Source organism: Novosphingobium sp. BL-S-32, from assembly GCF_056857055.1.
The window spans coordinates 168,617-223,282 of record NZ_CM166476.1; the positions used below are offsets into that span (position 1 = coordinate 168,617).

The 54,666-nt window shown below is 64.2% G+C and carries 55 protein-coding genes (1 of these 55 running past the window's edge); 32 read left to right on the forward strand and 23 right to left on the reverse strand.

The genetic code is table 11. The features are described from left to right. Nucleotides 1-34: 34 nt before the first annotated feature. The gene (locus AC1VVK_RS00860) at nucleotides 35-427 is read right to left on the reverse strand and encodes an MAPEG family protein (protein ID WP_132385221.1); all 393 of its coding nucleotides are present in this window, start codon (nucleotides 425-427) and stop codon (nucleotides 35-37) included. A 177-nt stretch (nucleotides 428-604) separates the two neighbouring features. Between AC1VVK_RS00860 and rpmF the strand changes: the two genes are divergently transcribed. The 5 genes from rpmF to AC1VVK_RS00885 all read left to right on the forward strand — a co-directional run bounded on the left by rpmF (nucleotide 605) and on the right by AC1VVK_RS00885 (nucleotide 3,704). After that, a complete protein-coding gene (rpmF, locus tag AC1VVK_RS00865) occupies nucleotides 605-784 on the forward strand; it encodes a 50S ribosomal protein L32 (protein WP_132385222.1) in 180 nt (59 codons plus the stop codon). A gap of 28 nt (nucleotides 785-812) precedes the next feature. After that, entirely contained in the window at nucleotides 813-1,874 is a 1,062-nt protein-coding gene (gene plsX, locus AC1VVK_RS00870) for a phosphate acyltransferase PlsX (protein WP_132385223.1), read from the forward strand. After that, nucleotides 1,874-2,842 (forward strand): beta-ketoacyl-ACP synthase III, encoded by a 969-nt coding sequence (locus AC1VVK_RS00875; RefSeq protein ID WP_482904006.1) that lies wholly within the window; start codon nucleotides 1,874-1,876, stop codon nucleotides 2,840-2,842. The genes plsX and AC1VVK_RS00875 overlap by 1 nt, the downstream gene beginning before the upstream one ends. Before the next feature lie 111 nt (nucleotides 2,843-2,953). Beyond that, nucleotides 2,954-3,250 (forward strand): integration host factor subunit alpha, encoded by a 297-nt coding sequence (locus AC1VVK_RS00880; RefSeq protein ID WP_132385225.1) that lies wholly within the window; start codon nucleotides 2,954-2,956, stop codon nucleotides 3,248-3,250. Nucleotides 3,251-3,296: 46 nt separating this feature from the next. Then, the gene (locus tag AC1VVK_RS00885; RefSeq protein WP_482904007.1) at nucleotides 3,297-3,704 is read left to right on the forward strand and encodes a MerR family transcriptional regulator; all 408 of its coding nucleotides are present in this window, start codon (nucleotides 3,297-3,299) and stop codon (nucleotides 3,702-3,704) included. A 63-nt stretch (nucleotides 3,705-3,767) separates the two neighbouring features. Here the strand turns inward: AC1VVK_RS00885 and AC1VVK_RS00890 are convergent, their stop codons facing one another. Continuing rightward, on the reverse strand, nucleotides 3,768-4,313 hold the full coding sequence (locus AC1VVK_RS00890; protein WP_132385227.1) for a SixA phosphatase family protein: 546 nt from the start codon (nucleotides 4,311-4,313) through the stop codon (nucleotides 3,768-3,770). A gap of 13 nt (nucleotides 4,314-4,326) precedes the next feature. Beyond that, the gene (locus tag AC1VVK_RS00895) at nucleotides 4,327-7,047 is read right to left on the reverse strand and encodes an ATP-dependent DNA helicase (RefSeq protein WP_482904008.1); all 2,721 of its coding nucleotides are present in this window, start codon (nucleotides 7,045-7,047) and stop codon (nucleotides 4,327-4,329) included. Between the two features lie 171 nt (nucleotides 7,048-7,218). On the opposite strand from AC1VVK_RS00895, the gene AC1VVK_RS00900 reads away from it, so the two are divergent. Together AC1VVK_RS00900 and AC1VVK_RS00905 are read left to right on the forward strand one after the other, a co-directional pair. Then, a complete protein-coding gene (locus AC1VVK_RS00900) occupies nucleotides 7,219-7,989 on the forward strand; it encodes a PadR family transcriptional regulator (protein ID WP_482904009.1) in 771 nt (256 codons plus the stop codon). Further along, entirely contained in the window at nucleotides 7,986-8,291 is a 306-nt protein-coding gene (locus tag AC1VVK_RS00905; protein ID WP_482904010.1) for a DUF2218 domain-containing protein, read from the forward strand. The genes AC1VVK_RS00900 and AC1VVK_RS00905 overlap by 4 nt, the downstream gene beginning before the upstream one ends. An 87-nt stretch (nucleotides 8,292-8,378) precedes the next feature. On the opposite strand, the gene AC1VVK_RS00910 is transcribed toward AC1VVK_RS00905, so the two are convergent. Next, nucleotides 8,379-9,257 carry a mechanosensitive ion channel family protein gene (locus AC1VVK_RS00910; RefSeq protein ID WP_132385231.1) on the reverse strand — a complete coding sequence of 293 codons (879 nt, stop codon included), beginning with the start codon at nucleotides 9,255-9,257 and terminating at the stop codon, nucleotides 8,379-8,381. 113 nt (nucleotides 9,258-9,370) lie between these two features. Between AC1VVK_RS00910 and AC1VVK_RS00915 the strand changes: the two genes are divergently transcribed. Further along, the gene (locus tag AC1VVK_RS00915; protein ID WP_482904011.1) at nucleotides 9,371-10,978 is read left to right on the forward strand and encodes a lysine--tRNA ligase; all 1,608 of its coding nucleotides are present in this window, start codon (nucleotides 9,371-9,373) and stop codon (nucleotides 10,976-10,978) included. Between the two features lie 12 nt (nucleotides 10,979-10,990). After that, nucleotides 10,991-11,521: a DUF1003 domain-containing protein gene (locus AC1VVK_RS00920; RefSeq protein ID WP_482904012.1), complete on the forward strand. Its 531-nt coding sequence runs from the start codon at nucleotides 10,991-10,993 to the stop codon at nucleotides 11,519-11,521. Between the two features lie 13 nt (nucleotides 11,522-11,534). Here AC1VVK_RS00920 and AC1VVK_RS00925 read toward each other — a convergent pair whose 3' ends face one another. The 3 genes from AC1VVK_RS00925 to ettA all read right to left on the reverse strand — a co-directional run bounded on the left by AC1VVK_RS00925 (nucleotide 11,535) and on the right by ettA (nucleotide 15,190). After that, a complete protein-coding gene (locus tag AC1VVK_RS00925) occupies nucleotides 11,535-12,200 on the reverse strand; it encodes a prolyl hydroxylase family protein (RefSeq protein ID WP_482904013.1) in 666 nt (221 codons plus the stop codon). A 94-nt stretch (nucleotides 12,201-12,294) separates the two neighbouring features. Beyond that, complete coding sequence (locus tag AC1VVK_RS00930) at nucleotides 12,295-13,317, reverse strand: RcnB family protein (protein WP_482904014.1); 1,023 nt, start codon at nucleotides 13,315-13,317, stop codon at nucleotides 12,295-12,297. A gap of 199 nt (nucleotides 13,318-13,516) precedes the next feature. Next, a complete protein-coding gene (ettA, locus tag AC1VVK_RS00935) occupies nucleotides 13,517-15,190 on the reverse strand; it encodes an energy-dependent translational throttle protein EttA (protein ID WP_482904015.1) in 1,674 nt (557 codons plus the stop codon). Nucleotides 15,191-15,475: 285 nt separating this feature from the next. On the opposite strand from ettA, the gene AC1VVK_RS00940 reads away from it, so the two are divergent. Further along, a complete protein-coding gene (locus AC1VVK_RS00940; RefSeq protein WP_482904016.1) occupies nucleotides 15,476-16,846 on the forward strand; it encodes a M20/M25/M40 family metallo-hydrolase in 1,371 nt (456 codons plus the stop codon). A 54-nt stretch (nucleotides 16,847-16,900) separates the two neighbouring features. On the opposite strand, the gene AC1VVK_RS00945 is transcribed toward AC1VVK_RS00940, so the two are convergent. The 3 genes from AC1VVK_RS00945 to AC1VVK_RS00955 all read right to left on the reverse strand — a co-directional run bounded on the left by AC1VVK_RS00945 (nucleotide 16,901) and on the right by AC1VVK_RS00955 (nucleotide 19,817). Next, entirely contained in the window at nucleotides 16,901-17,779 is an 879-nt protein-coding gene (locus AC1VVK_RS00945) for an HpcH/HpaI aldolase/citrate lyase family protein (protein WP_482904017.1), read from the reverse strand. 385 nt (nucleotides 17,780-18,164) lie between these two features. Beyond that, nucleotides 18,165-19,055, reverse strand: coding sequence for an SDR family NAD(P)-dependent oxidoreductase (locus AC1VVK_RS00950; RefSeq protein ID WP_482904018.1), 891 nt, complete (start codon nucleotides 19,053-19,055; stop codon nucleotides 18,165-18,167). A 27-nt stretch (nucleotides 19,056-19,082) separates the two neighbouring features. Further along, complete coding sequence (locus AC1VVK_RS00955; protein ID WP_482904019.1) at nucleotides 19,083-19,817, reverse strand: TetR/AcrR family transcriptional regulator; 735 nt, start codon at nucleotides 19,815-19,817, stop codon at nucleotides 19,083-19,085. Between the two features lie 74 nt (nucleotides 19,818-19,891). On the opposite strand from AC1VVK_RS00955, the gene AC1VVK_RS00960 reads away from it, so the two are divergent. The 8 genes from AC1VVK_RS00960 (at nucleotide 19,892) to AC1VVK_RS00995 (ending at nucleotide 28,235) form a co-directional block, all read left to right on the forward strand. Next, nucleotides 19,892-21,241: a hypothetical protein gene (locus tag AC1VVK_RS00960; RefSeq protein WP_482904020.1), complete on the forward strand. Its 1,350-nt coding sequence runs from the start codon at nucleotides 19,892-19,894 to the stop codon at nucleotides 21,239-21,241. Next, nucleotides 21,238-22,659: an acyl-CoA reductase gene (locus tag AC1VVK_RS00965; RefSeq protein WP_482904021.1), complete on the forward strand. Its 1,422-nt coding sequence runs from the start codon at nucleotides 21,238-21,240 to the stop codon at nucleotides 22,657-22,659. Before AC1VVK_RS00960 ends, AC1VVK_RS00965 begins: the two co-directional genes overlap by 4 nt. Before the next feature lie 110 nt (nucleotides 22,660-22,769). After that, entirely contained in the window at nucleotides 22,770-23,666 is an 897-nt protein-coding gene (locus AC1VVK_RS00970) for an acid phosphatase (RefSeq protein ID WP_482904022.1), read from the forward strand. A gap of 106 nt (nucleotides 23,667-23,772) precedes the next feature. Next, complete coding sequence (locus AC1VVK_RS00975; RefSeq protein ID WP_132385242.1) at nucleotides 23,773-24,003, forward strand: biotin/lipoyl-containing protein; 231 nt, start codon at nucleotides 23,773-23,775, stop codon at nucleotides 24,001-24,003. 78 nt (nucleotides 24,004-24,081) lie between these two features. Further along, complete coding sequence (locus AC1VVK_RS00980) at nucleotides 24,082-24,624, forward strand: peroxiredoxin (protein WP_482904023.1); 543 nt, start codon at nucleotides 24,082-24,084, stop codon at nucleotides 24,622-24,624. Nucleotides 24,625-24,801: 177 nt separating this feature from the next. Continuing rightward, a complete protein-coding gene (gene prfB / locus AC1VVK_RS00985; protein WP_132385244.1) occupies nucleotides 24,802-25,929 on the forward strand; it encodes a peptide chain release factor 2 in 1,128 nt (375 codons plus the stop codon). 72 nt (nucleotides 25,930-26,001) lie between these two features. Continuing rightward, complete coding sequence (locus AC1VVK_RS00990; RefSeq protein ID WP_132385245.1) at nucleotides 26,002-26,757, forward strand: class I SAM-dependent methyltransferase; 756 nt, start codon at nucleotides 26,002-26,004, stop codon at nucleotides 26,755-26,757. A 71-nt stretch (nucleotides 26,758-26,828) separates the two neighbouring features. Further along, nucleotides 26,829-28,235: an NAD(P)H-dependent flavin oxidoreductase gene (locus tag AC1VVK_RS00995; RefSeq protein ID WP_482904024.1), complete on the forward strand. Its 1,407-nt coding sequence runs from the start codon at nucleotides 26,829-26,831 to the stop codon at nucleotides 28,233-28,235. Between the two features lie 70 nt (nucleotides 28,236-28,305). Here the strand turns inward: AC1VVK_RS00995 and AC1VVK_RS01000 are convergent, their stop codons facing one another. Beyond that, nucleotides 28,306-28,932, reverse strand: coding sequence for a hypothetical protein (locus tag AC1VVK_RS01000; RefSeq protein WP_482904025.1), 627 nt, complete (start codon nucleotides 28,930-28,932; stop codon nucleotides 28,306-28,308). Between the two features lie 62 nt (nucleotides 28,933-28,994). Here AC1VVK_RS01000 and AC1VVK_RS01005 point away from each other — a divergent pair, with 62 nt between their 5' ends. Beyond that, nucleotides 28,995-29,378 (forward strand): VOC family protein, encoded by a 384-nt coding sequence (locus AC1VVK_RS01005; RefSeq protein WP_482904026.1) that lies wholly within the window; start codon nucleotides 28,995-28,997, stop codon nucleotides 29,376-29,378. A 50-nt stretch (nucleotides 29,379-29,428) separates the two neighbouring features. Here the strand turns inward: AC1VVK_RS01005 and leuA are convergent, their stop codons facing one another. From leuA to miaA, 8 genes are all read right to left on the reverse strand, one after another. Next, nucleotides 29,429-31,102, reverse strand: a complete 1,674-nt coding sequence (gene leuA, locus AC1VVK_RS01010) for a 2-isopropylmalate synthase (RefSeq protein ID WP_482904027.1) — start codon at nucleotides 31,100-31,102, stop codon at nucleotides 29,429-29,431. 270 nt (nucleotides 31,103-31,372) lie between these two features. Beyond that, nucleotides 31,373-31,990 carry a TMEM175 family protein gene (locus AC1VVK_RS01015; protein WP_482904028.1) on the reverse strand — a complete coding sequence of 206 codons (618 nt, stop codon included), beginning with the start codon at nucleotides 31,988-31,990 and terminating at the stop codon, nucleotides 31,373-31,375. Between the two features lie 59 nt (nucleotides 31,991-32,049). Then, on the reverse strand, nucleotides 32,050-32,394 hold the full coding sequence (locus AC1VVK_RS01020) for an I78 family peptidase inhibitor (RefSeq protein WP_243652356.1): 345 nt from the start codon (nucleotides 32,392-32,394) through the stop codon (nucleotides 32,050-32,052). An 85-nt stretch (nucleotides 32,395-32,479) separates the two neighbouring features. Then, the gene (locus AC1VVK_RS01025; RefSeq protein ID WP_482904029.1) at nucleotides 32,480-33,127 is read right to left on the reverse strand and encodes a YceI family protein; all 648 of its coding nucleotides are present in this window, start codon (nucleotides 33,125-33,127) and stop codon (nucleotides 32,480-32,482) included. 98 nt (nucleotides 33,128-33,225) lie between these two features. Beyond that, nucleotides 33,226-34,245 carry a ketol-acid reductoisomerase gene (gene ilvC / locus AC1VVK_RS01030; RefSeq protein ID WP_132385251.1) on the reverse strand — a complete coding sequence of 340 codons (1,020 nt, stop codon included), beginning with the start codon at nucleotides 34,243-34,245 and terminating at the stop codon, nucleotides 33,226-33,228. A gap of 104 nt (nucleotides 34,246-34,349) precedes the next feature. Then, a complete protein-coding gene (ilvN, locus tag AC1VVK_RS01035) occupies nucleotides 34,350-34,868 on the reverse strand; it encodes an acetolactate synthase small subunit (protein ID WP_132385252.1) in 519 nt (172 codons plus the stop codon). A gap of 25 nt (nucleotides 34,869-34,893) precedes the next feature. After that, nucleotides 34,894-36,636: a biosynthetic-type acetolactate synthase large subunit gene (gene ilvB / locus AC1VVK_RS01040; protein ID WP_482904030.1), complete on the reverse strand. Its 1,743-nt coding sequence runs from the start codon at nucleotides 36,634-36,636 to the stop codon at nucleotides 34,894-34,896. 219 nt (nucleotides 36,637-36,855) lie between these two features. Further along, the gene (gene miaA / locus AC1VVK_RS01045; protein ID WP_482904031.1) at nucleotides 36,856-37,857 is read right to left on the reverse strand and encodes a tRNA (adenosine(37)-N6)-dimethylallyltransferase MiaA; all 1,002 of its coding nucleotides are present in this window, start codon (nucleotides 37,855-37,857) and stop codon (nucleotides 36,856-36,858) included. Between miaA and serB the strand changes: the two genes are divergently transcribed. Both serB and AC1VVK_RS01055 read left to right on the forward strand, forming a co-directional pair. Beyond that, nucleotides 37,850-38,731 carry a phosphoserine phosphatase SerB gene (serB, locus tag AC1VVK_RS01050; protein WP_482904032.1) on the forward strand — a complete coding sequence of 294 codons (882 nt, stop codon included), beginning with the start codon at nucleotides 37,850-37,852 and terminating at the stop codon, nucleotides 38,729-38,731. The two genes, miaA and serB, sit on opposite strands and share 8 nt — an antisense overlap. Before the next feature lie 13 nt (nucleotides 38,732-38,744). Continuing rightward, entirely contained in the window at nucleotides 38,745-39,401 is a 657-nt protein-coding gene (locus AC1VVK_RS01055; RefSeq protein ID WP_243652358.1) for a DUF1345 domain-containing protein, read from the forward strand. 386 nt (nucleotides 39,402-39,787) lie between these two features. Here AC1VVK_RS01055 and purL read toward each other — a convergent pair whose 3' ends face one another. After that, nucleotides 39,788-41,947, reverse strand: a complete 2,160-nt coding sequence (gene purL, locus AC1VVK_RS01060) for a phosphoribosylformylglycinamidine synthase subunit PurL (protein WP_482904033.1) — start codon at nucleotides 41,945-41,947, stop codon at nucleotides 39,788-39,790. A 131-nt stretch (nucleotides 41,948-42,078) separates the two neighbouring features. Here purL and AC1VVK_RS01065 point away from each other — a divergent pair, with 131 nt between their 5' ends. The 11 genes from AC1VVK_RS01065 (at nucleotide 42,079) to AC1VVK_RS01115 (ending at nucleotide 52,325) form a co-directional block, all read left to right on the forward strand. After that, on the forward strand, nucleotides 42,079-42,552 hold the full coding sequence (locus AC1VVK_RS01065) for a YbjN domain-containing protein (RefSeq protein WP_132385257.1): 474 nt from the start codon (nucleotides 42,079-42,081) through the stop codon (nucleotides 42,550-42,552). A 129-nt stretch (nucleotides 42,553-42,681) separates the two neighbouring features. Then, nucleotides 42,682-42,933 carry an exodeoxyribonuclease VII small subunit gene (locus tag AC1VVK_RS01070; RefSeq protein WP_132385258.1) on the forward strand — a complete coding sequence of 84 codons (252 nt, stop codon included), beginning with the start codon at nucleotides 42,682-42,684 and terminating at the stop codon, nucleotides 42,931-42,933. Nucleotides 42,934-42,937: 4 nt separating this feature from the next. Beyond that, on the forward strand, nucleotides 42,938-43,846 hold the full coding sequence (locus AC1VVK_RS01075) for a polyprenyl synthetase family protein (RefSeq protein WP_132385259.1): 909 nt from the start codon (nucleotides 42,938-42,940) through the stop codon (nucleotides 43,844-43,846). Next, a complete protein-coding gene (coaD, locus tag AC1VVK_RS01080) occupies nucleotides 43,846-44,364 on the forward strand; it encodes a pantetheine-phosphate adenylyltransferase (RefSeq protein ID WP_207904606.1) in 519 nt (172 codons plus the stop codon). Before AC1VVK_RS01075 ends, coaD begins: the two co-directional genes overlap by 1 nt. 86 nt (nucleotides 44,365-44,450) lie before the next feature. Next, on the forward strand, nucleotides 44,451-45,149 hold the full coding sequence (locus AC1VVK_RS01085; protein ID WP_482904034.1) for a peptidylprolyl isomerase: 699 nt from the start codon (nucleotides 44,451-44,453) through the stop codon (nucleotides 45,147-45,149). 51 nt (nucleotides 45,150-45,200) lie between these two features. Next, nucleotides 45,201-46,247: a tRNA preQ1(34) S-adenosylmethionine ribosyltransferase-isomerase QueA gene (gene queA / locus AC1VVK_RS01090; protein WP_482904035.1), complete on the forward strand. Its 1,047-nt coding sequence runs from the start codon at nucleotides 45,201-45,203 to the stop codon at nucleotides 46,245-46,247. 40 nt (nucleotides 46,248-46,287) lie between these two features. Beyond that, complete coding sequence (locus tag AC1VVK_RS01095; protein ID WP_482904036.1) at nucleotides 46,288-47,223, forward strand: ABC transporter ATP-binding protein; 936 nt, start codon at nucleotides 46,288-46,290, stop codon at nucleotides 47,221-47,223. Further along, entirely contained in the window at nucleotides 47,220-47,993 is a 774-nt protein-coding gene (locus AC1VVK_RS01100; protein ID WP_482904037.1) for an ABC transporter permease, read from the forward strand. The genes AC1VVK_RS01095 and AC1VVK_RS01100 overlap by 4 nt, the downstream gene beginning before the upstream one ends. A gap of 54 nt (nucleotides 47,994-48,047) precedes the next feature. Next, nucleotides 48,048-49,088: a DUF481 domain-containing protein gene (locus AC1VVK_RS01105; RefSeq protein ID WP_482904038.1), complete on the forward strand. Its 1,041-nt coding sequence runs from the start codon at nucleotides 48,048-48,050 to the stop codon at nucleotides 49,086-49,088. A gap of 19 nt (nucleotides 49,089-49,107) precedes the next feature. Further along, nucleotides 49,108-50,232: a tRNA guanosine(34) transglycosylase Tgt gene (gene tgt / locus AC1VVK_RS01110; RefSeq protein ID WP_482904039.1), complete on the forward strand. Its 1,125-nt coding sequence runs from the start codon at nucleotides 49,108-49,110 to the stop codon at nucleotides 50,230-50,232. Nucleotides 50,233-50,303: 71 nt separating this feature from the next. Beyond that, the gene (locus AC1VVK_RS01115) at nucleotides 50,304-52,325 is read left to right on the forward strand and encodes an alpha/beta hydrolase family protein (RefSeq protein WP_482904040.1); all 2,022 of its coding nucleotides are present in this window, start codon (nucleotides 50,304-50,306) and stop codon (nucleotides 52,323-52,325) included. Nucleotides 52,326-52,711: 386 nt separating this feature from the next. Here AC1VVK_RS01115 and rpsD read toward each other — a convergent pair whose 3' ends face one another. The 3 genes from rpsD to nrdR form a co-directional block, all read right to left on the reverse strand. Beyond that, nucleotides 52,712-53,326 carry a 30S ribosomal protein S4 gene (gene rpsD, locus AC1VVK_RS01120; protein ID WP_132385268.1) on the reverse strand — a complete coding sequence of 205 codons (615 nt, stop codon included), beginning with the start codon at nucleotides 53,324-53,326 and terminating at the stop codon, nucleotides 52,712-52,714. A 211-nt stretch (nucleotides 53,327-53,537) separates the two neighbouring features. Beyond that, nucleotides 53,538-54,278, reverse strand: coding sequence for an RNA methyltransferase (locus AC1VVK_RS01125; RefSeq protein WP_482904041.1), 741 nt, complete (start codon nucleotides 54,276-54,278; stop codon nucleotides 53,538-53,540). After that, nucleotides 54,271-54,666, reverse strand: partial view of a transcriptional regulator NrdR gene (nrdR, locus tag AC1VVK_RS01130; RefSeq protein WP_132385270.1) — the 3' portion only. It continues 105 nt past the right edge of the window; the window shows 396 of its 501 coding nt (coding positions 106-501); its start codon lies beyond the right edge, outside the window; its stop codon occupies nucleotides 54,271-54,273. The genes AC1VVK_RS01125 and nrdR overlap by 8 nt, the downstream gene beginning before the upstream one ends.

Below are 54,666 nucleotides of genomic sequence, written 5' to 3' on the forward strand. Positions count from 1 at the left end.
TAAGTGTGAAGTCCGGTTTCGGCCGGGCTTCTGCTCAGAATCGTCCGAGGGCGATCAGAAGCGCCATGACCGACAGGCCCAGCAGCGTGAGGATGGTGATGATCGTCCCCGCGGCGCGGAGCAGGTTGGGACGGTCCAGATCCATGCCAAAGGCGTGGAGCACGCGCCCTAGCATGAAGATCGACCCGACGATGGCCAGCCAGGCCCCCGCCTTGCCGGTCATCTCGATCGCGGCGACGAGGATCAGCACGAACGGCGTGCTCTCCACGAAATTGAGCTGCGCGCGCATGCGATAGGCAAGCCGCGCGTTGCCGCCATCGCCGTGGAGAACCTTTTCCTTGGTGCGAAGCTGGCCGATGCGGAGTATATGCCAGAAGGTAATTACCGCGGCAGCGGCTGCCAGGCACAAGGTTGTCTGCAGAATCATGTGAGGTTTCTCTCCGTTCCCCGGGGTGTTGCGGTTTTCGCGTTCATGCGCCGGGGAGGAACGGGTTGCAACTCGTGAGAAATCGGTTATAGGCGCGCCTTCGCAAGCCGCCGGTCCGGTTGAAGTCGGTCTCGGCGGCATTTTTGACATTCATTTATTCCAGGAACAGGTGCCGAAATGGCTGTCCCTAAGAGAAAGACCACCCCTTCCCGCCGTGGCATGCGCCGCAGCCATGACGCGCTGAAGGTCGAGGCTTTCCACGAATGCTCGAACTGTGGCGAGCTGAAGCGCCCGCACAACCTTTGCAACGCTTGCGGCCACTACAACGGTCGTGAGATCGTCGCGGTCGAAGTCTAAGACCAACGACGACTTTCGGAGAAAGAGCATGAGTCTGCCGCGTATCGCAATCGATGCGATGGGCGGCGACGAGGGCGTGCGCGTCATGATTGAGGGCGCGGCACTCGCGCGCCGTCGCCATGATCGCTTCAAGTTCCTGCTGGTGGGTGACGAGGCGCGGATCAAATCCGCGCTCGAGGATCACCCGAACCTCAGGGCAAGCTCCGAAATCCTGCACACCGATGGCGTCATCAGTGGCGAGGACAAGCCCAGCCAGGCATTGCGCCGGGCCAAGGGCACCTCGATGGGGCGCGCTATCGAGGCGGTGAAGGCGGGCGACGCCGGAGCCGCCGTCAGTGCCGGTAACACCGGCGCCCTGATGGCGATCTCCAAGCTGACGCTGCGCACGATGCCCGGTATCGACAGGCCGGCCTTGGCCGCGCTCTTGCCGACGCTGGGTGAAAACGACCTCGTGATGCTCGACCTCGGCGCCAATGCCGAGTGCGACGCGCGCAACCTCGTGCAATTCGCGATCATGGGCGCTGCCTATGCCCGCGTCGCCACGGGGCGCGAGCAACCGCGCGTGCGCCTGCTGAACATCGGTACCGAAGAAACCAAGGGCACCGACATGCTGCGCGACGCGGCAGCGATGCTCAAGGCGGCGGCGGCCGACCTGTCGATCTCGTTTGACGGCTTCTCCGAGGCCGACAAGCTGGGGCGCGGGGACATGGACGTCATCGTTACCGATGGTTTCTCCGGCAATGTCGCGCTGAAAGCGGTGGAAGGCACGGCGCGTTTCGTGGCCGATCTGCTTCGCCGCGGCTTCAGCAGCTCCCTGCGTTCGAAGATCGGGTTCCTGATCTCGAAACCGGCGACCGAGCTGCTCAAGCATCATCTCGATCCCAACAATCATAATGGCGCGGTTTTCCTGGGTCTCAACGGCATTGTCGTGAAAAGCCATGGCGGTGCCAATGCCGCCGGGGTCGCGAATGCCGTGGCGGTTACGGCGCGCCTCCTGGAGGAAAACGTGACCGAGCGGATCTCCGCCGACCTCGCCCGCGTGGGCGGGACTTCCCTGCGCAAGCCGCGCGTGACGGAAGAGAGCGCCTGATGTTGCGTTCGGTCATTGTCGGCACGGGCTCCGCCCTGCCGCGCCGTGCGGTCAGCAATGCCGAGCTTGCCGAGCAAGTCGACACCAGCGACGAGTGGATCGTCGAGCGCACCGGCATTTCCAACCGCCATATCGCTGCCGACGACGAAACGACGTCCAGCCTTGCCACCGATGCCGCGCGCAACGCGCTGGCGGCGGCGGGGATCGAGGCGGCTTCGATCGACCTGATCGTGCTCGCCACGGCAACGCCGGACCAGACGTTCCCGGCTTCCGCGACTCTGGTGCAGGCGAATCTCGGCTGCCGTGGCGGAATCGCCTTCGACGTGGCCGCGGTCTGCTCGGGCTTTCTCTATGCCTTGGGCGTGGCCGACTCGATGCTGCGTTCGGGCATGGCCAAGCGCGCGCTGGTGATCGGTTCGGAAACCTTCAGCCGCATTCTCGACTGGGAAGACCGCACGACCTGCGTGCTCTTCGGCGACGGCGCCGGGGCCATCGTGCTCGAAGCGCAGGAGCAGGGCGGTGAGAATCTGCGCGGCGTACTCGCCACCCGCCTTCATGCCGATGGCGCCCACAACCAGCTTCTCTATGTGGACGGCGGTCCTTCGACCACCGGGACCGTGGGCAAGCTGCGTATGAAGGGTCGTGAGGTTTTCCGCCATGCGGTGGTGAATCTGGCGGAAGTCCTTGAGGAAGTGCTCGTCGAAACCGGCCATACTTCGCAGGATATCGACTGGCTGGTGCCGCATCAGGCCAATGCCCGCATCCTCGACGCGACCGCCAGGAAGCTGAATCTGCCGAGAGAAAAGGTCGTGATGACCGTCGGTCAGCACGCGAATACGTCCGCCGCATCGGTTCCGCTGGCGCTCGATCAGGCCGTTCGCGATGGCCGAATCAAGCAGGGAGACCTCGTTGTACTCGAGGCAATGGGCGGCGGATTTACCTGGGGAGCAAGCCTCGTCCGCATGTGAATTTGCCCACGATCGAAAGTATCGTGGCATTTACTGCACGGAGCATTGCTTTTCCCTCATTTTTTCATATTATCGTCATGGGGGTCAGCGCTCTTAGGGGATGCGGGATTGATGCGCTCCATGGAAACATTGACCAGGGCTGAGATCGCGGAAGCCATTCACCGGAGGCTCGGGCTCTCACGCGCCGAATCGCTGGGCATGGTGGAGGCTATACTCCAGCACATGTCGCTCGCACTTACCGATGGGGAGAACGTAAAGATCTCCGGTTTCGGTACATTCCTGTTGCGAGACAAAGGCGAACGTGTCGGACGCAATCCGAAGACGGGGGTGGAAGTGCCCATTACCCCGCGCCGGGTGATGACATTCCGCGCCAGCCAGATGCTCAAGGATCGCATCGCAGAGATGTGATCGTGGCCGCTCCCGCGGGGCGGCACCGCCCAGAGGAGCCCGTTTCATGTCCGGAAATTCGGAACGTCCCCGCTTTGAGGACGGGAAGGATGCGCAGGCGCTTCGCACTATCGGCGAAGTGACGAAGGCGCTTGGTGTGCGCCAGCACGTGCTGCGTTACTGGGAAGAGCAGTTTCCCGCGCTTCAGCCGATCAAGCGTGCTGGGGGGCGGCGTTACTATCGCCCGGAAGACATTGCGCTGATTGCCGAAATCGACCGGCTCGTCCACCGCGAGGGCTATACGTTGCGCGGCGCGCGCCAGGCGATCGAGGGACGTTCCGATGAGGACGAAAGCGCCGGACCTGTCGTCGTCGAGGCCGCGATTCCGGCGCATGACGCCGTTTCCAATGACGAAATTATGGATCGCCTGCGCGCCATTCGGGCGCATCTAGCCCAGGCTTTGGTCGCGGCCTGACAAGGTTTCGATAGGGCGGGGTTTCGACAGGGCGGGCACCTTTATGGACCCGCCATTTTCTTCTCAATATTCGACTTGAGGACCCAGCGCCGGGTCAAGATCGCGCGGGCGAGTCAAATGGACCAGCCTGCCGCGACCCTCGCTGATGTCCGCCCACGAATCGATATCGAGTTCGATCACCGCAAAGGCGGCGGTCGGGAACTTTTCCTCGACCATGTCGCGCATCGGGCTTGATCCATCGTCGGGCACGAGGTCAAAGATCAGGTCTTCGAGACCGGGGTTGTGGCCGACCAGCATGATCGCGCGCGGATCGCCCGACTGTTCGCGCAGCAGGTCGATCAGCGTGGCGGAACTGGCGAGATAGAGTCGGCGGTCCCACGTAAGCGGCGGCGACTCGCCGGCGGCTTCTTCGGCCAGTTCGATGGTCTGCGCCGCGCGCACGGCGGGCGAGGCCAGGATACGGTTCCACTTTACCGTGTGATCGCGGATGTGCAGGCCCATCAGTGCTGCGCCTTTGCGCCCACGCTTGTTGAGCGGGCGGTCGAAATCGCGCAGGCGTGCATCGTTCCAGTCGGACTTGGCGTGCCTGAAAATGCCGAGAGTCTTCATGCCGATGATGCGCTCACACTGGGGGGCGGACGGGATCGCCGTCCTTCACGGTTTCCCCTGAAACACTTGCTGCCACACGATGCAAGGCTTCCTCCAACGAAATGCGACGCACCGGGGTCCCTTGCGGGAAGGCGCTGAGCAGGCGTGAGGGGAAAGCGGAGGAAAGCACCACGAAATGCCCGTGGTCTTCGCGGCTGCGGATCAGGCGGCCGAAGGCCTGCGCCAGCTTGGCGCGGATCAGGCTGTCGTCAAAGGCGGAACCGCCCCCGGCGACCCGCCGCGCGCGGTGCAGAATTGTCGGTCGCGGCCAAGGCACTTGCTCCATGACGACAAGACGGAGCGAATGGCCGGGCACGTCCACACCGTCGCGCAAGGCATCGGTGCCCAATAGCGAGGCCTTGGGATCGTCGCGGAAGATGTCGACCAGCGTGCCGGTGTCGATCGGATCGACATGCTGGGCATAGAGCGGCAGCCCGCCGCGCGCGAGACGATCGGCGATGCGGCCATGCACCGCGCGCAGACGGCGGATCGCGGTGAACAGGCCCAGCACGCCGCCGCCCGATGCCTCGATCAGTCGCCCATAGGCGCCAGCCAGCGCCGGAATATCGCCGCGCGGCACATCGTTGACGATCAGCACTTCGGCCTGCGCGGCGTAGTCGAACGGGCTCAGATGCTCGGAAAGTTTGGGCGCCACGTCGATATAAGGCGTGCCGGAACGCTTGATCGCCTGATCCCACGTGTCGCCGTCGCGCAGCGTGGCGGACGTCATGACGACGCCGTGCGCGGGTTCCAGCACGACACTGGCGAAGGGCTTCATCGGATCCAGCCAATGGCGATGGATGCCGGTATCGTACTCGCGCGCCTCGGAGCGTTCGAGCGACAGCCAGTCGACAAATTCGGGATCGGCCGGGCCGGCGAGGCGGGCCAGCATCGCTTCCCATGCTGCCAGCAGGTCGATTCGCCAGCTCAGGGAGTGGCGCGCGCCTTCGATACGGGCGCGGCCGGGGCCGTCCAGCCAGTCCGGCCCGTCCTCCAGCAGTGCCTCCAGCCTGAGGCCAAGGCGCATGAGGGGCTGGCGCAGCTCTGCCAGTGCCTCTCGCGCGGCTTCGGACACTTCCACGAAGGCGCCGTCGAGCCCGGCCGCCTCGGTTTCGAGTCCGTAGCCCGCTTCCTGCCCGCCGCTTTCGTCGCGGGCATAGACCGTCGCGCGGACGGCCGCGAAAAGCTCTTCCAGCGGGCCCGATGCCGCGCCTTCGACGATGCGCTGCATCCAGCCGTCGCCCGGCAGCGCCTCGGCGGCGGCGACGGCTGCGGTGATCGCCTTAGCGCCGGCCTCGTCATAGCTGGCGACATCGGCGAGTCGCGCGGAAAGCCCGCGACGGCGCCCGCGCGCGTTCTTTTCAGGGCCGATCACCCAGCGGCGCAACTCGATGGCCTCGGTGCCGGTCAGCGCGGCAGCGAACGTCGAATCGGCGGCGTCGAACACGTGATGGCCTTCGTCGAACACCACGCGAGTAGGGCGCGAGGCCTGATCGCGGCCGCGCGCGGCATTGATCATGACGAGGGCGTGATTACCGATCACGAGATCCGCGCCGACGCTGGCGCGGGTGGCGCGTTCGATGAAGCACTTCCGGAAATGCGGGCACCCGGCATAGACGCATTCGCCACGCCGGTCGGTGAGGGCGGTGATGCCGCGCTGGCGGAACAGCGTGCCCAGCCAGCCGGGCAGGTCGCCGCCGATCATGTCGCCGTCCTGCGAATAGGCGGCCCAGCGCGCAACGATCTGCGCCATGATCGCGGCGCGACCGGCGAATCCGCCTTGCAGCGCGTCCTCAAGGTTGAGCAGGCAGAGGTAGTTTTCGCGGCCCTTGCGCACGACGACGGGCTGGCTGCCGTCCGGCCGGTATTCCGGCCAGGCGCGGCGGCTTTCCTGGCGAAGCTGGCGTTGCAGGGCCTTGGTATATGTCGAAACCCAGACGGTTCCGCCCGATTGCTGCGCCCAGAGCGAGGCCGGGGCGAGATAGCCCAGCGTCTTGCCAATGCCGGTGCCGGCTTGCGCCAGCACCACGTGCGGACGGCCGCGCGCCTCGCGCGGGGCGAAGGCTTCCGAGGCCTCTACCGCATAGGCGCGCTGGCTCTCGCGCTGTTCCGCGCCGGTTCCGGTGAGTTGGGCCAGCCGTTGCAACACTTCGCCGGGCTGCAGCGTGATCTGGCGGGGCTGCGGGAGTTCCGGCGTTTCGTCCCACTCGGGAAGGCGCGTGAAGAGCCAGCGTTCGGCGCGCTGCGGCTTGGCGATCCGCGCTGTGAGCAAGGTGGACCATGGCCAGCGCATGCGGATCAGCGATTGCAGGCCGGTCCATGCGCCCTCGCGCTCCGGCCAGTCGGGGCTTTCGCACGTTTCCAGCAGGGCGCCCGCCGCTTCCTGTAACAGGCGCGGCACGTCGGCATCGCTGGTGGGTTCCTCAAGGCCCAGCGCGTGGGCGAGGCCCTTGGGAGTGGGCACCACGAAGCGCGCCGGGTGAATGAAGGCGTAGAGTTCGAGCAGGTCGAGCCCGGAAAGGTCCGGATAACCGAGCCGCGTCGCCACCAGCGGCGCGTTCAGGATCAGCAGCGGCGTGTCGGCAGCGGCGGTGACGGCCTCTCCCTTCGATACCGGGCGAGTCGTGCCGGGCCCCTCGCGGAGCCAGGAGCCGGCGTGGCTGGCGTGGAGCGCGGGCAAGGGTAGGGCGGCCATGGCCTTCGTCTTAGGCGCGGAGGGCGCGAAGGGAAACCTCGCGGGGCGCGCTTTCGTCAGAAACGAGGGTGTCTCGATAAAAATACGTCAAGATACATTTTAGCCTCTTGCGGATCTCGCTTTAAGATATATCTTGTAGCCATCATGAAGACACAACGAAACGAGATGAAAATGATGAAGATCCATCACAAGCGCGGCCATGGCCGCGGATGCGGCCGCGGCGAACGCAGTGGCCGCGAAGAATTCGGCGCCGAGTTTGGCGGTCACGGCTTTGGTGACAGGCGCTTCGACCCGCGCGGCATGCGCGGTCGCGGCGGTTTCGGCATGGAACGCGGTCCGTTCGGCCGCGATGGTGACGATTTCGAGGGCGGCTTCCCCGGTGGCCGTGGACGCGGTCGCGGCGGCCGGGGCGAAGGCTTCGGTGGCGGCTTTGGCGGGGGCTTCGGTCCCGGTGGCGGCCGCATGGGCGGTCGTCGCAAGCGTCTGTTCGAACAGGCCGAACTCCAGGTTCTCCTGCTCGCGCTGATCGTCGAGGCACCGCGCCATGGCTATGAGCTGATCCGCGAGATCGAGGCGCTTTCGGGCGGTGACTACGCGCCCAGCCCGGGCGTGGTCTATCCCGCGCTCACCTACATGGAAGAAGCGGGCCTGATCTCGGCAAAGGCCGAGGAAGGCGCGCGCAAGTCCTACGAAGCGACCGATGAAGGCCGCAAGCAGGCCGAGACCGACGCCGAGAAGGCCGTGGAACTGAAGGCCCGCCTCTCGGCATTGGCCGAGGCGCGCGACAAGGTCGATCCGGCCCCGGTGCGCCGCGCGATCCATGCGCTGCGGACCGCGATGCACGACCGTCTTTCGAAGGACGGCGCCAATCGCGAGGTCATCCTCCAGATCGCCGATGCGCTCGACGAGGCAACCCGCAAGATCGAAAGGATCGAGGTTTGAGCCACACGATCACGGCGAAAGTCGCCACGCCGAATGGCGGCAAGTACGTCCAGCAGCTTTGCAAGCACTGGAGCCACAAGCTGGAAAGCCGCGTGGACGGCGATACCGGCACGGTAACGTTCCCGACGGCTGTGGCGACGATGACGGCGGATGGCGAGGGCATCGCCATCGCCATCACCGGCGAGAACCGGGACGATGTGGAGCAACTGACCGACGTGGTCGCGCGCCATATCGACCGCTTCGCCTTTCGCGAAGATCCGCTGACCTATGACTGGCAATGGCAGGAAACTGCGGCTCAGTGATCCACTGATCCAAAGCGACACCGCCCCGCTCTCCCATCCGGCTCAAGGCCGGTGGGAGGCGGGGCGGTGTCGTTTTCGGCAGTAGCGTCAGGCCGCGCGCTTGTCCTGTGAATGGGCGCGGTCGATCGGCAGCGCTTCCTTGAAGGTATTGGTGACATAGGGGTAGGGGATCTCGATCCCTTCGCCGTCCAGCGCCGTCTTGATCGCCTTGATGGCATGGCTCTTGGTCACGCGCATGTCCTGCGGGCTGGTATCAGCCCACCACTGGATCAGGAAGTCGATCGAGCTGGAATTGAAGCGCTGGGCGACGACGAGCACGGCCTTCGTGGCATCGATGCCCTTCACTCCGGCGACAGCATCGCGAAGCAGGGTTTCGGCGCGGTCGAGATCGGCGTCGTAGGAAATGCCCACGACCAGTTCGTCGCGGCGCACCGGTTCGTCATTGAGGATGCGCACCGGGTTCTTGAACAGCATCGAGTTGGGCACGACGGTCAGTTCGCCGGTGAACTGGCGGATGTGGCTCTCACGCAGGGTGATGCGTTCGACTTTGCCCTGGATGTTGTTGCATTCGATCGAATCGCCGATGTTCATCTTGTCGCGCAGCATGATGAGCACGCCGGCGAGGAAGTTTTCGAAGATGTCCTGAAACGCGAAACCGATGGCGAGGGCGCCGACACCGAGACCGGCAAAAGCACCCGCCGGCGTGAAGCTCGGCACGGCAACGGTCAGGGCCACCAGCGAGCCGATGATCCACACGAACAGACGCACCAGCGTATCGAAAAGCTGTTTGAGGTCGTTGCGGATGCGCGTGCGGCCGGTCAGCTTGTCGGCGATGCGCACGGCGAATCGTGCGAGAATCCAGGTGACCACCAGCACCATCAGCGAAATGACGAGGCTCGGCAGCGCTGCCACGAAACTGTCGGCCATGCTTTCGAGCTGTCTTTGCAGGGTGTCGACGTATCTCACGATCAATTCGTATCCTTTTGCGACATGAGGAACCTAACGGCTTCCCCACTGGAGTAGTTCCCCAGACCGCTTCGCGCTTGCGAAATGCGGCGAATTCGCGTCATAGCGCGCGCATGACTGAACAAGCCCTGATCGAAGCCGCTCGCGTGTCCAAGGCCTGGCCCTTCCAGGAGGCCCAGAAGCTGCTCAAGCGTTATCCGAATGGCAAACCCGGCAATGCGCCGGTGCTGTTCGAGACCGGTTACGGTCCCTCGGGCCTACCGCATATCGGCACGTTCCAGGAAGTGCTGCGCACCACGCTGGTGCGCCGCGCCTACGAGACGCTGACCGGCGGCGCGCCCACGCGCCTTGTTGCCTTCTCGGACGACATGGACGGCCTGCGCAAGGTGCCGGACAATATTCCGGGCGCCGATGTGCTCGCCGCCAATCTCGGCAAGCCGCTCAGCCGCATTCCCGATCCTTTCGGCACGCACGAGAGCTTTGCGCACCACAACAACGCGATGCTGCGCGACTTTCTTGACCGTTTCGGCTTCGACTACGAGTTCGTCTCGGCCAGCGATCGCTACAATTCGGGCGCGTTCGACGCGGCGCTGACGCGCGTGCTGGAATGCAACCAGGGCATTCTCGACGTCATGCTGCCGACGCTGCGCGAGGAGCGCCGCAAAACCTATTCGCCGGTCCTGCCGGTCTCGCCCAGCAGCGGCGTGGTGCTTCAGGTTCCGGTCGAAGTGCTCGACGTGGCCACCGGCATGATCCGATTCACTGACGAGGACGGTTCTGTCGTCGAGCAGAGCGCGTTCGGCGGCAAGGCCAAGCTCCAGTGGAAGGTCGACTGGGCGATGCGCTGGTACGCGCTGGGCGTCGACTATGAAATGTGCGGCAAGGACCTGACCGATTCGGTCACCCAGTCCGGCAAGATCGTGCAGATCCTGGGCGGGCGTAAGCCGGAAGGCCTGATCTACGAGCTGTTCCTTGACGAGAATGGCGAGAAGATCTCGAAGTCCAAGGGCAACGGCCTGACCATCGAGCAGTGGCTGACTTACGGCACCGAGGAATCGCTGGGCTTCTACCTGTTCCGCGAGCCCAAGAGCGCCAAGCAGCTCCATGTCGGCGTGATTCCCAAGGCGGTGGACGAATACTGGCAGTTCCGCGGCAATCTGGCCGATCAGGCAGTCGACAAGCAGCTCGGCAACCCGGTCTGGCACCTGCTGCGCGCGAGCGCTTCTGGTGAGGGCGCGGGCGCAGGCGATACCGTGCCGGTGACGTTCTCGCTGCTGCTCAACCTTGTCGGCGTGCTTGGTGCCGATGCCACGGCGGAGCAGGTCTGGTCCTACCTCGGCAACTATATCGAGGACGCCCGTCCCGAAGCGCATCCGGAACTGGGCGAGATGGTCCGCGCTGCGCTCGCCACCAACCGCGACTTCATCGCGCCGACCCTGAAGCGCCGCGCGCCGACCGCCAATGAGGCCGAGGCGCTCAAGGTGCTGGACGCCGAACTGGAAAAGCTGGGCGCCGATGCCACGGCGGAAAACCTCCAAAATGCGGTCTACGAGATCGGCAAGAACGAGGCCTATGGCTTCGAGACGCTACGCGACTGGTTCAAGGCGCTTTACGAGACGCTGCTCGGTTCTCCGCAGGGTCCGCGCATGGGCAGCTTCATTGCCCTTTACGGCGTACCCGAAACGCGCAAACTGATTGCGGAGGCCCTTTCGGCCGCTTGATTGGGGCCGAATATGCACAAAAATCCGCGAACGCCCGAGGAACTCGCCGAGGAACTCCTCGGGCGTAAGCTGGAGGAACTCGATCCCGAAGACCGCCATGTGCTGGGCCGGATCGCGTCGGGAACGCTGATCGGCCCCGATGCGGACGAACTGGCCTCCATGCACGCCTCGCACGGCGACCGCATTGCCGACAAAGTGGCGGCGGTTGGCGGTAGCTGGGGCTTTATCATTGCCTTCGGCGTGGTGCTGCTGGTCTGGATGCTGCTCAATTCCAGCGTGCTTCAGGCACTCGGGATCAAGCCCTTCGACGCCTATCCCTACATCTTCCTGAACCTGATGCTCTCGATGCTGGCGGCGATCCAGGCGCCGGTCATCATGATGAGCCAGAACCGGCAGTCGGACAAGGATCGCATCACCGCCCGCCACGACTATGAGGTGAACTTGCGCACGCAGTTGGAGATCATCCGGCTGCACCGCCGTTTCGATCACCTCATGGAATATCTGGACAACCGGCAGGCGGCCAAGGACGGCGAAGAGGCCTGATCGCCACCCGCGCTTATTGCCAGCGGCGTGCGCGGTACCATTTGGTGACGACGTACTTCACGCCGCGCTCCACCGGGCGGGCGGCATGCAGCGTCCACGGATTGGGTGAGCCGTCCGGACAGGCATTGTTCCAGAGCAGCAGCGTGCCGGGCTGGGGCGTGACGCGCAGGCCAAGCTTGGTGAAATCGGTATAGCCGCCCAATTCCACCGTGTTGAGGTAGACCATCGCCGTCCAGCTGCGCTGGCCGCCATTGCCATTCTCATGCGGCCAGTAGTCGGCATCGGTATCGAACCAATCGCAATGTTCGTGATAATATTCGCCGCAGAGATAGCGCTGGCCCTGCGCGCATTCGCTGCGGGCGGTATCCAGTCCGGTAAGGCGGCTCAGGTTGCGCTCCAGCGTGCGGATCGTGGGATCGGCGGGATCGATGTCGCCCGAATAGCTGGTGCGGTATCCCTCCCAGTCTTCCTCCTCGACAAGGCGGGAGGGGCAGGCGACCGCGTCGATCAGCGATGTGAGCCGGCGGCAGGCATCGGCGGAGATGAAGTCCACCACGGTGTAGATCTCCGCGCCTTCGATGACGGCGCGGTGTGCCGAGGGTACCCGCGCCAGCCGGTCGCGCACGCCGGCACCGATCCGGGCCAGCGCCTCGCAGTCAGGATGGTTTTCTCCCCTCATCGCAAGGGAGACTAACCCAGTTGCGGGCAAGATCAATCGCTTGCTTCGCATATAGGAAAATGGCCCCGAAGCGGGTGCTTCGGGGCCATTCGTTTCAGTAGAAGAAATCGTAGATCACATCGACCACCTGGCCGGTGTAGACGTCCACCAGCACCACGTCGTCATAGTAGCGTACCCAGCGATAGGGGCCGTAGACCGGCGGGAGGCGGTACATCCACGGATCGTCGAGCCAGTACGAGCTGCCGTAGAACAGCGAGCCCAGCGTGAACCCGATGCCGATGCGCCGATAGGCGTAGCCGCGATAGGGCGCATAGTAGGGCCGTCCGCGATAGATATCGCTGTGGGCGCTGCGGTAGTCGCGCCAGTCGTAACGCTGGTCGCGGCGCCAGTTGTCGCGGTCCCAGTTGCGATTTCCGCCGTTGTTGCGGTTGTCCCAGCGATGATCGTCGTTGCGATTATCGTTGCGGTTGTTGTTCCAGTGCGGATCGCGCTGGTCGTTGCGGTACGAGGGGCTCTTCCAGGCGCTGGTCCGATCCGGTCCGCGATCGGAAACGGCGCCCGGACCACCCGGGACACCGCCTGGAACGGGGCGAACCTGTGCCGGTCCACCGGGGCGATCATCGCGGCCCTGTGCCCAGTTGGGTGCGCGGTTGCCTTGCGGAGGACGCGGGTCGTCGCGCTGCATCGGCGGGCGGCCCTGCTGGGCGAAGTTCGGTGCCTGCTGGCCCTGAAGGCGCGCGCCCGGATTCCAGAAGGGCACGTGGCCCGGCTGGCGATCATTCTGCTGCGGGCGAGCCTGTGCCTGCACGGGCGGGCGGCCCTGCATCTGCATCTGCGGACGCGGTTGGCCCTGCGGCTGAGCCTGCGGCGCCTGCATCTGCGGACGCGACGGACCCTGCTGCACGGCGCCCCGGTTGGCAAAACCGCCACCGTTGCGGCCGCCGCCACCGTCACCGCCGTGATTGCGGGCTTGATTGTCACCGCGGGCGTTAGCCGCGCGTTGGTCGTCTCGGGCCATGGCGGGCGCCGAAAGGGCCGTCACTGCCACCGCCATGGCACCAGCAGCACCCACGCCCTTGAGGAACTTCGCCTTCAATGTCGTACCCTTCGTAATCATTTCCGGTCTCCAAACCGGACTTGCCGCACCCTCTCGCGGCTTATCCTAAGACACTGGATACAGGGGAGGGGCTGTCGCATCCGTGAACCGGGCGGTTGCCGTTCATTCATAATTGCATCAACGAAAATGAACAGGCCGCCGCCCCGGTTTCCCGGAACGGCGGCCCGTGCGGTCCGCGAGGAGCGCTCCGATCAGAGCGTCAGCGCGTCAGCTTCTTGTAAGCCAGACGGGTCGGACGGTCGGCCGCATCGCCAAGGCGGCGGCGCTTGTCTTCTTCGTAGGCTTCGAAGTTGCCTTCGAACCATTCGACATGGCTGTCACCCTCGAAGGCGAGGATGTGCGTGGCCAGACGGTCAAGGAAGAAACGGTCGTGGCTGATGACCACGGCGCAGCCCGCGAAGTTTTCGATGGCTTCTTCCAGAGCGCCCAGCGTTTCCACGTCGAGGTCGTTGGTCGGTTCGTCGAGCAGCAGGACGTTGCCGCCAAGCTTCAGCATCTTGGCCATGTGCACGCGGTTGCGTTCACCGCCCGAGAGCTTGCCGACGTTCTTCTGCTGGTCGGCGCCCTTGAAGTTGAACGCGCCGACATAGGCGCGGGTCGACATCTCGTGCTTGTTGACGGTCATGTAGTCATGACCCTCCGAGATTTCTTCCCAGACGTTCTTCTTCGGATCGAGGTGATCGCGGCTCTGGTCCACGAAGCCGAGGTGCACGGTGGAGCCGATTTCGATCGAGCCGGTGTCAGGCGTTTCCTTGCCGGTGAGCAGCTTGAACAGCGTCGACTTACCCGCGCCGTTCGGGCCGATCACGCCGACGATGCCGCCCGGCGGCAGGATGAACGAGAGGTTCTCGAACAGCAGCTTGTCGCCGTAGGCCTTGGAGATGTCCTTGACCTCGATGACCTTGCCGCCAAGACGCTCGGGGACCTGGATGACGATCTGGGCCTTGCCGGGCTTGCGGCCGGCCTGGGCGTCCTGAAGCTGCTCGAACTTGCGGATACGCGCCTTCGACTTGGTCTGGCGGGCGGCGGGCGTCTGCCGCATCCATTCCAGCTCGTCCTTGAGCGCCTTCTGGCGGCCGGATTCCTCACGGTCCTCCTGCTCCATGCGCTTGGCCTTCTTCTCGAGGTAGGTCGAGTAGTTGCCTTCGTACGGGAAGTACTTTCCGCGGTCGAGTTCGAGGATCCAGTCCACTACGTGGTCAAGGAAGTAGCGGTCGTGGGTGATCATCAGCACCGCGCCCGCGTATTCCTTCAGGTGGTTTTCCAGCCATTCGACGGATTCGGCGTCAAGGTGGTTGGTCGGTTCGTCGAGCAGCAGGATCGACGGCTTCTGGATCAGCAGGCGCGTCAGCGCGACGCGGCGCTTTTCACCGCCCGAGAGCTTGTCCACCGGCCAGTCGCCCGGCGGGCAGCGCAGCGCTTCCATCGCGATTTCAAGCTGGTTGTCGAGCGTCCAGCCGTCGACAGCGTCGATCTTGTCCTGCAGCTCGCTCATCTCGGCGCCGAGTGCTTCGAAATCGGCGTCTTCCTCGCCCATTTCCATGCCGATCGCGTTGAAGCGATCGACCATGTCGGCCGTTGCGCGCGCGCCGTCCTTGACGTTCTCAAGCACGGTCTTGCTGGGATCGAGTTCCGGCTCCTGCTCAAGGTAGCCGACGGTGATGTTCTCACCGGCCCAGGCTTCGCCCGTGTAATCGGTGTCGATGCCGGCCATGATCTTGATCAGGGTCGACTTACCGACGCCGTTCGGACCGACGATGCCGATCTTGGCACCCTGGTAGAACTGGAGGTTGATGTCGGAGAGCACCGGCTTCGGAGCGCCGGTGAAGGTCTTGGTCATGCCCTTCATGACGAAGGCGTATTGGGCAGCCATCGGTTTCCTCTGGAATAGGATCTGGGTCTGGAAATTGGGGTTCGCTCTACAGGGGCGCGGCCCCCTTGCCAAGGCCGCCTCCATAAGTGGGGCCTGTATGGCTTCGTGCGTGGTATCGATGTTGGAGATTGTGTCGATGGGGGCGATTTTCAAGGTGGTCCGAAGGGAGGATTCTTCGCGCCATTCGGCCCTGCGGCGAAAGGCGAACGCGCCCCGGCTGGTCCCGTCGTGCATGGCCGAGATGGACCGGTTGGCACGAGCGGTGGAGCGCGTTACGTCTCTGTCATGCAACGCAGATTCTCTCGCGCGGCGCTTCTTGCCGCATCCGCCGCTTCGCTCATCGCAGCGCCCGCTTTCGCCACGCCTCAAGAGGGTTCGGGCACGGCCTGGGACATCGTCGAGGGCCTGACCACGGAGATCGGTCCGCGCCTTGCCGGTTCGGATGCGGAAGGACGCGCGCGCGTCTGGGCCGAGGCGAGGCTCAAGGCATTTGGCTTCCAGAACGTCAAGGTCGAGCGTTTCACTACGCTCGCTTGGACGCGCGGCGAGGAAAAGGCGATGCTGATCGCGCCTTACACGCAGCCGCTGGCAATCGCCGCGCTGGGCATGTCGGTGCCGACTCCGGCGGGCGGGCTCAAGGCCGAGATGGTGTACTTCCCCACGCTTGACGCACTGCGCGCCGCGCCTGACGGCTCGCTCAAGGGCAAGGTTGCCTTCGTGGACCACGCCATGCGCGCGGCGCAGGATGGTTCGGGCTACGGCCCTTATGGCGACGTGCGCCGCAAGGGCCCGGCGCTTGCCTCGCAGAAGGGCGCCGCCGCCATCGTTATCCGCTCGGCCGGAACCGACAACCACCGCAATCCGCATACCGGTACGACCATATTTCCCAAGGGCGTGACGTCGATCCCGGCGGGCGCGGTCTCGAACCCCGATGCCGACCTGATCGCCCGCGTCGCCAAGCGCGGCCAGCCGATGAAGATCGATCTGACGCTGATGGGCAAGCCGTTCCCCAATGCGCCTTCGGGCAATGTGATTGGCGAACTGCCGGGCCGCGATCCTTCGCTGCCGAAGATCGTGCTGGCCTGCCATCTCGATTCCTGGGACCTCGGCACCGGCGCCATCGACAATGCTTCGGGCTGCGCGATCGTGACCGCCGCGGCGCTTGCCGCGCAGAAGGACGGGCAGACCTTGCGCACGATCCGCGTGCTCTGGGCGGGTAACGAGGAAATGGGCCTCAACGACGGTGGCAACGCGGCTTATGTGCGGATGCACGGATCGGAACCGCATGCACTGGCGATGGAAAGCGACTTCGGCGCGGACAAGGTGTGGCAGGTGAAGTTCTCGGTCGCCTCGCAGAACCAGGCGATGATCGACAAGGTCAAGGCGGCGCTCTGGCCGATGGGCATCACCCCCCACGAAGGCGCGGCCGATGGCGGCGAGGACGTGTCCGGCATCATTCAGGCGCAGAAGCTTGCGGTGATCGACCTCGGGCAGGACGGCACCCATTACTTCGACCTGCACCACACGCCCGACGATACGCTGGACAAGGTCGATCCGGCCGCGCTTCAGCAGAATGTCGATGCCTGGACGGCCGTGCTCAAGGTGATCGCCAACGAGCCCGGCGAGATCGCCAAGGTTCCGGCGCACTCTGAATGAGCCGGATGATCTGAATTGGGGGAAGGGGCGGGAGATTTTCCGCCCCTTTTCCTATCAGCCTGCCGCTGCGATCCGTTCGGCGACGGCAATCAGGCGCTGCGCCTGATCGAGGTGCAGCAGTTCGGTCATCTTGCCATCGACGCGAATGGCGCCCTTGCCCTGGTTTTCGGGCAGGGCGAAAGCCTCGATCACGTTGTGGGCCCATGCCAGATCGGCCTCGCCGGGCGAGAACACCGTGTTGCAGGGCTCGACTTGCGCGGGGTGGATCAGGCTCTTGCCGTCGAAGCCGAACATCAGGCCCTGACGCGCCTCGGCCTCGAAAGCGTCGAGGTCGCGGAACTCGTTGCAGACACCGTCGAGAATGGCGACGCCATGCGCGCGGGCGGCGGCGACCGCCATCGAAAGGAACGGCAGGAACGGCGTGCGGCACGGCGTAAGCTGCGCGCGCATTTCCTTGGCGAGATCGTTGGTGCCCATGATCCAGAGCGATAGCCGCGTCGTTTCGGCCATGGCGGCGATGGCGGGCAGGTTGCCCACGCTCGCGCATGTCTCGATCATGGTCCAGAGCTGCATGGCGGGCGCGGCACCGGCCAGCGCGGCGTTGTAGCGGGCGATGTCTTCGGGGTTGTTCACCTTGGGAACGAGCACGGCGTCGGCCTGCGATCCGGCAATGGCGGCAAGGTCTGCCGCGCCCCATTCGGTATCCAGCCCGTTGGCACGAATCACCACTTCGCGGTGGCCGAATCCGCCTTCCGCCACGGCACGTATCGCCGTTTCGCGCGCGGCATCTTTCGCCTCGGGCGCAACGGCATCCTCAAGGTCCAGAATCACCACGTCGCAGGGCAGGGTGCGGGCCTTGGCGATGGCGCGTTCGTTGGATGCCGGGAGGTAAAGCGCGCTGCGGCGCGGGCGGTCATTGGGGGTAGCGGTCATCCTGTCGGGCTCCTCGGCGGGGGAAGTTCAATGCGTTGGAGAGGGCGCCCGGGTCAAGCGGAGCACCGCGATGCCCGGGCGATACATGACCGGCCCTTGCGGGGTAATCATGGTTGCTAACCCGTTACCCGCCAGATGAGGGCTTATGCATTGGCCTAAAGTCCAGATGTAATCGATTGTTCGGGGGGCTATACTTGCCCTTGTCGTCAGCGATCGTTTTCAGCCTCGGCGGTCGCGAAAGGGCGGGTTCCCCTTCCCGCCGAAACGATACGATAAAATTGAGGGTCGCAACTCGCCGCCCCGTGATCGCGCCGAAGCCGATGCCGCCAATGGCATGGGCGAATGGCGCGGACGCGGGGCGGCAACCTTCCGGGGCTACCTCAGGTCAATTCGAGGTTACGAGAATGCGATCGAGCATCCGTTCGCTTTCGCTCCAGAGCTTCCGGGCGGCTTCGTCATCGAGCGCCTGCGCCGCCGGCTCTTCTTCCTTCAGGTCATGGAAATAGCGGCCGCCCATTCCGCCCAGTTCCTGCGCCGTCGCCAGCCAGACGATCGTGCGCGCGGGCTGCTCGGGCGGCACGCTGTCGTTGTTCGCCATCCAGGCCTGCATCTGCGCATCGCCGTGGCTGGCAAAGTTGGAGGCAACGCGCCCCGGGTGCATGGCGAGCGAGACCATGCCCTTGTCTCGCACCCGCCGGTCCAGCTCGCGGGCGAACAGCAGGTTGGCAAGCTTGGCCTGGCAGTAGGCGGCGCTGGTGTTGAAAGCGGCATCCATATTGAGATCGTACCAGCGCATCTCCTGGCACCCGGCATGCCCGGAAGAGGACACTGCGATGACCCGGACCAGCCCGGGCGCGCTGTCTCCGGCCGCGCGTTCCAACAGCGGCATCAACGCGCGCGTGAGCAGGAAGGGCGCAAGGTGATTGGCGGCGAATGTCGCCTCCAGCCCCTCTGAGGTGCGGTACTGGCCGTCGCGCACGCCGCCGGCGTTGTTGACGAGCACATCGACCCGGTCGGTCAGTTCGCCGATCTGGCGGGCGACCGAGAGAACGTCGCGCATTTCGGTGAAATCGCCGCGCAGGAAGTCCACCCGTCCGCCGTTTGCGGCCCCGGCGGCCAGTTCCCGGGCCGCTTCTTCGCAGCGCACCTCGTCGCGGCCGGTGCCGATGACGTGCCAGCCCATGCGCGCGAAGGCCTGCGCGCTCGCTTTGCCGATGCCCGCGCTGGCGCCGGTGATGACGACGCATCGCTGGCGTGATTGTGCCGTTTCGCCCATCTGCTTACTCTCCCATTTTGTTCGGTATCAGCGCGGTTCCGCGCCCTTGAGGAATAGCCGCACCGCGAAGTCGACCCGGCTGCGCACATCCGTCTCGCTGAGCGCGTTGCCCGAGACGAGGAAGCGCACCGGGCCGCTCACCACCATGCTCATGAAGACATTCGCTGCCAGCATCGGGTCTTCGACCGCCAGCCGTCCGGCCACGGTTTCGTCGGCCAGGATCGCGGCCAGGAACGTCACTGTCGGCAGCGCGGCGATGTCGTAATAGGTCTGGAAGATATCCGGGAAGCGGTAGGCCTCGGTATTGATGAGGCGCTGCATCTTCAGGCCTTCCTCGGTTCCGGCGAGTTCGATGCGCAGCAGGGCGATGTTGACCAGCGTGGCTTCGAGATCGGCCGTCCGCGTTCCCGCGATCCGCTCGGGGCTCGCGGCGCGGCGCTCTGTCCCCCGGCGCAGGGCGGCGCGGAAGAGGGCGGCTTTCTCCGGATAGCGCGCATAGACGGTGCGCTTCGTCATCGAGACTTCGGCGGCGATCGCCTCGATGGTGGTCGGCTCGTAACCCTTTTCCAGAAAATTCTCGAACGCGCAGTCCAGCAACTGCTTGTGCCGGGCCTGCGCCTGTTCGCGCGTCGGCCGACCAGCGCGCACGCTGGCGGGAGCGGAAGGGGTGGCGGTTTCGATTACGTCGGCAGGCTCGTTCATCGCGCCATAGGAACCGATCTCGCTTGCCCTGCCAAGAGAATCGTGAATAATGATACGCACAAGTTGCCATTAATCGAGTCGAGGCCGGGCGTCCAGCCGCGACCTCTGGCCGACAGGGAATTGGGAGAGAACGAATGGGTGAAGCCGCCGACAAGCTCATGGCGCTGGTCGCCGATCCGCAGCGTTTCAGTTTCAGCGCGGATGAACTGCGCGAAACGCAGGTCGCCGCGCTCGACGAGCGTTTTCAGGAACGCAAGGACCGCATCAAGCTGCTGAGCCTGCGTGCCCGTGACGCCGGGATCGACAAGATCGCTTCTGTCGCGGACATGGTGCCGCTGCTGTTTCCGCATACCGCCTACAAGTCCTATCCTGAGAGCTTCCTTATGGAAGAACGCTGGGACAAGCTGACCAAGTGGCTCGGCACGATCTCGCCCTATCCGATCGAAGGGCTGGACCTCGAAGGCGTCGAAGGTATCGATGACTGGATCGAGCGGTTGGCGGCACTCGGTCATTTCATCTCCTGCTCCAGCGGCACCACCGGCAAGTCGGCCATGCTGATCGCCTCGCAGAAGGACATGGACTGGTCGAAGATCGATACGGTCAATGTCTTCGCCTGGGGCTCTGGTGTGGTTCCGGCGCAGGACCGCGTGATCGTTGGCTGCGCTCCGGTCGCCACTGTGCCCAAAAACGCCACGATTGCGCAGGCGCAGTACGAGGCCTTTGCCGATCCTTCGGCGCCGCGCTGGCACTATCCCGTGCCGCCGATCACCGTGGGTTCGCTCACTTCGATGGTGGTCATGCGCAAGAAGATTGCCGAGGGCACCGCGCGTCCGGACGAGATCGCCGCTTTCGAGGAAACCTCGGCCGCGCGCGCCAAGGCCGTGGCCGATGCGATCCCGGCGACGGCGCAGTTCATCATCGAGAACCGCCATCGCAAGCTTCAGCTTTCGGGCCTCTGGAGCGGATTGTGGCAGGTCGCGAAGGCCGTGCGTGATGCGGGGTATGGCCGCGCCGATTTCGATCCGGACAACTCGATCTATGTCGGTGGCGGGCTCAAGCGCGCGCAACTTCCTGAGGATTATCAGGAGTATGTGTTCGATACCTTCAACATTCCGGAAGATCGCCACTTCCAGAACTATTCGATGCAGGAGCTGAACTCCGGCATGCCCAAGTGCCGCGAGGGCGGGCGTTATCATGTGCCGCCGTGGATCGTGCCGGTGCTGCTCGACAAGTCGGGCGACAATGCTTTGGATCACACTTCAGGTGAAATGGAAGGTCGCGCTGCCTTCTTCGATCTCTCGCTCGACGGGCGCTGGGGCGGCGTGATTACGGGCGACAAGATCTCGCTCGATTACAGCCCCTGCAAGTGCGGGAACCACGGTCCTTCGATCCGCGACAACATCGTGCGCTACGCGGATCTGGAAGGTGACGACAAGATCGGCTGTGCAGGCACGGTCGATGCTTATGTGCGAGGTGTGGCATGAACTCTCTGACACAAGAAACTGAAACAGAAGGACTTGTTTCGGGCCCGTTCTTCCTGCGCGGCGAGGTGCTGCACGGCACTGACGTGATCCAGACGTCGCGCGACCTTGGCGTGACCTTCGCGACACCTAAGATACCCTTCGACCGCGCCGTGCCGCCGCGCACCGAAGTGCCGCCGCTGCTTAACGTGCCGCTGGCGGAGATCATCGATTTCCTTGTCGAAACCGGCCAGCGTCTGACCGCTTCCGACAACGATCACATGCAGGAATGCATCGAGCGGATGTGTCGCACGCATATCCTGCCGCGTGCCGTCGTCGAGAACACCGCGCGCCATGCTGCCGCCTATCTCGACAAGCGCGTGCTGATGGCCGAGGTGGAGCAGAACTTCCCCGATCCGCGCGCGCTCGACGAGTGGGTGCCGAAGCAGGACTTCACGGGCCGCAAGAGCTTCGTGCGGGCCTTCGCGCCGCGCCTGATCCATGTGCTGCCGGGCAATTCGCCGGGCGTGGCCGTGAAGTCGGTGGCGCAGGGTTCGATGGTCAAGGGCGTGAACCTGTTCAAAATGAGCAGCGCGGACCCTTTCACTATGGTCGCGATCCTGCGGACCATGGCGGATATCGACGCTAACCATCCGATCGTTCGCTCGATGTCGGCCGTCTACTGGCGCGGCGGCGACGATGCGACCGAGCGCGTGCTCTATCGTCCGCAGTATTTCGACAAGATCGTCGCCTGGGGTGGCGGCGATGCGATTAACAATGTCATCAAGTACTTGGGCCCCGGTTTTCAGCTCGTTTCGTTCGATCCCAAGACCTCGATCTCGATGGTCGGGCGCGAGGGGCTGACCGATGACGCCACCATCGACCGCGTGGCGGACCTTTGCTCCACTGACGTCATGACGTTGAACCAGGAAGCCTGCGTCGCCAGTCGCTTCCAGTTCGTGGAAGGCAGTGAGGAGGAAGTGGACCGTTTCTGCGCCCGCCTGCACCACCACATCGCCCGCCGCGCCGCCGAAAGCGGAGACTTTCGCCCGCTCGATCGCGACATGCGGGAGGCGGTCGATACGATGATGCTGATGGACGACGAATACGGCGTCTGGGGCCGGACCGACGGCAAGGGTCTTGTCATCCGCTCCGAGGAGCCGGTCGATTTCCACCCGATCAACAAGACCGCCAACGTCGTGCGCGTCGATAGCCTTGATGAAGCGGTGAAGTGGATCAATGTCGCCACGCAGACGGTGGGCTTCTATCCCTTCGACCGCATGGCCGACTATCGCGACCGGCTGGCTGCGGGCGGCGCCCAGCGCGTGGTTCATCTGGGCGAGGCAGGCCCGTCGACGATCGGCAATCCGCATGATGCCATGTATCCGCTGCACCGCTTCGTGCACTGGATGGCGCACGAGGACGGGAAGGTGCCGGAATGACCCCATTGCCGGGGCGATAACCGGAAATTGCCTCGTTTTCCCGATGGTCAGATGGCCGGGGCCTGCTACGCGAAGCAGGCCCCAAAGGCCAAGATCAAGGGAGAACGGGAATGAAGGCGACGAAGATCGCAGGCGGCAAGGCCGCAACCGGCAAGATCGTAGCAGGCATAGGCGGAGCGTTCCTGCTCGCCGTCTGCGCGGCGAGTGTCGCATCGAGCGAGCCGCAGGCCGCACCGGCCCCGTCGCTTATCCCTCCGGCGGCAACTTCCGATGCCGATGCCCGGAAAGCGGCCATGGCGGCGATCATGCGCAATGGCAGCTATCTGCCGCGCGGTTCGGCGCCGAACAGCCTGCTGTTCAATCCGCCACCGCCGGCCGCCGGCTCAGCCGCCATGGCGCGCGACGAGGAGGGCGCCCGCGCCGCCATCGCCATGCAGGGAACCCCGCGCTGGGAACAGGCCAAGATCGACGCTGACCTCTTCACGCCCAAGGTAACCGATACGTTCTCTTGTGCGGCGGGCGTCAAGATCGGCGCGGATACTACGCCCAAGCTGCAAGCACTGCTGCTGAAGTCGATGATGGACTTCGGGTTGGCCAGCTACCCGACCAAGAACCGCTATCAGCGGGGCCGGCCGTTCATGGCCAATGGCAAGCCGACCTGCACGCCCGATCAGGAGGCCATTTTGCGCAAGGACGGCTCCTACCCGTCGGGGCATAGTGCCATCGGCTTCGGCGCGGGCCTGATCCTTGCCAGCGTGGTGCCCGAGCGGGCCGCCGAACTGGTCGCGCGTGGTCGTGCCTTCGGGGATAGCCGCCGGATCTGCAACGTCCACTGGCTGAGCGATATCGAGGAAGGGCGCGTGGTTGCCGCCGCCGTTTTCGCACGCCTCAACGCCGAACCGGCCTTTGTCGCCGATCTGGCTGCCGCGCGCGCGGAAGTCGCGGAAAAGCGCACTTCGCTGCCCGTGCCGGACTGCGCGCGCGAAAACGCGGCACTGGCGATGTAATCGTACCGGCGAAACCTGCGTTCGCCCGTGCTCTTGGTCCTATGCCGGAGCGCGGGCGCGCGATAGGCAACCTTTCAAAGACATTCGTAAAGGATTGGGACTGACCATGGCCGTTGAAATTCTCCTCCCCAAGATCGGCTTCTCGATGCAGGAGGGCCAGGTCGCCGAATGGCTGGCCAAGGACGGCGATCAGGTGTCCGAAGGCCAGCCGCTGTTCTCGCTTGAGGCGGACAAGTCGACCAACGAGGTTGAGGCGCCTGCTTCGGGCACGCTGAAGATCGTCGCTTCGGTGGGCGAGACTTACGAGGTTGGCACCGTTCTCGGTTATATCGAGTAACGGCCTGTTATCGCGGTCGATTATGGCGGGTGTGAAGGGGGCTGGACAGGTTCCCTTCATGGGTTCAGATTGCGTTTCATGCGCAAGACCCTACCCGCCATCGCCGCCGTTCTGGCTCTCACTTTTTCCGCCGTTGCGGCCGATGCGGCACTGCCGGTCGGCGCCAAGGCCCCCGCGTTTTCGACGCAGGGCGCCAAGGGCGGCAAGGTCATGGCCTTCGACCTTAAGGCGGCCCTGAAGAAGGGGCCGGTCGTGCTCTACTTCTACCCCAAGGCTTTCACGCAGGGCTGCACGCTTGAAGCGCATGCCTTTGCCGATGCCACCGACGATTTCGCCAAGCTCGGCGCGACGGTGATCGGCATGTCCAACGACGATCTGCCGACGCTCCAGAAGTTCTCGACCGAGGCTTGCCGCGACAAGTTCGCTGTCGCCGTTGCCACGCCTGACATCATCAAGGCCTACGATGTGGCCCTGAAGCGCGAAGGCGCGCCTGCGGGCATGACCGACCGCACCAGCTATGTGATCGGGCAGGACGGGCGGATCGTGATGGTCCATTCCGATCTCGACTATCGCGATCACGTGAAGCTCACACTTGAAGCGGTGAAGAAGCTCAAGGGCTGAAGATCGGCAGGTGTTGCGCGGGGTGAGAGTCTCGGCGTGGCGCCGATCACTCCAGCCTTGAACAGTACCCCCATCAGCGAGTAATAGCGCCGCTTCCCGCGCCGACGGCGTTGCGCGCGCTTTACTTATGTCGCCGCTGCGCTATGCGCGGCGTTCGTTTCTTGGGAGTTTCATGTCATGCGTGCCGAAGGGCAGGCCCACATTGCGCGTATCGAGAAGGCCCTCGCGCTGGTCCGCAAGTTCCTCGACTGGGACCGCGCCCTGCGCCGGTTTGCCGAGTTGAACGCACGCGTCGAGGATCCCACCCTGTGGGACAAGCCCAAGGAAGCCGAAGCGGTGATGAAGGAACGTCGCCGCCTCGAAGCCTCTATCGGTGCCGTGAACGACATCAGCCGCGAGATGCAGGACGCCATCGAATTCGTCGAACTCGGCGAAATGGAAGATGACGAGGATACCATCAACGAGGGTATCGCGACGCTTGCCGCGCTGGCCGAACGTGCCGATCAGGACAAGGTCACCGCGCTCCTTTCGGGCGAGGCCGACAGCAACGATACCTATCTCGAAGTCCATGCCGGTGCCGGCGGTACCGAGAGCCAGGACTGGGCCGAGATGCTCCAGCGCATGTACACGCGCTGGGCCGAGCGTCACGGCTACAAGGTCGAGCTGGTGGACTATCACGCCGGTGAAGCCGCGGGCATCAAGAGTTGCACGCTGCTGATCAAGGGCGAGAACGCCTATGGCTATGCCAAGACCGAGAGCGGCGTCCACCGTCTGGTCCGCATCAGCCCTTACGATAGCTCGGCACGCCGTCACACCAGCTTCTCGTCGGTCTGGGTCTACCCGGTGATCGACGACAGCTTCGAGATCGACATCAATCCGGCCGATCTGAAGATCGATACCTATCGCGCTTCGGGTGCCGGCGGTCAGCACGTCAACACCACGGACTCGGCGGTGCGTATCACCCACGCGCCTTCGGGCATCGTCGTGGCGAGCCAGATCGACCGTTCGCAGCACAAGAACCGCGAAATCGCGATGGGCATGCTGAAGGCGCGCCTGTTCGAGGAAGAAATGCGCAAGCGTGAAGAGGCCGCCAGCGCCGAACACGCAAGCAAGAGCGATATCGGCTGGGGCCACCAGATCCGTTCCTACGTTCTCCAGCCCTATCAGCAGGTGAAGGACCTGCGCACCGGCGTCGTCTCGACTGCGCCGGGTGACGTGCTCGATGGCGCGCTCGACCCCTTCATGGCCGCCGCGCTCTCGCAGCGCGTGACGGGCGAGAAGGTTGAGGTCGAGGACGTCGACTGATCTGCGGCGGTTTCGGCCAGCGCTTTCGGCAGACCGTTTTGCCAAGCGCGGGCCGAACCGCTAAAGGGCCGCATGCGCTTGCCCCGCTTCATTTCCGGTCGAACCGCGACGCTGGCCCTTCTGCTGGCTGTCGGCGCTTGCCACCAGAAGACGCCTGACGACGGGCGCCCCGAAAGCGTGCGCGCTTTCCCGGTGGCGGACCGTCCGGTCAGCAAGGCAAGCGACACCGATTCCTCCACCGAAATCCAGCGCGATTCCCTCCATGAGGCGGAAGTCGTGATGGATCTTGCCCGTATCGAGCCGGGCATGACCGTGGCCGATATCGGCGCGGGCGAGGGCTATTACACGGTGCGCCTCGCCAAGCGCGTGGGGGCAAAGGGCAGGGTGCTGGCCGAGGATATCGACCACGCCGCGAACGAGCGTCTGGGCACCCGCGTGATACGCGAGCAGCTCGACAACGTCTCGATCAAGCTGGGGCAGCCCGACAATCCGAGCCTGCCGGAAAACAGCTTCGACCGCATCTTCCTCGTGCATGTCTATCACGAGGTGAGCGAGCCTTATGCGTTCCTCTGGAACTTGCGCCCGGCGTTGCGGCCGAACGGACGCGTCATCGTGGTCGAGGCGGACCGGGCGAGCGATCGCCATGGCATTCCGCCGCAGTTGCTTTTCTGCGAATTTGGTGCGTTGGGCTTCCGCTTGACCGAATTTGTTCGTAAGCCGGAACTTCAAGGGTATCTCGCACAGTTCGAGGCTGTGGGAGCGCGGCCGGAGCCCGAAAATATCGTGCCGTGCCGGCTCTCCGGCAAAACCGCGACGCAAAACAGGTGAGCGTCAGTAACACAGGGCGTATAAGGCAGGTCTGATCGACCCGCCGCGCCGGGGGAAAGTTGAAAGAGAAGATGGGTTTCAAGGGTCTCAAGCCGATTGTTTATGGTGGACGCGAAGTCTGGCCGCTCGTTGAGGGCGGCAAGGGCGTTGCCGCGACCAATCACATGAGCTCGGGCGCCTGGGCGGCGGCCGGCGGCATCGGCACCGTCAGCGCGGTCAATGCGGACAGCTATGATGCCGAGGGTAAGATCGTTCCCCAGATCTACCGTGCGCTCACCCGCAAGGAACGCCATCAGGAACTGATCGACTACGCCATCGACGGCGCTGTCGAACAGGTGCAGCGCGCGTACGAGATCTCGAACGGCAACGGCGCGATCAACATCAACGTGCTGTGGGAAATGGGCGGCGCGCAGGCCGTTCTGGAAGGCGTTCTGGAGAAGACGAAGGGCATGGTCACCGGCGTGACCTGCGGCGCGGGCATGCCTTACAAGCTGTCCGAGATCGCGGCCCGCTTCAACGTGAACTACCTGCCGATCGTCAGTTCCGCCCGCGCATTCCGTGCGCTGTGGAAGCGTGCCTATCACAAGGTTTCCGACCTGATGGCGGCGGTGGTCTATGAAGATCCCTGGCTGGCCGGTGGTCACAACGGCCTGTCGAACGCCGAAGACCCGCTCAAGCCGGAGGATCCCTATCCCCGCGTCAAGGCGCTGCGCGAAACCATGCGCGCCGAGGGTATCTCTGATGCCGTGCCGATCGTCATGGCCGGCGGCGTCTGGTTCCTGCGGGACTGGAACGAGTGGATCGACAATCCCGAACTCGGCACGATCGCCTTCCAGTACGGCACGCGCCCGCTGCTGACGCAGGAAAGCCCGATTCCGCAGCAGTGGAAGGACCATTTGCGCACGCTCGAGCCGGGTGATGTGCTGCTTCACCGCTTCTCGCCGACCGGGTTCTATTCCTCGGCCGTCCGCAATCCGTTCCTGCGCAACCTCGAAGCGCGCTCGGAGCGTCAGATTCCCTACTCGAAGGTCGAAGCGGGCGAGCACACCGTGCGGCTCGACGTCGGCGTGAAGGGCAAGAACTTCTGGGTCACGCCGCGCGATCTCGACCGAGCACGCGCTTGGTCGGCACAGGGCTACACCGACGGCCTGCGCACGCCGGACGACACGATCATCTTCGTGAACCCCGCCGAACGCGACGTGATCCGCCAGGATCAGGCCGACTGCATGGGCTGCCTGTCGCACTGCGGTTTCTCCTCGTGGAAGGACCACGACGATTACACCACCGGCCGCCTCGCCGATCCGCGCAGCTTCTGCATCCAGAAGACCTTGCAGGACATCGCCCATGGCGGCCCGATCGACGAGAACCTGATGTTTGCAGGCCACGCCGCCTACAAGTTCAAGCAGGATCCGTTCTACTCGAACGGCTTCACGCCGACCGTGAAGGAACTCGTCGACCGCATCCTGACCGGCGACTGATCGCTATTGGGCAGAATTCAAGAAAAGGGCGGTCCTCGGGCCGCCCTTTTCGTTTGTGCGGGCGGGACGGTCAGCGGTTGTAGACGCGGGTGACGGAAACCGAAAATTGCGGAACCAGCGCGCAGTCCGCGGGCGGCTTGCCGAGCGCGGTATGGTCAAGGCAGTAGGCGGCAGAGGCGAAGTTCGAGGCGATGGCGGCGCGGACGATTCCATTGTCGCGCATGCCGGCATCTCCATTGCCCGAGCCTTTCATCGACGTGGTGATGTCACGCTCGAACAGGATGTGGCCGTTGTCGATCCGCACCAGTCGATAATGCAGCGTCGCCGTGGCCGCGTTGGAGGTTGCGATCCGAAACGGCGTATGGCTCCCGCCCCAGCTGACGATGAGCCGCCCGCGCGCCTTGCCGTCCTTCGGGGCCAGCATGTTCATGCGCTCGAAGCTTTCGCGCAGCCCGGCGTTGATGCTGGACCGCTTGGCGGCAGCTATGAAGTTGAGCGCCGAACTGCCGACGGTCGAGGGAAGGCCCTCGATCTCACCGATCTCGATGCTGTGGTATAGTGGATGCGTCGGCCCCACCGGCTTTGGCGACTCCGGCGCAAAGGGAAGCCCGATTGCCACCAGCGGAATATCTCCCGGCCCGGCCTGCAAAGGCACGGCGGTCAGGGTAAGGGCGGCGGCGATGAACACGTAGCGCATGCCGCGTTTCTGTACGGGCTCTGGTATGGATTGAATTAACGCCGGGCGCGCGGGAGTGTGTGATGAAGCGGTTGTGGACGATCATTGGCGTCGCGGATGTCGCCAGCAGTTTCGCCTGGTACCGGCACTTGCTGGGGCTACCCGAAGCATCGCCCGCCCATGACTGGTTCGGCCAGATCGTGGACCCGGACGGCACCGTGCTGCTGTGCCTCCACCGATGGGGCGATCACGAGCATCCCTCGCTGATCGGGCCAGAACCGTCACCGGGCAACGGTCTGTTGCTGTTCTTCCGTGTCGACGATTTCGAGCAGGCGCTGGAGCGCGCGCGTTCGCTCACGCCGGAACTCGACGAAGAGCCGCATCGCAACCCGGCCACGGGCACGCTGGAATTCGCCTTGCGCGATCCGGACGGTTATCGGGTGATGGTAAGCGCGCTGGAGGCCTGAGCGCCACTCGCGGGAAGCGCAGGGGGCACGAGGCCCCCTGTCGCAAAACGTCAGGGACGCGCGGCGTTGGCGGCGCTGAGCACGGCGCGGACCGAGGCCGTGGCCACGTCCTCGTCGATGCCGACGCCCCAGATCGTGCGGCCATCCGGCGTCACGCATTCGACGTAGGCGGCGGCGCGCGCGTCGGTGCTCTTGCCCATCGAGTGCTCGGCATAGTCGCGCACGTCGAGGGTGACGCCGAAGCTTTCGGCCAGAGTCGCGGTAACCGATGAGATCAGGCCATTGCCGCGACCCGAAACCGTCTGCTCCTTGCCGTCGACGCCGATCTTGCCGGCGAAGACGCGGGTGCCGTCGGCCGCCTTGGCTTCTTCCCAGTCGATCAGAGCGAAGTGCTGCGGATCGTCAAGGCGGTAGGCCTTGCGGAAGACTTCCCAGATGTCAGCGGCTTGCAGTTCGCGGCCCAGTTCGTCGGCCAGTTCCTGCACATGCTTCGAGAAGTGGGCCTGCATGCGCTTGGGCAGCTTGAGGCCCTGATCCTGCTCGATCACCCAGGCGAAACCGCCCTTGCCGGACTGCGAGTTGACGCGGATCACCGCCTCGTAGTCGCGGCCCAGATCGGCCGGATCGATCGGCAGGTAGGGCACGGCCCAGATCTGGTCGTTGCGCTTTTCCTGCGCCGCGAAGCCCTTCTTGATGGCGTCCTGATGGCTGCCCGAGAAGGCGGTGAAGACCAGTTCGCCGCCATAGGGATGGCGCTCGGCAACCTTGAGCTGGTTGCAGTACTCGACGGTCTGGATCACTTCGTCGATGTCCGAGAAGTCCAGCTCGGGATTGACGCCCTGCGTGTACATGTTCAGCGCCACGGTCACGAGGCAGCAGTTGCCGGTGCGCTCGCCATTGCCGAACAGGCAGCCTTCGACGCGGTCAGCGCCGGCCATCAGGCCCAGCTCGGCCGCCGCGACGCCGGTGCCGCGATCGTTATGGGTGTGCAGCGAGATCACCGCCGATTCGCGGTTCGGCAGGTTGCGGCAGAAGTACTCGATCTGGTCGGCATAGACGTTGGGCGTTGCCGCCTCGACCGTCGCCGGCAGGTTGAGGATGATCGGATTTTCCGGCGTCGGCTGGAGGATGTTCATCACCGCTTCGCAGCACTCGATCGAGAAATCGAGTTCGGCGGTGGAGAACGTCTCCGGCGAATATTCGAAGTGCCACTTGGTCTGCGGATACTTGGCGGCCTGATCGCGCAGGATCTTCGCGCCGTTCTCGGCAATGCCGCGGATTTCGTGCGGCTCCATGCCGAAGACGACCGTGCGCCACAGCAGCGAGACCGCGTTGTAGAGGTGGACGATCGCGGCGGGCACGCCTTCCAGGCTCTCGAACGAGCGCGTGATCAGGTCTTCGCGCGACTGGGTCAGGACCTGCACCAGCACGTCTTCGGGAATCCGGTCGTTCTCGACCAAACCGCGAATGAAGTCGAACTCGGTCGCGCCCGCGCTCGGGAAGCCGACCTCGATTTCCTTGATACCCACTTTGACCAGCAGATCGAAGAAGCGGTTCTTCTTCTCCGCGCCCATGGGATCGATCAGCGCCTGATTGCCGTCGCGCAAGTCGGTCGAAAGCCAGCGCGGTGCCTTGGTGATGACCTGCGAAGGCCACTGGCGGTTCGGCAGATCGATCTGCGGGAAGGGGCGGTACTTGACCGAGGGGTCTGTCAACATGGTCATGGGTAATCTCGCTCGGATTTTCGTCTTCGTCGGATAAGGCCGCAATTTCGGCCTGGTCTGGCAGGGTCCCCTTGAGCGCCGAGCGCGCCGCAGGACCGACGCGTCATCTCACGCCCAAGGGCGTGTAAGTCGCAGAATAAGGCCAAGACGAAGGGTCATGTGGGTGCCTATGAGCACTGACCGGCCGCTTGTAAAGCGAAAAGGCATAAAGTCTTGCAGGCGCAGCATTGCCTCGCGCAAGAAACTTGCCCGGCGATAATCTCGGCCCGGTCAGTCCTCGCAGGCGAGGAAGAGTCGGTCCAGCCGGCTCCACGGCAGCATCCAGAACACGGCCACCAGTGCCGCGCAGGCGACGCCGAGCCAGGGCGTGATGAAGCTCAGCGGAATGCCGAGTGCATAGACCGCCGAGGCGGCAAGGCCCTTGCGGCGCGAGGCGCGGTGATAGACCCGGCTTGCCCTGTTGCGCGCACCGGTGGCGGCGACGCGGCCTTGCAGCGTCACGTAGGCGAGTGCGGGGACGAACATCGTCACGAGGTAGATCACCGTCGCCTCGCGGCTGAAATGATGCTCGCCGAGGTAGGCGGTGGAGATGGGGATCAGCGAGAGCGTGAAGAGCAGCAGCATATTGGCCCAGACGAGGCCGCTGGTGATGACGCGGGCATGGCTGAACAGGCGGTGATGGTTCACCCAGTAGATCGCGACATAGGCATAGCTGAGCGCATAGGCGAGGAACACCGGCCAGAGTGGCCAGAATGCCGCCAGTCCCTCGGCCGCGGGCGCCTTCAGTTCGAGCACCATGATGGTGATGATGATGGCGAGGACGCCGTCGGAAAAGGCCTCGACCCGGGCGACGCCGTCCTCGCGCTCGATATCGTCCACGTCGTTCATTCGCCGGTCCTCGTCATTGAGGAACCACCGTGGCGGTGCGCGGGGGGACGATCAAGGGGTCAGGTGCAGTTGAAGCCCTTGATCTTGCCGTCTTCCCCAACCTGGACGTTCAAACGCTCCGGCATGTAGTCCATGGTGACGCCCATGCCGGGCTTGATGACGCGCATCGGCTTGTCGCCCCGGGTTGCGGCGATGGCGGCGATCACTTCGTCGCTGGCGGGCTGGCCGACATAGGAACCGAGCTTGTCGGCGCCGCAATCGGGCTCCATCGAAGGGGGCGGCGCGGGCGGAGGCGCGGCTTCGGCGACTTTCTCCTTGCCGGTGCCGGCACCCGTGCCGGAGCAGGCGGAAAGGGCCAGAAGGCCAGCGGTGAGGGCGGTCATCGTGGTCGATCTGCGGATCATGCCATTCTCCCTTCGCGATTTTACCGGAGAGGAGGATGCACGAAAATGCTTGAACAGTCGATGACAGCCCGCACCTCGCGCGGGGTTACTGCTTCTCGAACGCGGCGTTGATGACCAGCACCGTCTCGTCGGACACCATCGGCACGTACTTGGTGATGCCGAAGTCCGAACGCTTGATCATGGCGCGGGCGAGGAAACCGATCGATTCCTTCTTGCTCATCGGGTTCTGCGCGGCGCCGAAGAAGTGCGCCATGATCGTGATCGGCTTGCTGACGCCGTGGAGCGTGAGCGTGCCGTCGATCGCGGCGTTGTCAGGCCCGCGTGGGGTGACCGAGGTGGCGACGAAGGTCGCTGTGGGGAAGCGGGCGGCGTCGAACCAGTCGGCGCTGACCAGTTCCTGCGAGAGCTTGGCGCTCGTCGTCTGCACCGATGAGATGGGGATGGTGACGCTCAGCTTGGTGGCGCCAAGGTTCTTGGGATCGATCGTCATCGAGCCGCTGGCGCCCGAGAACGTGCCGGCGAAGGGGGAAATACCCAAATGGGCGACGCTGAAGGTGACTTGCGTATGCGCGGGTTCGACCGCGTAAGTGCCGGCCTTCACATCGGCCGGGGTGCCTGCACCGTGAAGCGTCTCCATCCGGCCGCCGGGACCGCCGGGGCCGGGCTGCGCGATGACGGGGGCCGCGAGGGCAGCGGCAAGGGCGAGCGGAACCGCAAAATAGGAAAGACGCATCGGCAACTCCCGTCGGGACAAAGGAAAAGGCGGCGCATTTCTGCGCCGCCTTCGCTTCACCGTCAAACGGGGAATTGCTTAACCGGATTAAATTCCGATCAGTTCTTTTCCTTGTCCACCAGCGCGTTGGCGCCGATCCACGGCATCATCGCGCGCAGCTTCGAACCGGTCTCTTCGATCGGGTGACGCTGGGCGGCCTTGCGCGAAGCCTTCAGCTCGGGCTGGCCGGCGCGGTTGTCGAGCACGAAGTCCTTCACGAAACGGCCCGACTGGATGTCTTCCAGAACGCGCTTCATTTCCTTCTTGGTCTCGTCGGTGATGATGCGCGGACCGGTCTTGATGTCGCCGTATTCGGCGGTGTTCGAGATCGAGTAGCGCATGTTGGCGATGCCGCCTTCATACATCAGGTCGACGATCAGCTTCAGCTCGTGGAGGCATTCGAAGTAGGCCATTTCCGGCGCGTAACCGGCTTCGACCAGCGTTTCGAAACCAGCCTGGACCAGCGCGGTGGCGCCGCCGCAGAGCACGGCCTGCTCACCGAACAGGTCGGTTTCGCATTCCTCGCGGAAGTTGGTTTCGATGATGCCCGAACGACCGCCGCCGACGCCCGAAGCGTAGGCCAGAGCCACGTCCTGCGCGTTGCCGGTCACGTCCTGATGGATCGCGACGAGGCAGGGCACGCCGCCGCCCTTGGTGTATTCGCCGCGGACGGTGTGGCCCGGGCCCTTCGGCGCGATCATGATCACGTCGATGTCGGCGCGGGGCTCGATCAGGCCGAAGTGGACGTTGAGGCCGTGGGCGAAGGCGAGCGCCGCGCCGGGCTTCAGGTTCTCATGGATGTCGGCGGCGTAGATCGCGGCCTGGTGCTCGTCGGGCGCGAGGATCATGAGCACGTCGGCCCATGCGGCGGCGTCCTTGTTCGACAGCACCTTGAAGCCGGCGCCTTCGGCCTTCTTGGCCGAGGCCGAACCTTCGCGGAGCGCGATGGCCACGTTCTTGACGCCCGAATCGCGCAGGTTCTGGGCATGGGCATGGCCCTGGCTGCCGTAACCGAGGATCGCGACCTTCTTGTCCGTGATCAGGTTGATGTCGCAGTCGGCGTCGTAATAGACCTTCATTGTACTACCCTTTCGAGGGCCCGGTGGCGGGGCCGGATGTTGTCTGCGCGCGGGGGCGCGGGGATTTCAGTTTCCGGCCGTGGGGCCGGGAAAATGGCTTTGCGTCAGGCCTCTTCGGCGCCGCGGATCATCGCGACGATGCCGGTGCGGCCGACTTCGACAAGGCCCAGTTCGCGCATAAGCGCCACGAAGCTGTCGATCTTGTCCGGCGCGCCGGTCAGTTCGAAGATGAAGCTGCCGGTGGTGGTGTCCACCGGGCGGGCGCGGAACACGCCGGCGATGCGCAGCGCCTCGACGCGTTTTTCGCCGACGCCCGTCACCTTCACGAGCGCCAGTTCGCGCTGCACGTAAGGACCCACTTCGGTAAGGTCGATCACCTTGTGAACCGGCACCAGCCGTTCGAGCTGGGCACGGATCTGGTCGATCTGGCTCGGCGGACCGTGGGTGACGATGGTGATGCGGCTGAGCGCGTGGTTTTCGGTGATGTCCGCCACGGTCAGGCTGTCGATGTTGTAGCCGCGCGCGGTGAACAGGCCCGCGATCTTCGCGAGAATGCCCGCCTCGTTATCGACCGTAACGGTCAGGACGTGCCGTTCCTCGGCTTCGTGCTGGATGTGCATCATAAGTACTCTCGGATCTCGTGCGGTCTCAGACCAGCGCCTTGGCGGCATCGTCCATCGTGCCGGCGACAGTGTCGCCGTAGAGGATCATCTCGACATGCGATGCGCCCGAGGGGATCATCGGGAAGCAGTTCGATTCCTTGGCCACCAGGCAATCGACGATGACGGGGCCGTCATAGTCGATCATCGCCTGAATGCCGGCGTCGAGATCGGCTTCGTTCTCGATGCGGATGCCCTTCCAGCCATAGGCCTCGGCCAGCTTCACGAAGTCCGGCAGGCTGTCCGAATAGGACTGCGAGTAGCGGCTCTCGTAGGTGAGTTCCTGCCACTGGCGAACCATGCCCATCCACTCGTTGTTGAGGATGAAGATCTTCACCGGCAGGCGGTACTGCGTGGCGGTGCCGAGTTCCTGGATGTTCATCTGGATCGAGGCATCGCCCGCGATATCGATGACAAGGCTGTCCGGATTGCCGAGTTGCGCGCCGATCGCGGCGGGCAGGCCGTAACCCATCGTGCCGAGACCACCCGAGGTCAGCCACTTGTTCGGACCGAAGAAGTGGAAGTGCTGCGCCGCCCACATCTGGTGCTGGCCCACCTCGGTCGAGATGATCGGATCCTTGTCCTTGCTCAGTTCGAACAGGCGCTGGATCGCCAGCTGCGGCATGATCGCGTTGCGGTTCTCCGGGAAGGAGAGGCTCTTCTTCTCGCGCCAGCCCTCGATGCGGGCCTTCCACGGAGCGAGATCCTGCGGCGCGCGGTTGCCCCAGCCTTCGAGGATCTGGGCCAGCACGTTCGCGCAATCGCCGATGACCGGCAGATCGACGCGCACCGTCTTGTTGATCGAGGCGCGGTCGATATCGATGTGGATCTTCTTCGAATTCGGCGCGAAAGCGTCGAGGCGGCCGGTCACGCGGTCGTCGAAGCGGGCGCCGACGCAGATGATCAGGTCGGCCTGGTTCATCGCCAGGTTGGCCTCATAGGTCCCGTGCATGCCCAGCATGCCCAGCCAGTCCGGATGGTCGGCGGGGAAGGCACCAAGGCCCATTAGCGTGGAGGTGACCGGCGCGCCGGTCTTTTCTTGCAGCTCGCGCAGCAGCTCCGTGGCGCGCGGGCCCGAATTGATGACGCCGCCGCCGGTGTAGAACACCGGAGTCTTGGCCTTGGCAATCATCTCGACGGCCTGTGCGATCTCGTCGGTCGTGCCCATGGTGCGCGGGTCGTAGCGCTTGCGGCGCTGGACCAGAGCTTCGTGCCAGGGCGCCATCGCGATCTGGACGTCCTTGGGGATGTCGATCAAGACCGGGCCGGGGCGGCCGGTGGTGGCGATCTCGAACGCCTCGTCGATGATCGCGGCAAGGTCGGCCGGATCCTTCACGAGGTAATTGTGCTTGGTGCAGTGGCGCGAGATGCCGACGGTATCGGCTTCCTGGAAGGCGTCCGAGCCGATCAGGCCGGTCGGAACCTGCCCGGTGATGACGACCAGCGGAATCGAATCCATGAAGGCATCGGCAATGCCGGTGACCGCATTGGTCGCGCCCGGGCCGGAAGTGACCAGCACGACGCCGGGCTTGCCGGTCGAACGGGCATAGCCTTCGGCAGCGTGAGCCGCACCGGCTTCGTGACGCACAAGAATGTGCCGAAGTCGCTCGTCGCCGAATAGAGCATCGTAGATCGGTAGCACGGCGCCGCCGGGATAACCGAATACGAATTCGACTCCCTGCTTGACCAGGCTTTCGACCAGGATGTTCGCGCCGCTGCGCTCTTCAGTCACAATACATTCCTTTTTGACTCTTGGACGGGCCCCGGGGGTAGGGTCGTCTTCGAATATTGCGGCTCGATACGAATCTTGCCGCCTGAAAAAACCATAGCGCGCCTGTTGACGCACTATAATGAAACCGACCCGACACGACGGACGCCGTGCCGGGTCTCCCTCTCCTCCTGCTTCACTTCCACGGCAGGACTTGAAGCGGGCTCTAGGGGGACGAAAATGTTACGTCAACCCCATAACCTGAAACAATCTATCTTCAAGTGTTTTTTGCTCGAAATTATCGTACGCGATCCTTGTCCAATCTTGCGGAGGCTGGTGCCGGAGCCAAGTGAACTGGCGTTTCGCGTAATTGCGGGTGGCCTGCGCGCCGCGCGCGGCGGCTTCCGCGAGTCCCCAGTCCCCGCGAACGACTCCGGCAAGTTCGGGAACGCCGATGGCGCGCATGACCGGAAGGTCCGGATCGAGCTTGCGGGCGAGCAGGGCTTCGACCTCGCCCAGAGCGCCGCGTTCGATCATGCGGTCGAAACGCAAGTCGCAGCGGCGGTAGAGCGCCTGACGCTCGGGCAGGAGTACAGCGGGGAACAGCGAGACGGCATGGCCGATCCCGCCGGAAGTCATGGCCTGCCAGTGGGCGATCGGCTTGCCGGTGGAGCGCACCACTTCGAGCGCGCGGGCAATGCGCGCCGAGTCGGCCGGGGCGAGGCGGGCGGCGCGTTCGGGGTCCTCGGCCTGAAGCGCGGCATAGGCTTCGGAGACGGGCAGGGCGCGGACGGCCTCGCGCACGGCCGGGTCGATCTGGGGCACCGGAGCGATGCCGTCCAGCAGGGTGCGGATATAGAGGCCGGTGCCGCCGACCAGGATCGGCACGGCGCCTTCGGCATGGATGGGGGCAATCGTCTCGCGCGCGGCACGGGCCCAGTCGGCGGCGGAGCAGCTTGTCGCGCCGTCCCAGGCGCCGAACAGGCGGTGCTCGATCCCGCCCATTTCCTCGGGCAAGGGGCGCGCGCTCAGGACCGCCAGATCGGCATAGACTTGCGAGCTGTCGGCATTGACCACGACCGCGCGGCGGCCGCGCCGCTCCAGTTCCTGCGCAAGCGAAACGGCACAATCGCTCTTGCCGCTCGCGGTCGGCCCTGCGATGAGCGCGAGCGGTGGCTTGTGTCCTGACGGATCGCCGCCGGTGGAATTTTCATACGTAGCTTCAAGGGAATTCGCAGTGCTCATTGCGCGGCTGATAGCAGAACCGGACCACCTCTCGGCAAGAATCGATGCTGCCCGTGCCGAAATGCAGGAAGGGGGCGTGCGCCTCGCTTCCGCCGCCATGCTCGATTTCTGCGAACAGACCATGCAGATCGCCTCGCCGGATGACGATGCGGCCACGCTCCGCAAGGCGTTGGACGATCACTTCGCGCCGACCGACGGGCTTGTCTGCGATCATGAGCCAATCGTGCCCGGCCTGTTCATCTCGGACATGGATTCGACCATGATCGGGCAGGAGTGCATCGACGAACTGGGCGATTTCGCGGGTATCAAGGACCGTATCGCCGAGATTACCGAGCGGGCCATGCAGGGCGAACTCGATTTCGAACAGGCGCTGCGTGAGCGCGTGGGCCTGCTCAAGGGTCTCTCTGTCGGCGCGATCGACGAATGCCTTGCCAGCCGGATCCGGCCTGTTGCGGGTGCGCGCACTTTGGTTGAGACGCTCAAGAAGCTGGGCTGCCGCACCGTTTTGGTGACCGGCGGTTTCCATCACTTCGCGGATCCGGTCGCTGCCTCGCTGGGCTTCGAGCATGTGGTCGGCAACCGGCTTGAGGTTGCGGACGGCAAGCTGACCGGCGGCCTTGCCGGTCCGATTGTCGACAGCTCGGTGAAGAAGGCGACCCTGCTGGCCGAACTGGCGGCGCTCGGCGATGTCACCACGCTTGCCACTGGGGACGGCGCCAACGACATTCCGATGCTGGAAGCGGCGACGTATGGCATTGCCTATCGCGCCAAGCCCAAGGCGCGCGCGGCGGCCAACGGCTGGATCGACCGGGGCGACCTGACCAGCGGGCTGCGCCTGCTCGGCATCGACGAGCAGGAATGGGTTCGGGTCTGAGAGAGGACAAGCGATGGCCGGTGAACGAGATCCGATCCTGAGCCGGCTATCGCACCCGCGCTACCTGCTGTTTCTTGCGGTGATGGCGCTTTCCGTCCTGCCATTGCTGTCCGTAGCGCCTGCGGTGGAGGCCGTTGTCACGGCCTTCGACCTTGGGGTGATCGCTTTCACGCTGTCCTGCGTGCCGCTGTGGTGCAATGGCAATGCCACGGTCATGCGCCAGCAGGCCAAGCGCGACGATGCCGGGCAGATCATGCTGCTCGTGCTGACTGGGGTGGTCACTTCGGTGATCCTTGCCGCGCTAGGCACTCTGGTTCTCGACAACAAGAGCCTGAAAACTGGCGAGATTGCGCTGTTGGTGGTGACGCTGCTGTCCTGCTGGACCTTCGCCAACCTCATCTACGCCTTCCACTATGCGCGGCTTTTCTATTCCTCGCGCGATGGCGGCGACAGCCGGGGGCTCGATTTCCCGGGCGACTGCGTGCCGGACTTCTCGGATTTCGTGAACTTCGCCTTCGTGATCGGCATGACCTGCCAGACTGCCGATATCGAGATCACCGATTCGAGCATGCGGCGGGTGTCCACATTTCACGGGCTCTTCGCGTTTGCGTTCAATCTCGGGATTTTGGCGCTGACGGTTAATGTGTTGGCGTCTTCGACGGGCGGCTGATTGCCGATCCTTCAATTGGGCGGATTCATTAACGTGTGGAACTCGTCGCCCTCGCGAAGGCGGGGGCCCCGCTTTCTTGCGCCACCCACCAAGTTTAGCGGGATCCCCGCCTTCGCGGGGACGACGGGATCTTTTTGAGGGCCGGTGTTCTGGCGTCGCAAGTTTGCTTGCCGAATGCGCAGGCTTTTCGTCCTGCCCATCGGCAGGCGGACTTCGCCAAGCGCGTTTTCGGTGACGTAGGTGGGGTCATAGCGGCCAGCGCCGCCTGCAAAACCTGAGCTAGTTCGGTAAATTGCTCAAGCCCGACCTCACACGCAGTCGGTAAGGCCGGGCTTGAGCGATAATTCTTGATCAGCGGGCTACCGTAGCAGTCCGCCAATACGGGATCAGGCTTCCATCCAGTCCTTGAAGAAGGCCTCGTTGGCCTGCTTCAGGGCGGCGATTTCGACGCCGGAAACGGTAGTGCCGCCGACCGTGCCGATCTTTACGGCGCCGGGCAGGGTGGTGCCAGCCGGAGCCGTCACGACATAGCGCGACTGGTCTTCACCGAAAGCCTCTTCCGTGGTCAGCGCGCCGTCGAGTTCAACGCCAAGGCCGCTGGCGAGCGCCATTTCGGCGAGTGTAACGAGCAGACCGCCGTCGCTGACGTCGTGAACGGCGGTAACCTTGCCCGCGCCGATCCATTCACGGATCGATGCGCCGTTCTCGGCTTCGGCCTTGAGGTCGACCTTGGGGGCTTCACCGGCTTCCTGACCCGCGATCTCGCGCAGCCAGATCGACTGGCCAAGGTGCGTCCCCTTGCCGCCCAGAACGAAGATTTCGTCGCCGGCGTTCTTGAACGCCACCGTAGCCATCTTCTCGTGATCGGCGAGGATGCCGACGCCGCCGATGGCCGGGGTCGGCAGGATCGCCGAGCCGCCGCCGGTGGCCTTCGATTCGTTGTAGAGCGAGACGTTGCCCGAAACGATCGGATAGTCGAGCGCGCGGCAGGCATCGCCCATGCCGTTAAGGCAGCCGACGATCTGCGCCATGATTTCGGGACGCTGCGGGTTCGCGAAGTTCAGGCAGTTGGTGATGGCGAGCGGAAGGCCGCCCACTGCGCTGATGTTGCGATAGGTCTCGGCCACGGCCTGCTTGCCGCCCTCGTAGGGGTCTGCGTAGCAGTAACGCGGCGAGCAGTCGGTGCTGATCGCCAGCGCCTTTTCGGTGTTGTGGATGCGTACCACGGCCGCGTCGCCGCCGGACTTCTGCATCGTGTCGCCGCCGACCTGGCTGTCGTACTGTTCCCAGATCCACTTGCGCGAGGCGAGGTCGACCGTGCCCATCAGCTTGAGCAGGTCCGCGCCCACATCGGCGCTTTCCGCCACGTCGCCCATGGCTGGAACCTTGGCCCAGGCCTTGTATTCCTCAGGCGTGACGTAAGGACGCTCGTATTCCGGCGCGTCGTCGGCGAGCGGGCCGAGCGGAATGTCGCAGACGACTTCGCCATTGAATTCGAGAACCATGTGGCCGGTGTCGGTCACTTCGCCGATCACCGCGAAATCGAGTTCCCACTTCTTGAAGATCGCCTCGGCCATGGCTTCCTTGCCGGGCTGAAGCACCATGAGCATGCGCTCCTGGCTTTCCGAGAGCATCATCTCGTAAGGCGTCATCGCCTCTTCGCGGCAAGGCACCTTGTTCATGTCGAGACGGATGCCGGCGCCGCCCTTGCTGGCCATTTCGACCGACGAGGAGGTGAGGCCCGCTGCGCCCATGTCCTGGATCGCGACGATGGCGTCGGTGGCCATGAGTTCGAGGCAGGCCTCGATCAGCAGCTTTTCGGTGAAGGGATCGCCCACCTGCACGGTCGGGCGCTTCTCGTCCGAATGCTCGTCGAAGTCCGCCGATGCCATGGTGGCGCCGTGGATGCCGTCGCGGCCGGTCTTGGAGCCGACGTAGACGATCGGGTTACCGAGGCCGGTTGCGGCCGAGTAGAAGATCTTGTCGGTATCGGCGACGCCCACGGTCATGGCGTTGACGAGGATGTTGCCGTCGTACGCCTTGTGGAAGTTGGTCTCGCCGCCGACGGTGGGCACGCCCACGCAGTTGCCGTAGGAGCCGATGCCCTCGACCACGCCTTGCACGAGGTGCTTCATCTTCGGATGATCGGGACGGCCGAAACGCAGCGCGTTCATGTTGGCAACCGGGCGTGCGCCCATGGTGAAGACGTCGCGCAGAATGCCGCCGACGCCGGTGGCTGCGCCCTGGAAAGGCTCGATGTAGCTGGGGTGGTTGTGGCTTTCCATCTTGAAGATGGCGGCCTGTCCATCGCCGATGTCGATCACGCCGGCGTTCTCGCCGGGGCCGCAGATGACCCAGGGGGCCTTGGTCGGCAGCTTCTTCAGGTGGAAGCGGCTCGACTTGTACGAGCAGTGCTCAGACCACATGACCGAGAATATGCCGAGTTCGACTAGGTTCGGCTCTCGGCCAAGGGCGTGCAGGACGCGCTCGTATTCCGCGGGATTGAGGCCATGCGCCTCGACGACGTCAGGGGTGATTCCGGTCATGCGAGGCGCCTTAGCCATGTCCGTCGCTGTGCGCTAGACGGCACGCGCCCTGAGATGAACTTTCGCTTTCGAGGCCCGGGCCGATGTGCCACACGATCATGCTGCGATTGTCCGAATAATTCAGGGGGTTTATGCGTAAAATCGTTGCAGCTTTGGCCATTGTCATGGGGCTGATGGTGGCTGGTTCCGCGCAGGCGCAGATGGTGACGGCAAAATCGCCGGCCACTATCGTCTCGGCCTTGCAGGACGCGGGCTACCGCGCGGAGCTGTCCAAGGATTCGGTGGGAGACCCGCTGATCCGGAGCGCTTCCTCGGGATCGCGTTTCACGATCACCTTCTATGGCTGCACCGATGGCGCCGATTGTTCGAGCGTCCAGTTCTATGCCGGCTGGACCGAAGCGACGCATTGCAGTCTGGAGGCGATGAACACCTTCGCGCAGAAGTACCGCTTCGTCACGCCGCAGGTGGACGACGACAAGGACTGCGTGATCCAGTACGATCTCGATCTCGACAAGGGCGGGATGAGCAAGGAACTGTTCCTCGACACGCTGGAATTTTGGACCGATACGATGGCCACCTTCAAGGACTATATCTATCAGGAATGACGGAGAATTGCGCTCTTGCAGCGGCTTCGGTGCGGATCGTCGGCAGCACATGCCGTGCAGGCATGACGAAACCGGGGAAGCGCGGATTGCTCCCTTGACCGGCTGGTGCCGCAAGGCCATTGCTGCACCATGGTAGATGAGACAGAAACCATCGAAAGCCTGAGCTTCGAAGACGCGCTGCGCGAACTCGAAGGCATCGTGCGAAGGCTTGAGAGCGGCGATGTGCCGCTTGAGGATTCCATCACGCTTTACGAGAAGGGTGAGCGTCTGCGCCAGCATTGCCAGAAGCGGCTCGATGCCGCGCAGGCCCGGATCGAGCGAATCGTCGCCGGACCGGACGGGGTGCCCACCGGCACCCAGCCGTTCGACGCGGACCGCTGATAAGATGACTGAGGTCGGGGTGAGCGATCCGCTGCTTGCCGAAGGGCTGGCGAAGATCGCCGATGAGGTCGACCGCGCCTTTGACGCGCTGTTGCCGGTGCCCGAAGACGCGCGCGCGCGCTTGATCGAGGCGATGCGCTATGCGGCGATCGGCGGCGGCAAGCGCCTGCGCCCGCTGCTGCTGACAGCCGTGGCCGAGATGTACGGCGTCGTTCGCGAGGCGGCGATCCGCGCGGCCATCGCCATCGAATCGATCCATGTCTACTCGCTGATCCACGACGATCTGCCGTGCATGGATGACGATTCCCTGCGTCACGGCAAGCCGACCGTTCATAAGGCTTTCGATGAGGCGACGGCCGTACTCGCGGGCGATTCGCTGCTGTCCTTCGCGTTCGAAGTGCTGGGCGATCCGGCCGTCAGTGCCGATCCCTTCACGCGCATCGAACTGGTGCAGGCGCTTGGCCATGCCAGCGGCGCACAGGGCATGGCGGGGGGGCAGATGATGGACCTCGTGGCCGAGACCAGCGAGTTCGATCTGCAGACCGTCACGCGCCTCCAGCAGCTCAAGACCGGCGCCCTGCTCGGTGCGGCGGTGGAGATGGGCGCGATTCTCGGGCGTGTTCAGCCCGAAGGCCGCGCCCACTTGCGCGGCTATGCGCGCGACATCGGTCTTGCCTTCCAGATCGCGGACGACCTCATCGATCATGAGGGCAATGCCGAAGTCGCCGGCAAGGCCGTGGGCAAGGACGCGGCGGCCGGCAAGGAAACGTTCGTGTCCCTGCTTGGCCCGGACCGCGCGCGCGAACAGGCGCGCATGCTGGTTGAGCAGGCCATCGGACACCTTTCGCAGCACGGCAAGGAAGCCGACCTGCTGCGCGCGGTCGCGCGCTACATCATCGAGAGGGATCATTGATGAGTCTGGGAGAGCGTATCGGGGTCTATCCCGGCACTTTCGATCCGATCACGCTGGGGCATGCCGATATCATCCGGCGCGGTGCCAAGCTGGTGGATCGGCTGATCATCGGGGTGACGACCAACCCTTCCAAGGACCCGCTGTTCACGCCCGAAGAGCGCATGGCCATGGTGGAGCGTGAAGCAGCGGCCCTGGGCATCGACAATGTCACCGTCGTCGGATTCAATGCACTGCTGATGAAGTTTGCGCAGAAGCAGGGGGCCAACGTCATCGTGCGGGGCCTGCGCGCTGTCGCCGATTTCGAATACGAATATCAGATGGCGGGCATGAACCAGCAGCTCAACCCGAGCATCGAGACGATTTTCTTGATGGCCGATGTCGGCCTTCAGCCGATCGCTTCCAAGCTGGTCAAGGAAATCGCCACCTTCGGGGGCGACATTTCCCGCTTCGTCAGCCCCGCGGTGCGTGACGATGTTGTCAGCCGGATCGCCGCGAAAGGCCTTCAGGGCGACTACTGAGCCTATCTGCGACAAAATCATTCATTGTCACGTCAGCACCGGGGCTCTATCGCCCCACGCCTGAACGGCTTCCTTGTGAGTATTCGATGAAGTTTCGCCTGAACCTTACTGCGACTATGATCGGCCTCGCGCTTGTCGCCACGCCTGCGATGGCCAAGAAGAAGGAAGCGCCTGCACCGGCTCCGGCGGCTGAGCCTGCCGCGCCGCCGCTCTCCGTCGTCGTCGATCCCGACGTGACGCACGATCCCGAAAACGTGCTGCTGCTTGACCTGTCGGACGGCGGCCGCGTTGCCATTCGTCTCATGCCGAAGTGGGCGCCGCACCATGTCGAGCGGATCAAGACGCTGGCCGCGCAGGGCTTCTACAACGGCATCATCTTCCACCGCGTGATCGACGGCTTCATGGCTCAGACGGGCGATCCGACGGGCACCGGGCAGGGCGGTTCGAAGCTTCCCGACCTCCAAGCCGAGTTCAACTCGATGCCGCACTTGCGCGGCATGGTCTCGATGGCGCGCACCAACGATCCGAACAGCGCGAACAGCCAGTTCTTCATCGTGCTCTATCCGCGCTTCTCGCTCGATCACAAGTACACGGTGTTCGGGCGCGTGATCTCGGGTATGCAGTACGTGGACGCGATCCAGCGCGGCGAGCCGCCCGCGAACCCGACCAAGATCGTCCAGGCCTCGCTCGCCTCGGACAACAAGGCACCGCCGCCGGCAGCGCCTGCGACGGCGGCCCCTGCCAAGATCACGGCGGATCAGCTCAGCAACTCGAAGTCGAACTGAATTTCTCCGAAAGGGGATGACGGGGCCACGGCGCGCGCCTAGAGGCGCGCCATGCGCGTTGACCTTTTCGACTTCGATCTGCCGCCCGAAAACATCGCCCTGAGACCGGCGCGTCCGCGCGATTCGGCACGGATGCTGATCGTGGATGGCCGCGGTAACGAGACTGGCGAAGGCCCGCTCGTCGACCGGCACGTCCACGATCTGCCGGACATCCTGCGTGCGGGCGACGTGCTGGTCTTCAATGATACGCGCGTGATCCCGGCCCAGCTTGAGGGCCGCCGGGGCGAGGCGCGGATCGGCGCCACGCTGCACAAGCGCGTCGACCTCCGCCGCTGGCAGGCCTTCGTGCGCAATGCCAAGCGCTTGCGTCCCGGCGACCGCGTGGAATTTCCGGCCGATGTCACGGCTATCGCCGAAGAACGGCTGGACGATGGCAGCTGGGTCCTGATGTTCGAAGGCGAAGAGCCGGTCGAAGTGCTGCTGGAGCGGGCAGGGCGCATGCCGCTGCCCCCATACATCGCCGGCAAGCGCGAGACCGACGAGGCCGACCGCCGCGATTACCAGACCATGTTCGCCGAGAAGGACGGCGCCGTCGCCGCGCCTACGGCTTCCCTCCATTTCACGCCGGAACTGATGGCAAGGCTCGAAACGGCGGGGGTCCTACGCGAGACGCTGACGCTGCACGTCGGCGCGGGCACGTTCCTCCCGGTCAAGGCGGACGATACGCAGGACCACAAGATGCACGCCGAATGGGGCAGCATCGACGCGGCGACCGCAGATCGCCTCAACGCGGCGCGCGCAGCCGGTAATCGCGTGATCGCGGTTGGCACCACCAGCCTGCGCCTGCTCGAAAGCGCGACCGGCGAGGACGGCGTGATCCGCCCCTTCGAGGGTGATACGGCGATCTTCATCACACCCGGCTATCGCTTCAAGGCGATCGACGGCCTGATGACGAACTTCCACTTGCCCAAGTCCACGCTGTTCATGCTCGTCTCCGCCCTCATGGGGCTGGAGCGGATGCAGGCGGTCTATGCCCATGCCATCGGCGAAGGCTACCGCTTCTATTCCTACGGAGATTCCAGCATTCTTTTGCCTTAAAGGACTTGGAACCGTCATCGGTTTCGCGCATCACGCGCTGATGCAAGGCATTCTCGAAATCAGCGGTCTCACAAAGACCTACGACAGCGGCCTTACGGCGCTGGACGGGGTCGACCTTTCGATCAACAAGGGCGAGATATTTGCCCTGCTCGGTCCCAACGGGGCGGGCAAGACCACGCTGATCGGCGCGGTCTGCGGGCTGGTGCGGCCGACCGGCGGCACGATCCATGCGTTCGGCGAGAACATGGACCGCCATTGGCGCCGCCTGCGCGCGCGTATCGGTCTGGTGCCGCAGGAACTGGCTACCGACATGTTCGAGACCGTGATCCACTCGGTCAATTATTCGCGCGGGCTGTTCGGCCTCGCGCCCGATGCGGCGCGGGTGGAAGAGATCCTGCGTGCGCTGAGCCTCTGGGAAAAGCGCAACGACCAGATCCGTGCTCTCTCCGGCGGCATGAAGCGTCGCGTGCTGATCGCCAAGGCCCTGGCGCACGAGCCCGAACTGCTGTTCCTCGATGAGCCGACTGCCGGTGTCGATGTCGAGCTGCGGCGCGACATGTGGGCGCAGATCTCGCTTCTGCGCGACCGGGGCACGACGATCATCCTCACCACCCACTACATCGAAGAGGCCGAGGAAATGGCCGACCGCGTGGGAATAATCCAGGCCGGCCGCATCCGCATGGTCGATGAAACGCGCGCGCTGATGAAGCGGCTGGGGCGGACGGAAGCGCATTTCCCCCTATCTTCGCCGCTCACGGCGGTGCCGGCGGTGTTGGAGGGGCTCAATGTCAGCCTGTCCGAAGACGGGATGGAACTTGTCTATCGCGGCGGCGACGGTTCGGGACGGGGCAAGGCCGAAGTGGCCGAACTCACCAAGCGTCTTGTGACGGCGGGTATCGACTACACGTCGATCGACATCCGCGAATCGAGCCTTGAAGACATCTTCGTCGATCTTCTGGAAGGAGCGGCGGCATGATCGCCTTCAACGCGCGCAGCACCTGGACCATCTACAAGCGCGAGGTCATGCGGGCCATGCGCACCGCGATGCAATCGATCCTCGGACCGGTGCTGACGACGGTGCTTTACTTCGTCGTCTTCGGCGCGGCGATCGGTGGCCGGATGCATTCGGGGCAGGAGGGTGTCAGCTACGGTGCCTTCATCGTGCCCGGCCTGCTGCTGCTGACGCTCATTGCGGAGAGCGTGTCGAACGGCAGTTTCGGCATCTACATGCCGCGCTTCACCGGTGCGATCTACGAATTGCTTTCCGCGCCGGTGGGCGTGGCCGAAACGCTGATCGGCTTCGTCGGCGCGGCGGCGACCAAGTCGCTCATCCTTGCTGCCATCATCCTCACCACGGCGACGTTCTTCGTCGACTACAGGATCGTCCACCCGGTCTACACGCTGGGCTTCATCCTGCTGGTATCCGCGACATTCTCGCTGTTCGGATTTATCCTCGGCATCTGGGCGGACAGTTTCGAGAAGTTGGGGATCGTGCCGGTGCTCTTCGTTGTGCCGCTGACGTTCCTGGGCGGCACGTTCTATTCGATCGGCATGCTGCCCGAGCCGTGGCGTTCGGTGGCGATGGTCAATCCGGTGGTCTATCTGGTGAACGGTCTGCGCTGGTGCTTCTATGGCAAGTCGGACTTCCCGATCGGCATTTCCCTGATCATGACGCTGGCATTCCTCGCGATCTGCATTGCGCTCATCGCATGGATCTTCCGCACCGGCTGGCGCCTGCGCGCCTAAGGCGTTAACGCTTTGGTCGTTAACTTCTTGGGCCGCTAACTTTCTGGTATGTCGATGCGTTTGTTGGGTCTGCCGCTGCTGCTTGTTGCAATTCCTGCACAGGCACAGACTCCCGTTACTTTGCCTGTAGCCCCCGGAAACCCGGCGGAAGCGGCCCCGGTCATAGTGCCGGTGGAGCCGCTTGCGCTCGCATTGCCGGCTTATCCGTGGCCCACGCCGTTCGTCCCATGTGGCCCGCCGCGCCTGCCCGAAAACGTGCGCGCCATGCTCGAATCGGCGATCCGCACCGGCGATTCGGCTACGGTTGCCGCCGTCGTCAGAGTTGCGCTGGATACCGAGCCTTACGACAAGGACGAGATCCGGGCGATGAAGAAGAGCTACGACGACGAGGCTGCCCGCCAGCTCGCCGCCAAGGCCAATGCGGAAACGCAGCGCATCCGCCAATCGGCTATCCTTGAGCTGTGGACCGGCAAGGTCGAACTGGGCGCATTCCGCGCCACCGGCAACACCAGCAACTTCGGCTTCTCCGGCGCGCTCAATCTCGATCGCAAGGGGATCGACTGGCAGCACACGGTACAGCTGACGGCGGACTACCAGAAGGATTCGGGCACGGTTACGCGTGAGCAGTACCTTGCCAGCTATCAGGCCCGCTACACGCTGAACGACGGCCTGTTCACGTTCGGTCGTACCCAGTGGGAAAGCAACGAAATCCAGGGCTTCCGCGATCGTTACTCGCTGTCGGGCGGCCTTGGTTACCGGGTTATCAAGCGCAGCGATCTGGCGCTGTCGGTGGAAGTCGGACCGGCGGTGCGCCGCACGCGGTTTGTGGTGGATCCTTCCGAGACGACATGGTCGACGCTGACCTCGCTCGATTTCAGCTGGAAGGTCGACAACACCCTGAAGCTCACGCAGACCGCGTCTTCGTATATCGAGACCGGCAACAGCACCTTCACCACGAATACCGGTATCGAGGCCGGGATGTCGAAAAGCCTGAAGGCCAAGCTGTCCTATTCGTTCTCCCACGAGTCCTCGCCGCCCGACGGTACGCTCAGGACGGATACCATTTCGCGGTTCTCGCTGGTCTACGGCTTCTGAATTGGATAACGGGCGGGGCATGAACCCCCGTTTCGAATTCTCCATCCACGCCACCGACGGCAAGGCCCGCACCGGCGTCATCAAGATGCGTCGCGGGGAAATCCGCACGCCCGCCTTCATGCCGGTCGGTACCGCCGCCACGGTGAAGGCGATGAAGCCGCAGGATGTGCGCGCCACCGGCGCCGACATCCTGCTGGGCAACACTTATCACCTGATGCTGCGCCCGGGCGCCGAGCGCGTCGCGCGGTTGGGCGGGTTGCACAAGTTCATGAACTGGGACCGCCCGATCCTGACGGACAGCGGCGGCTATCAGGTCATGAGCCTGTCGGACTTGCGCAAGATCACCGAGGAAGGCGTGACGTTCGCCAGCCACCTTGACGGTTCGCGCCATCTGCTGACGCCGGAACGCTCGATGGAGATCCAGCGGCTGCTCGGCTCGGACATCGTCATGTGCTTCGACGAATGCCCGAAGATCGATCAGCCGCGCGACGTGATCGCGCGTTCGATGGAGATGTCGATGCGCTGGGCGAAGCGCAGCCGCGACGCTTTCGACAGCGGCGGCGAGCATGCCGCCAACTCGGCGCTGTTCGGCATCCAGCAGGGCGCGCTTGACGAGGGGCTGCGCAAGACTTCAGCCGATGCGCTGAGCGAGATCGGCTTCGACGGCTACGCGATCGGCGGCCTCGCCGTGGGTGAGGGGCAGGAGGCGATGTTCGCCACGCTGGAATTCGCGCCGCAGCAGCTTCCCGCGGATCGTCCGCGCTACCTGATGGGCGTCGGCAAGCCCGACGACCTGGTGGGCGCGGTGGAGCGCGGGGTCGACATGTTCGATTGCGTTCTGCCCACCCGCTCGGGCCGCAACGGGCAGGCCTTCACCTGGAATGGCCCGCTCAACATGCGCAATGCCCGCCATGCCGAGGACAGTGCCCCCATTGACGAGCGCTGCAAGTGCCCGACTTGCGGCACTTATAGCCGCGCCTATCTGCACCATCTCGTGAAATCGGGAGAGATGCTCGGTGCGATGTTGATGACGGAGCATAATATCTCTTTCTATCAGCAACTTATGCAGGGTATGCGCGATGCTATCGCCGAGAGCCGGTTCGCGGCTTTCGCGGCCGATTTCCGGCGCGATTATTTCGGCTGATATGTCGGCATTTTAACTTCCTCCCCCGATTGGGCCGGCTTTAACGGTCAGGTTTTGATTTGGGGGATTTAATGAAAAGGTTTGTTGCCTCGGCATCGCTGGCGGCGCTTGCCTGGGCCGGTCTTGCGACGACCGCGCAGGCGGCACCGACGGCACAGGCTGAGAGCGTGGAGGCCGTGGCGGCGCTCTTCGGTACGCGTGAAGCGGTGGACGGCGTCAGCATGTCGCCAAGCGGCATGAAGATCGCGATGATCCAGTCGATCGGTCGGAACGGTACCGCGGTTGCCGTGGCCGAATACGACAAGGATGCGAAGCTGCGTACGCTGGTGGTTTCCAACACCGCGGCCGAAAGAATTCGGCATTGCTCCTGGCCGTCCGACAATGAACTGGTTTGCAGCGTCTCGGTGGCGACCAGCGACCTGACTTCGTTCACGCGGCTCGTGGCGCTCTATCTGGACGGTAAGCCGCTCAAGGTAGTTACCCCGGCCGAGAGTTCGCGCGCTGTCGGCTTCGCATGGTACGGCGGCGACATCATCGACTGGACCGGTGCGCGGCCGGGCGAAGTGCTGATGCTGCGCCAGTTCGTGCCCGAGCAGCAGATCGGAACTCACCTTGCCAGTTCCCTTGAGGGGCTGGGCGTCGAGAGCGTGGACGTGCGAACGCTGCGCCGCACCACGATCGAGAAGCCCAACACCGATGCGACGGATTACATCACCGACGGTCGGGGCTCAGTGCGGATCAGAGGTCTGAATCCCACCACCAGCGGCGGGTACGACACCAATGTCATCAACTACTTCTACCGAACGAAGGATTCGCATTCGTGGGATCTGTTGAGCCGGGTCACCCTCAATGCTTCCGGTTCGGACAGCGGTTTCCAGCCGGTGGCGGTCGATCCCACGCTGGATGCAGCCTATGGCTTCGAGCGCAAGGACGGCTATCTGGCGCTCTATCGAGAGAAGCTGGACGGCAGCAAGGCGCGCGAGCTGGTGTTCAGCAAGCCCGGGATAGAGGTGGACGATCTCGTCCGTCTGGGGCGCACGCAGCGGGTGGTCGGCGTGTCCTATGCCGGCGACTATCGAAAAGCCGAGTATTTCGACCCCGAACTGGCGAAACTGCGCAGCGCCCTGGGCAAGGCTTTGCCGGGATCGCCCCTGGTGGATTTCGTCTCGTCCAGCGAGGATGAGAGCAAGCTGGTGATGTTCGCGGGTAGCGATGTCGATCCGGGGCGTTACTATCTTTATGACAAGGCAACCCGCCATCTCGAAGAAATCCTGCCGCTGCGGCCGGCGCTTGCGGGGCGCAAGCTGGCCGAGATGAAGCCGGTCCAGTTCCCGGCCGCCGACGGGACGATGATCCCCGGCTATCTGACTCTGCCGCCGGGCAGCGATGGCAAGAACCTTCCGGCGATCGTCATGCCGCACGGCGGTCCTTCGTCGCGTGACGAGTGGGGTTTCGACTGGCTGGTGCAGTTCTTCGCGGCGCGCGGCTTTGCGGTGCTTCAGCCGAATTTCCGTGGCTCGGCAGGCTTCGGGGAAGCCTGGTTCGAGAAGAACGGCTTCCAGTCATGGCGGACGGCCATCGGTGATGTCGACGACGCGGGCCGCTGGCTGGTTTCGAGCGGGGTCGCCGCAAAGGACAAGCTGGCGATCGTCGGCTGGTCCTATGGCGGCTATGCCGCGCTCCAGTCAGGCGTGCTCGATCCGGGGCTCTTCAAGGCGATCGTGGCGATCGCGCCGGTAACCGATCTCAGCGTTTTGCGGCAGGACCACCTTAATCGCACCGATTATCGGCTGGTCGATCAGCAAATCGGCAACGGCCCCCACGTAGCGCAAGGTTCGCCTGCGCAGAACGTCGGCGCGATCCAGGTGCCGGTGCTGATGTTCCACGGCGATTGGGATCTGAACGTCAATGTTCATCAGTCGCAGATCATGGAACGGCGCTTGCGCGATGCCGGCAAACAAGTGGAACTGGTGACGTTCCCGGGGCTTGCCCACTCGCTGGACGACAGCGCGGCGCGCACGAAGGTCCTGGAGCAGAGCGACGGTTTCCTGCGCAAGGCATTGGCCCTGCCGACTACCGTAGCCAGTAACTAGTGCGGTTAGTCGCGTTTTTCCGGGTTATCAGGTGACTTCGCCTGATAACCCGAAAAACGCTCTAGCAGCAGGAAACTTCCAGCCGGGTTCCGGGGTAGGCGACGAAGCGGCCGCTTCGCAGATCCAGGAATCCGGCGCCGATCTTGCTTGCGAAGCGCTGGGCGAGATCGAGGGTCGTGTACCATTTGCCGGTGCGATGGGGGGTGATGAAACGGAATCGAGACATAGTGCTGGTTCAATGCCCGCGAACCATGTCGGTTCCCTGACAAGTCCGTCGATTCACCGCGTTTTCCGGCACTTCGTCGCCTCGCGACGATGCAGGGCAAAAGAAAAGGGCGACTCCGAAGAGCCGCCCTTCCTAATCCTGGTCCGGAGACCCGAAACTCTTAGCGCGAGTAGAACTCGACGACCAGGTTCGGTTCCATCTTCACCGGGTAAGGCACTTCGTCCAGCGTCGGAACGCGAACGAAAGTCACCTTGTCGGTGCCGTCCTGAGCGACGTAGTCAGGAACGTCACGCTCGGGAAGAGCCTGCGCTTCGACGATCAGGGCCATTTCCTTGGCCTTGTTGCCGAGGCTGACAATGTCACCGACCTTCACGCGACGCGAAGCGATGTTGCACTTCACGCCGTTGACGCGGATGTGGCCGTGCGAAACGATCTGGCGAGCCGCGAAGATGGTGGGCGCGAACTTGGAACGGTACACAACCATGTCCAGACGCTGCTCAAGCAGGCCGATCAGGTTCTGGCCGGTGTCACCCTTCATGCGGGCGGCTTCCTGGTAGGTGGCCTTGAACTGCTTCTCGGTCACGTCGCCGTAGTAGCCCTTGAGCTTCTGCTTGGCGCGCAGCTGCAGACCGTAGTCCGACAGCTTGCCCTTGCGGCGCTGGCCGTGCTGGCCCGGGCCGTAGCTGCGGCGGTTGACCGAGCTCTTGGGACGGCCCCAGATGTTCTCGCCCATGCGGCGGTCGAGTTTATACTTGGCGCTTTTACGCTTCGACATAAGTCGTCTCCTTTTCTGCTGCCGCTTCCACTGTGGAAACGGTCCATGTTTTCCCGGGGCGCACCATCCAGCCTAATGCGCTGGATGCGGCCGCCGCTTCACCGGGGTGCGGGGCCGAATGGACAGACCTGTCAAGAAGGCAGGCGCCATGTGAAGGGGTGCCCCATACGGGCTCGGGGGTGAAAGTCAAGCGGATAAGCCGAAAAACGGCTCAACTACGCGGGCGACGCTCGTTTCCGAGGGCAGAGAGCACACCGCGAAGGGTGCGCACTTCGAGGTGATTCCAGCCCGGCTTCGTGAGAAGGTTGCGCAAGGTCAGCCGATTGGCCGCCGCACGGGTTTCGGGCCAGAAATAGTTTTTGGGTTCGAGCAATTGCTCGAAGTGGCCGATAAGGCCTTCCAATTCTTCCTGCGGGGCAGGGGGGAGCAGGTCCTCCACGGTCGGCTGCGCCAGTTCGCCAGAGGCGGTGACGCCCTTCGACCACTCGTAGGAGCAGAGGATCACGGCCTGCGCCAGATTGAGCGAGGCGAACTCCGGGTTGATCGGCACCGTCAGGATCGCGCGGGCAAGCGCGACATCCTCGGTTTCCAGACCCGAACGCTCGGGGCCGAACACGTAGGCCGAACGACCTTGTGCCTCATGCACTTCGCGCGCGGCCTGTTCCGGCGTGACAACCGGCTTGGTTACGCCGCGCTTGCGGACGGTGGTGGCGTAGACGTTGGCGCAATCGGCAACGGCTTCGGCCAGCGTCTCGTAAACTTTCGCGTGTTCCAGCACCGTGTCGGCGCCGGCGGCGGCGGGACCGGCTGAGGGATTGGGCCAGCCATCGCGCGGAGCGACGAGGCGCATCTCGGTCAGGCCGAAGTTGAGCATGGCGCGCGCGGCCTTGCCGATGTTTTCGCCCAGTTGCGGGCGGACCAGCACGATGACCGGCTTGTTCATGTCAGCCATTGTCGCCGTCCTTTGCTGCGCCCTTGGTGGCACCTTGCCCGGCCACATCGCGTACGGTGCCGGCGAATGCCTCGAAATCGCGCGCTTCGTTGAACGCGCGGTAGACCGAGGCAAAGCGGATGTAAGCGACCGAATCGAGCTGGCGCAGGCCCTCCATCACCATCTCGCCGATCTCGCGCGAGGGGACTTCGGATTCGCCCAGCGTTTCGACCTGACGCTGCACGCCGGAGACGAGCTGGTCGATCTTCTCGCGCTCGATCCCGCGCTTGCGGCAGGCGAGGGTGACCGATTGCTCGATCTTGGCCCGGTCGAACGGCTCGCGGGCATCGTCGCTCTTCACCACGGTGATTTCGCGAAGCTGGACGCGTTCGAACGTGGTGAAGCGCGC

What these genes read in the sequence shown, in the direction of transcription:
- AC1VVK_RS00965 (WP_482904021.1), top strand. Translation starts at nt 21,238, where the DNA reads ATGAACTCTCTGACACAAGAAACTGAAACAGAAGGACTTGTTTCGGGC.
- AC1VVK_RS00975 (WP_132385242.1), top strand. Translation starts at nt 23,773, where the DNA reads ATGGCCGTTGAAATTCTCCTCCCCAAGATCGGCTTCTCGATGCAGGAG.
- prfB (WP_132385244.1), top strand. Translation starts at nt 24,802, where the DNA reads ATGCGTGCCGAAGGGCAGGCCCACATTGCGCGTATCGAGAAGGCCCTC.
- AC1VVK_RS01020 (WP_243652356.1), bottom strand. Translation starts at nt 32,394, where the DNA reads ATGATCCGCAGATCGACCACGATGACCGCCCTCACCGCTGGCCTTCTG.
- AC1VVK_RS01065 (WP_132385257.1), top strand. Translation starts at nt 42,079, where the DNA reads ATGCGTAAAATCGTTGCAGCTTTGGCCATTGTCATGGGGCTGATGGTG.
- AC1VVK_RS00925 (WP_482904013.1), bottom strand. Translation starts at nt 12,200, where the DNA reads ATGAGGGGAGAAAACCATCCTGACTGCGAGGCGCTGGCCCGGATCGGT.
- AC1VVK_RS00875 (WP_482904006.1), top strand. Translation starts at nt 1,874, where the DNA reads ATGTTGCGTTCGGTCATTGTCGGCACGGGCTCCGCCCTGCCGCGCCGT.
- AC1VVK_RS00860 (WP_132385221.1), bottom strand. Translation starts at nt 427, where the DNA reads ATGATTCTGCAGACAACCTTGTGCCTGGCAGCCGCTGCCGCGGTAATT.
- AC1VVK_RS00980 (WP_482904023.1), top strand. Translation starts at nt 24,082, where the DNA reads ATGCGCAAGACCCTACCCGCCATCGCCGCCGTTCTGGCTCTCACTTTT.
- AC1VVK_RS00890 (WP_132385227.1), bottom strand. Translation starts at nt 4,313, where the DNA reads ATGAAGACTCTCGGCATTTTCAGGCACGCCAAGTCCGACTGGAACGAT.
- AC1VVK_RS01070 (WP_132385258.1), top strand. Translation starts at nt 42,682, where the DNA reads ATGGTAGATGAGACAGAAACCATCGAAAGCCTGAGCTTCGAAGACGCG.
- AC1VVK_RS01100 (WP_482904037.1), top strand. Translation starts at nt 47,220, where the DNA reads ATGATCGCCTTCAACGCGCGCAGCACCTGGACCATCTACAAGCGCGAG.
- AC1VVK_RS01025 (WP_482904029.1), bottom strand. Translation starts at nt 33,127, where the DNA reads ATGCGTCTTTCCTATTTTGCGGTTCCGCTCGCCCTTGCCGCTGCCCTC.
- AC1VVK_RS00960 (WP_482904020.1), top strand. Translation starts at nt 19,892, where the DNA reads ATGGGTGAAGCCGCCGACAAGCTCATGGCGCTGGTCGCCGATCCGCAG.
- rpmF (WP_132385222.1), top strand. Translation starts at nt 605, where the DNA reads ATGGCTGTCCCTAAGAGAAAGACCACCCCTTCCCGCCGTGGCATGCGC.
- coaD (WP_207904606.1), top strand. Translation starts at nt 43,846, where the DNA reads ATGAGTCTGGGAGAGCGTATCGGGGTCTATCCCGGCACTTTCGATCCG.
- queA (WP_482904035.1), top strand. Translation starts at nt 45,201, where the DNA reads ATGCGCGTTGACCTTTTCGACTTCGATCTGCCGCCCGAAAACATCGCC.
- miaA (WP_482904031.1), bottom strand. Translation starts at nt 37,857, where the DNA reads ATGAGCACTGCGAATTCCCTTGAAGCTACGTATGAAAATTCCACCGGC.
- AC1VVK_RS01055 (WP_243652358.1), top strand. Translation starts at nt 38,745, where the DNA reads ATGGCCGGTGAACGAGATCCGATCCTGAGCCGGCTATCGCACCCGCGC.
- AC1VVK_RS00970 (WP_482904022.1), top strand. Translation starts at nt 22,770, where the DNA reads ATGAAGGCGACGAAGATCGCAGGCGGCAAGGCCGCAACCGGCAAGATC.
- AC1VVK_RS01000 (WP_482904025.1), bottom strand. Translation starts at nt 28,932, where the DNA reads ATGCGCTACGTGTTCATCGCCGCCGCCCTTACCCTGACCGCCGTGCCT.
- AC1VVK_RS01015 (WP_482904028.1), bottom strand. Translation starts at nt 31,990, where the DNA reads ATGAACGACGTGGACGATATCGAGCGCGAGGACGGCGTCGCCCGGGTC.
- purL (WP_482904033.1), bottom strand. Translation starts at nt 41,947, where the DNA reads ATGACCGGAATCACCCCTGACGTCGTCGAGGCGCATGGCCTCAATCCC.
- tgt (WP_482904039.1), top strand. Translation starts at nt 49,108, where the DNA reads ATGAACCCCCGTTTCGAATTCTCCATCCACGCCACCGACGGCAAGGCC.
- AC1VVK_RS00930 (WP_482904014.1), bottom strand. Translation starts at nt 13,317, where the DNA reads ATGATTACGAAGGGTACGACATTGAAGGCGAAGTTCCTCAAGGGCGTG.
- AC1VVK_RS01125 (WP_482904041.1), bottom strand. Translation starts at nt 54,278, where the DNA reads ATGGCTGACATGAACAAGCCGGTCATCGTGCTGGTCCGCCCGCAACTG.
- AC1VVK_RS01075 (WP_132385259.1), top strand. Translation starts at nt 42,938, where the DNA reads ATGACTGAGGTCGGGGTGAGCGATCCGCTGCTTGCCGAAGGGCTGGCG.
- ilvN (WP_132385252.1), bottom strand. Translation starts at nt 34,868, where the DNA reads ATGATGCACATCCAGCACGAAGCCGAGGAACGGCACGTCCTGACCGTT.
- AC1VVK_RS00945 (WP_482904017.1), bottom strand. Translation starts at nt 17,779, where the DNA reads ATGACCGCTACCCCCAATGACCGCCCGCGCCGCAGCGCGCTTTACCTC.
- AC1VVK_RS00920 (WP_482904012.1), top strand. Translation starts at nt 10,991, where the DNA reads ATGCACAAAAATCCGCGAACGCCCGAGGAACTCGCCGAGGAACTCCTC.
- AC1VVK_RS00995 (WP_482904024.1), top strand. Translation starts at nt 26,829, where the DNA reads ATGGGTTTCAAGGGTCTCAAGCCGATTGTTTATGGTGGACGCGAAGTC.
- AC1VVK_RS00950 (WP_482904018.1), bottom strand. Translation starts at nt 19,055, where the DNA reads ATGGGCGAAACGGCACAATCACGCCAGCGATGCGTCGTCATCACCGGC.
- AC1VVK_RS01085 (WP_482904034.1), top strand. Translation starts at nt 44,451, where the DNA reads ATGAAGTTTCGCCTGAACCTTACTGCGACTATGATCGGCCTCGCGCTT.
- ilvC (WP_132385251.1), bottom strand. Translation starts at nt 34,245, where the DNA reads ATGAAGGTCTATTACGACGCCGACTGCGACATCAACCTGATCACGGAC.
- AC1VVK_RS01095 (WP_482904036.1), top strand. Translation starts at nt 46,288, where the DNA reads ATGCAAGGCATTCTCGAAATCAGCGGTCTCACAAAGACCTACGACAGC.
- AC1VVK_RS01115 (WP_482904040.1), top strand. Translation starts at nt 50,304, where the DNA reads ATGAAAAGGTTTGTTGCCTCGGCATCGCTGGCGGCGCTTGCCTGGGCC.
- leuA (WP_482904027.1), bottom strand. Translation starts at nt 31,102, where the DNA reads ATGACCATGTTGACAGACCCCTCGGTCAAGTACCGCCCCTTCCCGCAG.
- AC1VVK_RS01105 (WP_482904038.1), top strand. Translation starts at nt 48,048, where the DNA reads ATGCGTTTGTTGGGTCTGCCGCTGCTGCTTGTTGCAATTCCTGCACAG.
- AC1VVK_RS00915 (WP_482904011.1), top strand. Translation starts at nt 9,371, where the DNA reads ATGACTGAACAAGCCCTGATCGAAGCCGCTCGCGTGTCCAAGGCCTGG.
- rpsD (WP_132385268.1), bottom strand. Translation starts at nt 53,326, where the DNA reads ATGTCGAAGCGTAAAAGCGCCAAGTATAAACTCGACCGCCGCATGGGC.
- ettA (WP_482904015.1), bottom strand. Translation starts at nt 15,190, where the DNA reads ATGGCTGCCCAATACGCCTTCGTCATGAAGGGCATGACCAAGACCTTC.
- AC1VVK_RS00885 (WP_482904007.1), top strand. Translation starts at nt 3,297, where the DNA reads ATGTCCGGAAATTCGGAACGTCCCCGCTTTGAGGACGGGAAGGATGCG.
- AC1VVK_RS00940 (WP_482904016.1), top strand. Translation starts at nt 15,476, where the DNA reads ATGCAACGCAGATTCTCTCGCGCGGCGCTTCTTGCCGCATCCGCCGCT.
- AC1VVK_RS01005 (WP_482904026.1), top strand. Translation starts at nt 28,995, where the DNA reads ATGAAGCGGTTGTGGACGATCATTGGCGTCGCGGATGTCGCCAGCAGT.
- AC1VVK_RS00895 (WP_482904008.1), bottom strand. Translation starts at nt 7,047, where the DNA reads ATGGCCGCCCTACCCTTGCCCGCGCTCCACGCCAGCCACGCCGGCTCC.
- AC1VVK_RS00990 (WP_132385245.1), top strand. Translation starts at nt 26,002, where the DNA reads ATGCGCTTGCCCCGCTTCATTTCCGGTCGAACCGCGACGCTGGCCCTT.
- AC1VVK_RS00900 (WP_482904009.1), top strand. Translation starts at nt 7,219, where the DNA reads ATGATGAAGATCCATCACAAGCGCGGCCATGGCCGCGGATGCGGCCGC.
- plsX (WP_132385223.1), top strand. Translation starts at nt 813, where the DNA reads ATGAGTCTGCCGCGTATCGCAATCGATGCGATGGGCGGCGACGAGGGC.
- AC1VVK_RS00880 (WP_132385225.1), top strand. Translation starts at nt 2,954, where the DNA reads ATGCGCTCCATGGAAACATTGACCAGGGCTGAGATCGCGGAAGCCATT.